This is a genomic window from Alsobacter soli (assembly GCF_003004785.1).
In the GTDB taxonomy this organism is placed as follows: Bacteria; Pseudomonadota; Alphaproteobacteria; order Rhizobiales; family Beijerinckiaceae; genus Alsobacter; species Alsobacter soli.
Map to the genome: position 1 here is coordinate 109543 of NZ_PVZS01000011.1, position 54750 is coordinate 164292.

54 protein-coding genes and 1 tRNA gene (2 of these 55 cut by a window edge) are annotated in these 54750 nt (G+C 69.3%); 37 read left to right on the forward strand and 18 right to left on the reverse strand.

The genetic code is table 11. From position 1 onward, the window contains the following. The 10 genes from hslU to olsA all read left to right on the forward strand — a co-directional run. Positions 1 to 553, forward strand: the 3' end of a protein-coding gene (gene hslU, locus SLNSH_RS12045; RefSeq protein ID WP_106337237.1) for an ATP-dependent protease ATPase subunit HslU. 752 nt of this gene lie to the left of the window's left edge; the window shows 553 of its 1305 coding nt (coding positions 753–1305); its start codon lies off the left edge, out of view; its stop codon occupies positions 551 to 553. A 45-nt stretch (positions 554 to 598) separates the two neighbouring features. Beyond that, complete coding sequence (gene murJ / locus SLNSH_RS12050) at positions 599 to 2167, forward strand: murein biosynthesis integral membrane protein MurJ (protein WP_106337238.1); 1569 nt, start codon at positions 599 to 601, stop codon at positions 2165 to 2167. A gap of 66 nt (positions 2168 to 2233) precedes the next feature. Then, positions 2234 to 3277: a tryptophan--tRNA ligase gene (gene trpS, locus SLNSH_RS12055; RefSeq protein ID WP_106337239.1), complete on the forward strand. Its 1044-nt coding sequence runs from the start codon at positions 2234 to 2236 to the stop codon at positions 3275 to 3277. Positions 3278 to 3347: 70 nt separating this feature from the next. After that, a complete protein-coding gene (locus SLNSH_RS12060; RefSeq protein WP_106337240.1) occupies positions 3348 to 3845 on the forward strand; it encodes a universal stress protein in 498 nt (165 codons plus the stop codon). A gap of 121 nt (positions 3846 to 3966) precedes the next feature. Then, entirely contained in the window at positions 3967 to 4530 is a 564-nt protein-coding gene (locus SLNSH_RS12065; RefSeq protein ID WP_106337241.1) for a NifU family protein, read from the forward strand. Between the two features lie 121 nt (positions 4531 to 4651). Then, complete coding sequence (locus SLNSH_RS12070) at positions 4652 to 5257, forward strand: malonic semialdehyde reductase (RefSeq protein WP_106337242.1); 606 nt, start codon at positions 4652 to 4654, stop codon at positions 5255 to 5257. Positions 5258 to 5332: 75 nt separating this feature from the next. Next, on the forward strand, positions 5333 to 6016 hold the full coding sequence (gene tsaB, locus SLNSH_RS12075; RefSeq protein WP_106337243.1) for a tRNA (adenosine(37)-N6)-threonylcarbamoyltransferase complex dimerization subunit type 1 TsaB: 684 nt from the start codon (positions 5333 to 5335) through the stop codon (positions 6014 to 6016). A gap of 3 nt (positions 6017 to 6019) precedes the next feature. Continuing rightward, on the forward strand, positions 6020 to 6496 hold the full coding sequence (locus tag SLNSH_RS12080; protein WP_106337244.1) for a GNAT family N-acetyltransferase: 477 nt from the start codon (positions 6020 to 6022) through the stop codon (positions 6494 to 6496). A 138-nt stretch (positions 6497 to 6634) separates the two neighbouring features. Then, positions 6635 to 7012, forward strand: a complete 378-nt coding sequence (locus SLNSH_RS12085; protein ID WP_106337309.1) for a Fur family transcriptional regulator — start codon at positions 6635 to 6637, stop codon at positions 7010 to 7012. Positions 7013 to 7021: 9 nt separating this feature from the next. Next, positions 7022 to 7819, forward strand: coding sequence for a lyso-ornithine lipid O-acyltransferase (gene olsA / locus SLNSH_RS12090; RefSeq protein WP_106337310.1), 798 nt, complete (start codon positions 7022 to 7024; stop codon positions 7817 to 7819). A gap of 3 nt (positions 7820 to 7822) precedes the next feature. Here olsA and SLNSH_RS12095 read toward each other — a convergent pair whose 3' ends face one another. Next, entirely contained in the window at positions 7823 to 8632 is an 810-nt protein-coding gene (locus SLNSH_RS12095) for an NAD-dependent epimerase/dehydratase family protein (RefSeq protein WP_106337245.1), read from the reverse strand. A 184-nt stretch (positions 8633 to 8816) separates the two neighbouring features. Here SLNSH_RS12095 and SLNSH_RS12100 point away from each other — a divergent pair, with 184 nt between their 5' ends. The 3 genes from SLNSH_RS12100 to SLNSH_RS12110 all read left to right on the forward strand — a co-directional run bounded on the left by SLNSH_RS12100 (position 8817) and on the right by SLNSH_RS12110 (position 11808). Next, a complete protein-coding gene (locus SLNSH_RS12100) occupies positions 8817 to 10049 on the forward strand; it encodes an MFS transporter (RefSeq protein ID WP_106337246.1) in 1233 nt (410 codons plus the stop codon). Positions 10050 to 10222: 173 nt separating this feature from the next. After that, on the forward strand, positions 10223 to 11383 hold the full coding sequence (locus tag SLNSH_RS12105) for a DNA cytosine methyltransferase (RefSeq protein ID WP_106337247.1): 1161 nt from the start codon (positions 10223 to 10225) through the stop codon (positions 11381 to 11383). After that, a complete protein-coding gene (locus SLNSH_RS12110) occupies positions 11380 to 11808 on the forward strand; it encodes a very short patch repair endonuclease (RefSeq protein ID WP_280954471.1) in 429 nt (142 codons plus the stop codon). Before SLNSH_RS12105 ends, SLNSH_RS12110 begins: the two co-directional genes overlap by 4 nt. Positions 11809 to 11949: 141 nt before the next feature. Here SLNSH_RS12110 and lepA read toward each other — a convergent pair whose 3' ends face one another. Continuing rightward, positions 11950 to 13755: a translation elongation factor 4 gene (gene lepA, locus SLNSH_RS12115; protein ID WP_106337248.1), complete on the reverse strand. Its 1806-nt coding sequence runs from the start codon at positions 13753 to 13755 to the stop codon at positions 11950 to 11952. A gap of 114 nt (positions 13756 to 13869) precedes the next feature. Here lepA and SLNSH_RS12120 point away from each other — a divergent pair, with 114 nt between their 5' ends. The 3 genes from SLNSH_RS12120 to SLNSH_RS12130 all read left to right on the forward strand — a co-directional run bounded on the left by SLNSH_RS12120 (position 13870) and on the right by SLNSH_RS12130 (position 15825). After that, a complete protein-coding gene (locus tag SLNSH_RS12120) occupies positions 13870 to 14388 on the forward strand; it encodes a GNAT family N-acetyltransferase (RefSeq protein ID WP_106337249.1) in 519 nt (172 codons plus the stop codon). A 9-nt stretch (positions 14389 to 14397) separates the two neighbouring features. After that, on the forward strand, positions 14398 to 14895 hold the full coding sequence (locus tag SLNSH_RS12125) for a GNAT family N-acetyltransferase (RefSeq protein ID WP_106337250.1): 498 nt from the start codon (positions 14398 to 14400) through the stop codon (positions 14893 to 14895). Positions 14896 to 14985: 90 nt separating this feature from the next. Continuing rightward, positions 14986 to 15825, forward strand: a complete 840-nt coding sequence (locus tag SLNSH_RS12130; RefSeq protein WP_106337251.1) for a DMT family transporter — start codon at positions 14986 to 14988, stop codon at positions 15823 to 15825. A 1-nt stretch (position 15826) separates the two neighbouring features. On the opposite strand, the gene hrcA is transcribed toward SLNSH_RS12130, so the two are convergent. Continuing rightward, positions 15827 to 16867, reverse strand: a complete 1041-nt coding sequence (gene hrcA, locus SLNSH_RS12135; protein ID WP_245422294.1) for a heat-inducible transcriptional repressor HrcA — start codon at positions 16865 to 16867, stop codon at positions 15827 to 15829. Positions 16868 to 17089: 222 nt separating this feature from the next. Here hrcA and rph point away from each other — a divergent pair, with 222 nt between their 5' ends. The 4 genes from rph to SLNSH_RS12155 all read left to right on the forward strand — a co-directional run bounded on the left by rph (position 17090) and on the right by SLNSH_RS12155 (position 19909). Continuing rightward, complete coding sequence (rph, locus tag SLNSH_RS12140; RefSeq protein WP_106337253.1) at positions 17090 to 17803, forward strand: ribonuclease PH; 714 nt, start codon at positions 17090 to 17092, stop codon at positions 17801 to 17803. 10 nt (positions 17804 to 17813) lie between these two features. Continuing rightward, positions 17814 to 18443: an RdgB/HAM1 family non-canonical purine NTP pyrophosphatase gene (rdgB, locus tag SLNSH_RS12145; protein WP_106337254.1), complete on the forward strand. Its 630-nt coding sequence runs from the start codon at positions 17814 to 17816 to the stop codon at positions 18441 to 18443. 189 nt (positions 18444 to 18632) lie between these two features. Then, positions 18633 to 19283: a hypothetical protein gene (locus SLNSH_RS12150; protein WP_106337255.1), complete on the forward strand. Its 651-nt coding sequence runs from the start codon at positions 18633 to 18635 to the stop codon at positions 19281 to 19283. Positions 19284 to 19288: 5 nt separating this feature from the next. Next, positions 19289 to 19909: a TetR/AcrR family transcriptional regulator gene (locus tag SLNSH_RS12155; RefSeq protein WP_106337256.1), complete on the forward strand. Its 621-nt coding sequence runs from the start codon at positions 19289 to 19291 to the stop codon at positions 19907 to 19909. A gap of 95 nt (positions 19910 to 20004) precedes the next feature. On the opposite strand, the gene rpsA is transcribed toward SLNSH_RS12155, so the two are convergent. The 3 genes from rpsA to aroA all read right to left on the reverse strand — a co-directional run bounded on the left by rpsA (position 20005) and on the right by aroA (position 23961). After that, on the reverse strand, positions 20005 to 21714 hold the full coding sequence (gene rpsA / locus SLNSH_RS12160) for a 30S ribosomal protein S1 (RefSeq protein ID WP_106337257.1): 1710 nt from the start codon (positions 21712 to 21714) through the stop codon (positions 20005 to 20007). A 252-nt stretch (positions 21715 to 21966) separates the two neighbouring features. Continuing rightward, positions 21967 to 22599 carry a (d)CMP kinase gene (gene cmk, locus SLNSH_RS12165; protein WP_106337258.1) on the reverse strand — a complete coding sequence of 211 codons (633 nt, stop codon included), beginning with the start codon at positions 22597 to 22599 and terminating at the stop codon, positions 21967 to 21969. Positions 22600 to 22602: 3 nt separating this feature from the next. Further along, positions 22603 to 23961 (reverse strand): 3-phosphoshikimate 1-carboxyvinyltransferase, encoded by a 1359-nt coding sequence (aroA, locus tag SLNSH_RS12170; RefSeq protein WP_106337259.1) that lies wholly within the window; start codon positions 23959 to 23961, stop codon positions 22603 to 22605. A gap of 195 nt (positions 23962 to 24156) precedes the next feature. Between aroA and SLNSH_RS12175 the strand changes: the two genes are divergently transcribed. The 3 genes from SLNSH_RS12175 (at position 24157) to SLNSH_RS12185 (ending at position 26681) form a co-directional block, all read left to right on the forward strand. Further along, entirely contained in the window at positions 24157 to 24546 is a 390-nt protein-coding gene (locus SLNSH_RS12175) for a TIGR02300 family protein (RefSeq protein ID WP_106337260.1), read from the forward strand. A 90-nt stretch (positions 24547 to 24636) separates the two neighbouring features. After that, positions 24637 to 24712: transfer RNA gene (locus SLNSH_RS12180), tRNA-Ala, on the forward strand. A gap of 250 nt (positions 24713 to 24962) precedes the next feature. After that, positions 24963 to 26681 carry a methyl-accepting chemotaxis protein gene (locus SLNSH_RS12185; protein ID WP_158266746.1) on the forward strand — a complete coding sequence of 573 codons (1719 nt, stop codon included), beginning with the start codon at positions 24963 to 24965 and terminating at the stop codon, positions 26679 to 26681. A gap of 38 nt (positions 26682 to 26719) precedes the next feature. On the opposite strand, the gene SLNSH_RS12190 is transcribed toward SLNSH_RS12185, so the two are convergent. The 5 genes from SLNSH_RS12190 to SLNSH_RS12210 form a co-directional block, all read right to left on the reverse strand. After that, a complete protein-coding gene (locus SLNSH_RS12190; RefSeq protein WP_106337262.1) occupies positions 26720 to 27052 on the reverse strand; it encodes a hypothetical protein in 333 nt (110 codons plus the stop codon). Positions 27053 to 27301: 249 nt separating this feature from the next. Continuing rightward, entirely contained in the window at positions 27302 to 28150 is an 849-nt protein-coding gene (locus tag SLNSH_RS12195; protein WP_106337263.1) for an ABC transporter permease, read from the reverse strand. Positions 28151 to 28159: 9 nt separating this feature from the next. Beyond that, positions 28160 to 29068, reverse strand: a complete 909-nt coding sequence (locus tag SLNSH_RS12200; RefSeq protein ID WP_106337264.1) for an ABC transporter permease — start codon at positions 29066 to 29068, stop codon at positions 28160 to 28162. Further along, positions 29065 to 30147, reverse strand: coding sequence for an ABC transporter ATP-binding protein (locus tag SLNSH_RS12205; protein ID WP_106337265.1), 1083 nt, complete (start codon positions 30145 to 30147; stop codon positions 29065 to 29067). The genes SLNSH_RS12200 and SLNSH_RS12205 overlap by 4 nt, the downstream gene beginning before the upstream one ends. A gap of 155 nt (positions 30148 to 30302) precedes the next feature. Continuing rightward, on the reverse strand, positions 30303 to 31454 hold the full coding sequence (locus SLNSH_RS12210; protein WP_106337266.1) for an extracellular solute-binding protein: 1152 nt from the start codon (positions 31452 to 31454) through the stop codon (positions 30303 to 30305). 423 nt (positions 31455 to 31877) lie between these two features. On the opposite strand from SLNSH_RS12210, the gene SLNSH_RS12215 reads away from it, so the two are divergent. Beyond that, positions 31878 to 33251, forward strand: coding sequence for an NAD(P)-dependent oxidoreductase (locus SLNSH_RS12215; RefSeq protein ID WP_106337267.1), 1374 nt, complete (start codon positions 31878 to 31880; stop codon positions 33249 to 33251). Between the two features lie 11 nt (positions 33252 to 33262). Continuing rightward, on the forward strand, positions 33263 to 34576 hold the full coding sequence (gene preA, locus SLNSH_RS12220; RefSeq protein WP_106337268.1) for an NAD-dependent dihydropyrimidine dehydrogenase subunit PreA: 1314 nt from the start codon (positions 33263 to 33265) through the stop codon (positions 34574 to 34576). Positions 34577 to 34632: 56 nt separating this feature from the next. Here preA and SLNSH_RS12225 read toward each other — a convergent pair whose 3' ends face one another. Both SLNSH_RS12225 and SLNSH_RS12230 read right to left on the reverse strand, forming a co-directional pair. Further along, a complete protein-coding gene (locus SLNSH_RS12225; RefSeq protein ID WP_106337269.1) occupies positions 34633 to 35379 on the reverse strand; it encodes a glucose 1-dehydrogenase in 747 nt (248 codons plus the stop codon). A 72-nt stretch (positions 35380 to 35451) separates the two neighbouring features. Then, the gene (locus SLNSH_RS12230) at positions 35452 to 36786 is read right to left on the reverse strand and encodes a cobyrinic acid a,c-diamide synthase CobB (RefSeq protein ID WP_106337270.1); all 1335 of its coding nucleotides are present in this window, start codon (positions 36784 to 36786) and stop codon (positions 35452 to 35454) included. Between the two features lie 91 nt (positions 36787 to 36877). Here SLNSH_RS12230 and SLNSH_RS12235 point away from each other — a divergent pair, with 91 nt between their 5' ends. Next, complete coding sequence (locus SLNSH_RS12235) at positions 36878 to 37990, forward strand: cobalt-precorrin-5B (C(1))-methyltransferase (protein WP_106337271.1); 1113 nt, start codon at positions 36878 to 36880, stop codon at positions 37988 to 37990. Positions 37991 to 38167: 177 nt separating this feature from the next. Here the strand turns inward: SLNSH_RS12235 and SLNSH_RS12240 are convergent, their stop codons facing one another. Beyond that, positions 38168 to 39058, reverse strand: a complete 891-nt coding sequence (locus SLNSH_RS12240) for an SMP-30/gluconolactonase/LRE family protein (RefSeq protein WP_106337272.1) — start codon at positions 39056 to 39058, stop codon at positions 38168 to 38170. Positions 39059 to 39204: 146 nt separating this feature from the next. On the opposite strand from SLNSH_RS12240, the gene SLNSH_RS12245 reads away from it, so the two are divergent. Together SLNSH_RS12245 and SLNSH_RS12250 are read left to right on the forward strand one after the other, a co-directional pair. Beyond that, complete coding sequence (locus tag SLNSH_RS12245; RefSeq protein WP_245422296.1) at positions 39205 to 39921, forward strand: GntR family transcriptional regulator; 717 nt, start codon at positions 39205 to 39207, stop codon at positions 39919 to 39921. Continuing rightward, positions 39918 to 40841, forward strand: coding sequence for a dihydrodipicolinate synthase family protein (locus SLNSH_RS12250; protein ID WP_106337274.1), 924 nt, complete (start codon positions 39918 to 39920; stop codon positions 40839 to 40841). Before SLNSH_RS12245 ends, SLNSH_RS12250 begins: the two co-directional genes overlap by 4 nt. A gap of 382 nt (positions 40842 to 41223) precedes the next feature. On the opposite strand, the gene pheT is transcribed toward SLNSH_RS12250, so the two are convergent. Both pheT and pheS read right to left on the reverse strand, forming a co-directional pair. Beyond that, the gene (gene pheT / locus SLNSH_RS12255) at positions 41224 to 43644 is read right to left on the reverse strand and encodes a phenylalanine--tRNA ligase subunit beta (protein ID WP_106337275.1); all 2421 of its coding nucleotides are present in this window, start codon (positions 43642 to 43644) and stop codon (positions 41224 to 41226) included. A gap of 10 nt (positions 43645 to 43654) precedes the next feature. Further along, the gene (gene pheS, locus SLNSH_RS12260; RefSeq protein WP_106337276.1) at positions 43655 to 44737 is read right to left on the reverse strand and encodes a phenylalanine--tRNA ligase subunit alpha; all 1083 of its coding nucleotides are present in this window, start codon (positions 44735 to 44737) and stop codon (positions 43655 to 43657) included. 284 nt (positions 44738 to 45021) lie between these two features. Between pheS and SLNSH_RS12265 the strand changes: the two genes are divergently transcribed. Both SLNSH_RS12265 and SLNSH_RS12270 read left to right on the forward strand, forming a co-directional pair. After that, positions 45022 to 45450 carry an Hsp20 family protein gene (locus SLNSH_RS12265; RefSeq protein WP_106337277.1) on the forward strand — a complete coding sequence of 143 codons (429 nt, stop codon included), beginning with the start codon at positions 45022 to 45024 and terminating at the stop codon, positions 45448 to 45450. A gap of 54 nt (positions 45451 to 45504) precedes the next feature. After that, the gene (locus SLNSH_RS12270; RefSeq protein WP_106337278.1) at positions 45505 to 45768 is read left to right on the forward strand and encodes a BQ00720 family protein; all 264 of its coding nucleotides are present in this window, start codon (positions 45505 to 45507) and stop codon (positions 45766 to 45768) included. 47 nt (positions 45769 to 45815) lie between these two features. Here the strand turns inward: SLNSH_RS12270 and SLNSH_RS12275 are convergent, their stop codons facing one another. Continuing rightward, a complete protein-coding gene (locus SLNSH_RS12275) occupies positions 45816 to 46601 on the reverse strand; it encodes an alpha/beta hydrolase (RefSeq protein ID WP_425352993.1) in 786 nt (261 codons plus the stop codon). A gap of 101 nt (positions 46602 to 46702) precedes the next feature. Here SLNSH_RS12275 and SLNSH_RS12280 point away from each other — a divergent pair, with 101 nt between their 5' ends. Then, positions 46703 to 47920, forward strand: coding sequence for a glycosyltransferase family 4 protein (locus tag SLNSH_RS12280; RefSeq protein ID WP_106337279.1), 1218 nt, complete (start codon positions 46703 to 46705; stop codon positions 47918 to 47920). A gap of 147 nt (positions 47921 to 48067) precedes the next feature. After that, on the forward strand, positions 48068 to 48598 hold the full coding sequence (infC, locus tag SLNSH_RS12285) for a translation initiation factor IF-3 (RefSeq protein WP_106337280.1): 531 nt from the start codon (positions 48068 to 48070) through the stop codon (positions 48596 to 48598). 342 nt (positions 48599 to 48940) lie between these two features. Here the strand turns inward: infC and SLNSH_RS12290 are convergent, their stop codons facing one another. Then, positions 48941 to 49492, reverse strand: a complete 552-nt coding sequence (locus SLNSH_RS12290; RefSeq protein ID WP_106337281.1) for a DUF1003 domain-containing protein — start codon at positions 49490 to 49492, stop codon at positions 48941 to 48943. A 699-nt stretch (positions 49493 to 50191) separates the two neighbouring features. Between SLNSH_RS12290 and miaB the strand changes: the two genes are divergently transcribed. The 5 genes in view from miaB to lnt are tightly spaced (at most 13 nt apart) and all read left to right on the forward strand, a layout consistent with a single transcriptional unit that may run on beyond the window. Next, a complete protein-coding gene (gene miaB, locus SLNSH_RS12300) occupies positions 50192 to 51568 on the forward strand; it encodes a tRNA (N6-isopentenyl adenosine(37)-C2)-methylthiotransferase MiaB (RefSeq protein WP_106337283.1) in 1377 nt (458 codons plus the stop codon). Positions 51569 to 51581: 13 nt separating this feature from the next. Further along, positions 51582 to 52616 (forward strand): PhoH family protein, encoded by a 1035-nt coding sequence (locus tag SLNSH_RS12305; protein WP_106337284.1) that lies wholly within the window; start codon positions 51582 to 51584, stop codon positions 52614 to 52616. Further along, a complete protein-coding gene (gene ybeY / locus SLNSH_RS12310; protein WP_245422298.1) occupies positions 52613 to 53128 on the forward strand; it encodes an rRNA maturation RNase YbeY in 516 nt (171 codons plus the stop codon). The genes SLNSH_RS12305 and ybeY overlap by 4 nt, the downstream gene beginning before the upstream one ends. 5 nt (positions 53129 to 53133) lie before the next feature. Further along, positions 53134 to 54219: a hemolysin family protein gene (locus SLNSH_RS12315; protein WP_106337285.1), complete on the forward strand. Its 1086-nt coding sequence runs from the start codon at positions 53134 to 53136 to the stop codon at positions 54217 to 54219. 10 nt (positions 54220 to 54229) lie between these two features. Further along, on the forward strand, positions 54230 to 54750 hold the start of the coding sequence (lnt, locus tag SLNSH_RS12320) for an apolipoprotein N-acyltransferase (protein WP_106337286.1). Its footprint extends 1075 nt past the window's final position; the window shows 521 of its 1596 coding nt (coding positions 1–521); it begins with the start codon at positions 54230 to 54232; its stop codon lies off the right edge, out of view.

Sequence of the window (54750 nt, forward strand, 5' to 3'; positions counted from 1 at the left end):
GATCTGCGCCCGCGAGACCCGCGGCGGCGCGGATGTCTCCCGCGAAGGCGTGCAGCGCGACCTGCTGCCCCTGATCGAAGGCACCACGGTGGCCACGAAGCACGGCCCGGTGAAGACCGACCACATCCTGTTCGTCGCCTCGGGCGCATTCCACGTCTCCAAGCCGTCCGACCTCCTGCCTGAGCTGCAGGGCCGCCTTCCGATCCGGGTGGAGCTCAGCTCCCTCAACGAGGACGACTTCCGCCGCATCCTCACCGACACGGAGGCGAGCCTTGTGAAGCAGTACGTGGCCTTGATGGCGACGGAGGGAGTCACGCTTCAGTTCGCCGACTCGGCCATTTCCGCCATCGCCCGGGTGGCCGTCGAGGTGAACGGCTCCGTGGAGAACATCGGCGCTCGCCGCCTCCAGACCGTGATGGAGCGCATCCTGGACGACATCTCGTTCAACGCGCCCGACCGCTCCGGCGAGACTGTCGTGATCGACGCCGACTACGTCGAGAAGGCCGTCGGGGACCTCGCCAAGAACGCGGACCTCAGCCGGTTCATTCTCTAGGCCCGCCGCTTGCGCGCCCGGGGCGAACCTGATTCGGTCCGCCCCATGGCGCAGTCCTCAGATCCACCTCCCAGCCTGGCCCGCGACACGGCGCTTGTCGGCGCCGCGGCGGCGCTGTCCCGGGTTCTCGGCTTCGCCCGGGACGTGATGATCGCGGCCCTGATCGGGGCGGGCCCGGCCGCCGACGCCTTGCTGGCGGCTCTGCGCATCCCGAACCTTGTCCGGCGGGTGGTCGGGGAGGGGGCCGTGAACGGAGCCTTCGTGCCCGTCTACCGCAGGATGGCCGCGGAGTCGGGCGACGCGGCCGCCCGCAGGTTCGCCGGGGAAGCCCTGGCGGCGGTCGGCTTGGCAGGCCTCGCTTTGACCGCCCTGGGGGAAATCGCCGCGCCCTGGCTCACCCTCGCGCTTGCCGGCGGTTTCGCGCACGACGGAGAACGGCTCGCGCTCGCCGCCAGCCTCACGCGCCTGTCGCTGCCGCTCGCGGTTTTCGCCACGATGGCGGCCCTGTGCGCGGCCATGCTGGCCGGGCAGGGGCGCCTGCGATGGGCCGCCCTCGCCCCTGTGGTGGTCAACGCCGTGCTGGTGGCCGTGCTGGCCTTCCTGGCCGGTGTCGGCGAGGACGAGGCGAGGCTCGCGTGGATCGTGGCCGTGGCGGTCTCCGGCGCCGGCCTGCTCCAACTCCTGTTGGTCGGCGCCGCGCTGTTGCGCCGGAGCGAACGCCCCTCTCTGACCTGGCCGCGCCTCTCACCCGGATTGCGCGCCTTTGGCGGTCTCGCGCTGCCCGGTCTCGCCACGGCCGCCTCGGCGCAGCTTTCCATCCTCGCGGCGCTCAACCTGGCCTCGGCTGAGCCGTCCGCCTTGGCGCAGCTGCATTACGCCGACCGGCTCTTCCAGTTGCCGCTCGGCTTCGTGGCGGCGGGAGCGGGCGTCGTCCTGCTCAACGAGGTGGTCCGGCTGCTGCGCGCCGGCCATACCGGGCAGGTAGCGCCATTGCTGGACAAGGCCCTCCTGGCCGCGCTCCTGCTTGCCCTACCGGCGGCCGCCGGACTCGCGGTCCTGGCGGATCCGATCGCCAGCATCCTCTTCGAACGCGGAGCTTTTTCGCCGAACGACACGGCCGCGGTCGCGGCGGTCATCCGCGGCCTCGCGCCGGGACTACCGGCCGCCGCGCTGGCGCGCGTGCTCGCCCAACCCTTCATGGCGCAGGAAAGGAGCCGGCCGCCGCTGCTGGGCGCCGTAGCCGGGTTCGTGGTGACGGTTTCGGCCGGCTTGGTGCTCCGCGATGGCCACGGAGTCGCAGGGCTCGGGGCCGCTGTCTCCCTCGGGGCCTGGGCGGACGCTGGCGTGCTGGCTCTGGCGCTCGGGGCCGCAGGGCTCTGGCGCCCAGCGCCCAGGCTGCTTGTCCGGCTCGCCCTAGCCGCGCTCAGCGCGGCCCTCATGGCGCTCGCCGTCCGGGAGGCCCAGGGCGTCCTCGCCGCCGCCCTCGCGACCGAGGCCCGATTGCCGGTCAGGGTCGCAGCCCTGGGGGCCCTCTGCGGGGGCGGCGCTGCCGCCTATGCAGCCGCGCTGCTCGCCTGCGGGGCCGGCCGCTGGCGCGGGCCGGCCGCCACCTGAATGCTGCTTTATCTTGCGCGCCTTGGATGAAGCCGCCATAAGCGCGCCGACTTGGGAGATTTCGCAATGGCGGCCTTCAAACCCCTCGTGTTCTCGGGCGTCCAGCCGACGGGCAACCTGCACCTGGGCAACTACCTCGGCGCGATCACGAAGTTCGTGGCCCTGCAGGATAGCCACGAGTGCATCTACTGCGTGGTGGACATGCACGCCATCACGGTGCCGCAAGACCCGCAGGCGCTCACGGCCCAGATCCGCGAGGTCACGGCGGCCTTCCTGGCGGCCGGAATCGATCCCCGGAAGCACATCGTGTTCAACCAGAGCCAGGTGCACGAGCACGCTGAACTCGCCTGGGTGTTCAACTGCGTGGCCCGCATCGGCTGGCTGAACCGCATGACGCAGTTCAAGGAGAAGGCCGGCAAGGACCGCGAGAACGCGTCTGTCGGCCTCTACGCCTACCCGACCCTGATGGCCGCCGACATCCTGGTCTACCGCGCCACCCACGTGCCGGTCGGAGAGGACCAGAAGCAGCACCTCGAACTGGCCCGCGACATCGCCCAGAAGTTCAACAACGATTACGCCGAGTCGATCGCCAGCAATGGATTCGGGGAGGGCTTCTTCCCCTTGCCGGAGCCCCTGATCCAGGGCCCCGCCACCCGGGTCATGAGCCTGCGGGATGGCTCCAAGAAGATGTCGAAGTCCGACCCGTCGGACTACTCGCGCATCAACCTGTCCGACGACGCGGACGCGGTCGCCCAGAAGGTCCGCAAGGCGAAGACCGATCCCGAGCCGCTGCCCTCGGAGGAAGCCGGGCTGGAGAAGCGGCCCGAGGCCCAGAACCTTGTCGGCATCTTCGCCGCGCTTGCGGATCGCTCCCGGGCCGACGTGCTGCGTGAGTTCGGCGGGGCGCAGTTCTCGTCCTTCAAGGCGGCCCTGGTGGACCTCGCCGTGACCAAGCTCGGCCCCATCGGGTCCGAGATGAAGCGGCTGGCCGCGGACCCCGGCTACATTGATTCCGTGCTGGCCGACGGCGCCGAGCGCGCGAGCGCCATCGCCCGGCCGAACATGGACGCCGTGAAGGACATCCTGGGCTTCGTGCGACGCCGGGGCTGAGCTTCGGCGCTTGCTCGACGCCAGGCATGCTGCCAGCATGCGGCGTCGAGCGCACGAGCACGGCAGGCCCATGACGGTGAAGCCGAGACGGTCCTATGAGGCGGGTCACCGCCCGAAGTTCCTCGTCATCGTCGATGAGACCGAGGAGTGTGACCGGGCCGTGTATTTCGCGGCCCGCCGCGCCGGTCGGGTCGGCGCCGAACTCGCTCTCCTGGCGGTCATCAGCCCGCCGGAATTCCAGCACTGGCTGGGCGTGGGCACCGTCATGGAGGCGGAAGCCGGCGAGGAAGCGCAGCGACGCCTGGACGTCGCCTCGGCATGCGCGCGGGATCTCACTGGCGCCGATCCTCAATTGGTCATCCGCACTGGCGCGAAGGCCGAGCAGGTCCTGGCCGTGATCGAGGAGGACGAGGACATCGCGCTCCTGGTGCTCGCAGCCGGCTCGGGCCCGGACGGACCGGGGCCGCTCGTCGCCGGTCTCGCCGGCAAGGGCGCCGCCTCTTTTCCGGTGCCGATCGCGATCGTGCCCGGCGGCCTGAGCGACCGGGACATCGACGCGCTCGCCTGACCTCCGCATTGAATCGGAGCCCCTCGCGGGCCACATACTGTGATAAGGAGGCCTGGGGCGCGCATCCCAGCGCCTTCCCGCCATTCGCCGCCGGCCTTGAACCGCGCGCGAGGAGAGACCGATGTTCATCCAGACCGAAGCCACGCCCAATCCCGCCACCCTGAAATTCCTGCCCGGCCGCGGCGTGATGCCGGACGGCACCCTCGACATTCGTGATTCCCGCGCTGCCGAGCGCTCGCCTCTGGCGCGCCGGCTGTTCGCCATTCCGGGCGTCACGGGCGTGTTCTACGGCTCGGACTTCGTTACGGTGACCAAGAGCGAAGGCGACTGGGCCCACCTGAAGCCCGCTATTCTCGGCGCCATCATGGAGCACTTCCTGTCCGGCGAGCCCCTGTTCGAGGGCGAGGCCGAGCCGGCCGGTGAAGGCGCCGATGGCGAGTTCTTCGACCCCAAGGACGCCGCCACGGTCGAGACCATCAAGGAGCTGCTCGAGACCCGCGTCCGCCCGGCCGTGGCCGGCGACGGCGGCGACATCACCTTCAAGGGCTTCCGTGAGGGCGTCGTGTATCTCACCATGAAGGGCTCCTGCTCAGGGTGCCCTTCGTCCACCGCCACCCTGAAGCACGGCATCCAGAACCTGTTGCGCCACTTCCTTCCGGACGTGCGCGAGGTGGAAGCCGTCTGAACTCGGCTTGCAATTCGGCAAGCGCATTTTTGCGCACAGAGGGGCTGCCCCCGCGGGGGTGGCCCTTATGTCTTTCGGCATAACCCCGCCCCCGAGGGGCGTACTCCAGGGATTGCCGAACATGCTCGACACCAACAAGGCGCCGCTGTCCGATGCGGCGCTGCGCCAGCTGTTTCTCGATGCGCGGACCTACAACGCGTTTCTGTCCACCCCCGTGCCCGACGACCTCCTCCGGCGCCTTGCGGATCTGGTGAAGTTGGGCCCGACGGCCGCGAACGCCTCTCCGGCCCGCATCGTCTTCGTGAAGTCGCCCGAGGCGAAGCAGAAGCTTGCACCCGCGCTGTCCGAGGGCAACCGCGACAAGACTCTCGCCGCGCCCGTGACCGCCATCATCGGCTACGACCTCGAATTCTACGACAAGCTGCCCAAGCTGTTTCCGCACAATCTGACGGCCCGCAGCTGGTTCGAGGGCAAGCCGGCCGCGATCGAAGAGACTGGTTTCCGCAACTCCTCGCTGCAGGGGGCCTACCTTATCCTCGCGGCCCGCGCCCTGGGCCTCGATTGCGGTCCCATGTCGGGCTTCGACAAGGCCGCCGTGGACGCCGCCTTCTTTCCGGACGGGAAGGTGAAATCGAACTTCATCTGCAACCTGGGCTATGGGGATCCGGCCGGCCTGTTTCCGCGCAATCCGCGGCTCGATTTCGACGAGTTCTGCGCGATCGCCTGAGCCCGGGCTTTCCCCCGGGCCGGATTTCTGCCACGAGACGGTCCTTCGGGTTCAGACTGCTTCGTGGAGACGCCGGTGCGCATCCTCGCCATCGATACCGCGCTGGAAGCCTGCTCGGTCTGCGTGACGGAGGCCGGGGCGGAGGCGCCCCTGGCCATCGAGTCCCAGGCCATGCAGCGCGGGCACGCGGAAGCGTTGATGCCCATGCTGGAGCGGGTTATGGCCCAGGTCGAGGGCGGCTTCGCCTCTCTGGATCGCGTGGCGGTGACCGTCGGTCCCGGCAGCTTCACGGGTCTGCGCGTCGGCATCTCGGCCGCTCGCGCGATTGCGCTGGGCGCCGGCGTCCCGGCCGTCGGGGTCACCACCCTGTCGGCCTACGCCGCCCCGCTGGTCGCGACCGGCGTGAAGGCGCTCGTCGCCGTGGCGATCGACGCCCGGCACGCTCACGTCTACGTCCAGGTGGTCGCGCCCGGTGGCCGCACGCTCATGTCGCCGCGCGTGACGCCCGTGAAGGATGCGGCCCGCCAGATCGGGGCCGGGCCCTTGCTGGTCGTGGGCTCGGGGGCGGCCATGCTGTGCGAAGAGGCCAAGGCGATCGGCCTGGAAGCCGCCGTGGTCGACGGTGGCCCCGCCCCCGACATCACCTGGGTGGCGCGGCTGGGGATCGCGGCCAATCCCGATCAGGCCTTGCCCAAGCCCTTCTACCTGCGCGCGCCTGACGCCAAGCCGCAGGACCACATGCGCCTGCCGCGCCGCTGAGCCATGGCCTGGCCCTTCTCTCCGGCCTCCCCCCCGGCAGTGCGGCCCCTGCGGACCGCGGATGCGCCTGCCGTCGCGGCGCTCCACCGCGAGGGCTTTCACACGGGCTGGTCCGTGGCCGAGTGCGAAGCCATGCTGGTGGATCCCGCCATTCTCGGCCAAGCGATCGGCGCCGGAACGGCCGTGGACGGCTTCGTCCTTTCGAGGATGGCGGCCGACGAGGCGGAAATCCTCACCATCGCGGTCGCGCGCAAGCGCCGGGGCGGCGGCTGGGGGCGCAAGCTCCTCCAGGCGCATCTGGGCGCGCTGTCTGGCCGCGGCGTGCGCCAATTGTTTTTGGAAGTGGATGAAGGCAACGCCCCGGCCCGCGCCCTTTATGCGCGCGTCGGCTTCGAGCAGGTCGGGCGACGTCAGGGCTACTACCGCAAGCCTGACGGCTCGGTGGCCGCCGCCCTGGTTCTCAGGCGCGCCCTGGACTGAAAGCCTCCACCGGTGGACGCGGCTGGGCGCTTTTCCTATAAGGACGGCCAAGTTGCAAACGAGCCGGACCGCTCCGTGAGCCCGAATCGCCCTCGCGTGAACCTGATCGAGCAGCGCTGCGTCGCCGCGGGCCTGCGCATGACCGGCCAGCGCCGGACCATCGCCCGGGTGATCGCCGAGGCCGAGGACCACCCGGATGTGGAGGAACTCCACCGCCGGGCCCACGACATCGACCGGGGCATCTCGATCTCCACGGTGTACCGCACGGTCAAGCTGCTCGAGGACTCCGGCATCATCGCCCGCCTGGACCTGAAGGACGGCCGCGCGCGCTACGAGCGCAAGCCGGACGAGCACCACGACCACCTGGTCAACCTGCGCACCGGGGAGGTCGTCGAGTTTCGGTCGGAGGAAATCGAGCGGCTCCAGGCGGAGATCGCCCGCCGCCTGGGTTACCGGCTCGTGGATCATCGCCTGGAGCTCTACGCCGTCCCGCTGGACGACGAGCGCAAGGCCTGAATGGCCGCCATGTCCCGCCTCCGCATCGCCGCGGTCCTGGCGGTCCTGGTTCCCATCACGCTGGTGCTGATGGTGGTGCAATGGTCGGCCCTGAAGGCGGGCTCGCCCATCGCTCACCGGCTGCCCCGGCGCTTCCACCAGTTTGTCTGCGCCCTGTTCCGCATCCGAATCGAAGTCGCGGGCGCGCCGGCGGAAGGTCGTCCGCTCCTGGTGCTGGCGAACCACACCAGCTGGCTCGACATCACGGTGATCTCGACCCTGCTGCCGTTGTCCTTTGTGGCGAAGCGCGAGGTGGGATCCTGGCCGGTGTTCGGGACCTTCGCCCGCCTGCAACGCTCCATTTTCATCGATCGCCAGCGTCGGAAAGGAGCCGCCGAGGCCAACCGGGAGATCGCCGAGCGCCTGGCCGGCGGCGACGCCATCGTGCTCTTCGCCGAGGGCACCACCAGTGACGGCAACCGCGTCCTGCCCTTCAAGACCGCCGTGGTCGGCGCGGCCCGCGACGCCATCGCGGAAGCCGGCCACACGGGCCACGTCCTCGTGCAGCCGCTGACGATCGCCTATCCGCGTCGGGGCGGCCTGCCTGTCGGGCGCCCGGACCGCCCGGCCCTGGCCTGGTATGGCGACATGGAGCTGATCCCCCATCTCGCGCCGGTGATTGCGGGTCAACCGATCGACGCAGTAGCGGTCTGGGGCGAGCCGATCGCCTTCGATGCAGGCTCGGACCGCAAAACAGTGACCCGAACGGCGGAGAACGCGATCCGCCGCGCCTACGCGGGCCTGATCACCGGCCGCGAGCCGGCGTGAGGTTCATTCCGCGGGCGGGATTGGGCCGCCTTCGTATTCGATGGCGCAGAATGGACCGCCCTGGAAATAAAGGTCGGCAGGCTCGTGCTGCTGGCCGGCTTCCGCCGCCATGGCGGCGTCGGTGTAGTCTTCCGCCCGGTCCTGCGGCTTGTAGCCGAGGCGATAGGCGGCCGAGTTGTCGTACCAGCAGGCGGCGTTGTTGGAGACGCCGTAGACCACGTTGCAGTGAATGTCCGGGTGCTCCAGGCCGATCGTGACCAATTGGGCGAGGTCGCGGCCGCTCACCCAGATCGCCAGCGCCCGGGCGCTGCCGGGCGTCGCGGCGGCGTTGCCGATGCGCAGCAGCAGGCTCTTCACCCCATACTTGTCCGCGTAAAGCTGGGCTACCGCCTCGCCCCAGCACTTGCTCAGGCCATAGCGACTGTCCGGCTTCACCGGCACGGTCTCGTTGATCCTTTGCGAGCGCGGGTAGAACCCCACCGCGTGGTTGCTCGAGCCGAAGATCACCCGCTTCGCCCCGCAGCGCCGCGCGGCCTCGTAGACGTTCCAGGTCCCGACGACGTTGGCCTGCAGGATGATCCCGAACGGCGCCTCGTTGGGCTCGGCCGCCAGATGGATGACCGCGTCCATCCCCCGCGTCGCGTTCTCGACGGCGGCAATATCGGCGATGTCGCCCACGACCGACTCCTCGTTGGGCCCGATCGGCTCCGCGGCGACCATGTCGAAGATCCGCACGAGCTCGAACCGCCCGGCCAGTTCCCGGCGCAGCGTACGCCCGACATGTCCGGCTCCGCCGGTGATCAGGATCTTCATGGGGCGTTCCTTCCTGCCTGGTTCAGCGGTGTAGTTCCGTTCTGAAATATCAGATCGAAGCGCCGCCGCAAGCTGGCTCATCCTCGTCATAGGACGGCTCGATGCCGGCCAGACCCGCGCGAACGCGCCTGTTCACTCGCGCTTCCGCGTGATACGGACGCCGCTTTCCCGACGACAGAGCTCCATGATCAGGAACGCCAGCGGCTGGGCCGCGCTGCATTCGCGCGACTTCCGGTATTTCTTCACCGCCCGGTTCCTTTCCGGTCTCGCCATGCAGATCCAGAACGTGGGCCTGGGCTGGCTGGTCTACGACCGTACCCACAGCGCGCTCGCGCTGGGCCTCGTCGGCCTGGCCGCATTCCTGCCCGCCCTCGCCCTCGCGCTGGTGACCGGCCACGTGGCGGACCGCTTCGACCGGCGCAGGATCATCTCGCTGTGCTGGGCGCTGGTCGCGCTTGCGTCCCTCGGTCTCCTTTTGGTCGCCCTGACGCCCGCCAGCCCGGTGTGGCCCATCTATGCGCTTGCGGTGCTGGTCGGCTCAGCCCGCTCCTTCGCCAACCCGGCGACGCAGGCCCTCTTGCCGAACCTGGTGGCGCGTGAGGACTTCGCCAGCGCCGTGGCGCTGAACGCGTCGGCCTGGCAGACGTCGTCCATCGCCGGCCCGGCCGTCGGCGGCGTCCTCTACGCCTTCGGCGCCCCGGTGGTTTTTGCCGCTGCGCTGGCGTCATTTCTCCTGTCAGCACTCCTCGTCGCCCTGATCAGACGCGGCGGCCATGCCGGCTCGCGCGTCAAAACCACCCTGGAAAGCCTGCTGGCCGGCATCGTCTTCATCCGCGCCCGCCCCGTGATCCTGGGCGCGATCTCGCTCGACCTCTTCGCCGTCTTGCTGGGCGGCGCGACGGCGCTCCTGCCCATTTACGCCCGCGACGTGCTGATGGTGGGCCCCGTCGGCCTGGGCGCCCTGCGCAGCGCGCCCGCCGTTGGGGCGGTCGCCATGTCGGTGTGGCTGGCGGCCCATCCGCTGCAGAAGCGCGCCGGCAGGACGATGTTCCAGGCCGTCGGCCTGTTCGGCCTCGCCACGGTGATCTTCGGCCTGTCCACGAACCTGGTGCTCTCGCTGGGCAGCCTCGTCGTGCTGGGCGCCTGCGACATGGTGAGCGTCTATGTCCGCCAGACGCTTGTGCAGGCCGAGACGCCGGACTCCATGCGCGGCCGCGTCGCCGCCGTGAACAGCGTCTTCATCGGCGCCTCAAACGAACTCGGCGAATTCGAATCCGGGGCGCTCGCAGCCCTGATCGGAGCCGTGCCGGCGGTCGTCGTGGGCGGCCTCGGCACCATGCTGGTCGCCGCGCTCTGGGCCAGGCTGTTCCCGCCGCTGCTGCATCGCGACCGCCTGGTCTCCGACAAGCCGGCCTGACGACCCGGGAACAAACACCCAGCCGAAGCATTGTCTGCCCGCGTGGGGCGGCCGCGTTTTTGCTGTTTCCGCTGCCTTGCCGTGAGCCGAAGCAGAACAGCGTCAGGCGAACGGACCCGCGCGATTCCCTCCCGCCAGTCGACACGACTCGCGTCGCTGTCTAGTGTCCGGCCATGGGCAGGGCAGGGCGCGCGCAGCCGACCTTTTACGAATTCTTCGCCGGCGGCGGCATGGCCCGCGCTGGGCTGGGCGCCGGCTGGCGCTGCCTGTTCGCCAACGACTTCGACGCCAGGAAGGCGGCGAGCTACCGCGCCAACTGGGGCGACGCGGAGATGCGCTGCGGCGACATCCACGCCCTGTCGCCGGCGGATCTGCCCGACCACGCCGACCTCGCCTGGGCGTCCTTCCCGTGTCAGGACCTCTCGCTGGCGGGCGGCGGCGCCGGCTTGGCCGGAGCCCGCTCCGGCGCGTTCTGGGGCTTTCACGCCCTGATCGACGGACTCCGGGGCGAGCACCGGCCGCCTCGGCTTCTCGTTCTCGAAAACGTCGGAGGCGCTCTCACATCCAAGGGCGGCCGTGACTTCGAGGCGCTTTGCGCCGCTCTGGCCCGCCTGGGCTACGTCTTCGGCGCCCTGATGCTCGACGCGGAGCGGTTCCTGCCCCAGTCCCGTCCGCGCGTGTTCTTTGTGGCGGCCCGGGAAGAGCTTCCGTCTGCTCCGCTTGCGACGCCCGGCCCAGGCCTCTGGACCACGGAGTCCCTGCGCAGCGCGCAGGCCATGCTCCCGGCGCCTCTGGCCGCGCGATGGCGGTGGTGGCGCCTGCCCGAGGCGCCGGCGCGCAGGGTCGTACTGCGCGACCTCATCCAGGATTCGCCGAACGATGTCGCCTGGCACACGCCCGAGGAGACCGCCTACCTCCTCTCGCTGATGGCTCCGCCCCACCGCGCCAAGCTGGAGGCGGCAAAGGCCAGCGGCCGCCGCGAGGTGGGCGCGCTCTATCGCCGGACCCGCCGGACGCCGGACGGCGGCAAGGCCCAGCGGGCGGAAGTCCGCTTTGACGGGGTCGCCGGTTGCCTGCGCACCGCCTCCGGCGGCTCCAGCCGGCAGACGATCGTGGTGGTGGAAGGCGAGCGCATCCGCACCCGGCTCCTGTCCGCCCGCGAGGCCGCCCGCCTCATGGGCCTGCCGGACAGCTACGTGCTCCCCACCCGCTACAACGACGCCTACCACCTCGCCGGCGATGGGCTCGCCGTTCCGGTGGTGGCGCACCTGCGCGAGCACCTGCTGGAGCCGCTGCTGGATCTCGCCGCCCCCCTCGACGTGGCGGCGGAGTGACCAAGCCGACCGAGACGCCTTCGCCCGAGCGCTCCGCCGTGATGCGCGCCGTCCGCGGGCGGGACACCACGCCGGAGTTGCTCGTCCGCCGTCTCCTGCGCTCGGTCGCGCCGGGCTACCGCCTGCATCGCAAGGACATCCCAGGCCGGCCGGACGTGGCCTATATCGGGCGCCGCAAGGCCATCTTCGTCCACGGCTGCTTCTGGCACGGCCACGACTGCGCCCGCGGAGCGCGCATGCCGAAAGCCAACCGGCCCTATTGGGAAGCCAAGATCGCCCGCAACCGCGCCCGCGACGCCGCCAACCTCGCGGCTCTGGCGGAGCGCGGCTGGAAGGCGCTGGTCGTGTGGGAATGCGAAACGAAGGACGAGGCGGCGCTGAGCGAGCGCCTGCTGAGGTTCTTGGCGGAGGCGGAGCGGGTCTAAGGCGAGCCGCTTACGGAACCCCGTCTTTGCGAGGAGCGCAGCGACGAAGCAATCCAGAAACGCGAATGACCGACTGGATTGCTTCGCCTTTGGCTCGCAATGACGGCTGAGGCGCTGCGATACAAAAACCCGAACGAGCCCTCAGCTGTCCATCTTCAGCGCGGCGATGAACGCTTCCTGCGGGATCTCCACGCGGCCGAACTGGCGCATGCGCTTCTTGCCTTCTTTCTGCTTGTCGAGGAGCTTGCGCTTGCGGGAGACGTCGCCGCCGTAGCACTTGGCGGTCACATCCTTGCGCAGGGCCGAGATGGTCTCGCGCGCGATGATCTTGCCCCCGATGGCGGCCTGGATCGGGATCTGGAACAGGTGCTGCGGGATCAGCTCCTTGAGCTTCTCGCACATGGCCCGGCCGCGCATCTCGGCGCGGGTGCGGTGGACCAGCATGGAGAGCGCGTCCACCGGCTCGGCGTTGACCAGGATCGACATCTTCACGAGGTCGCCGGCCCGGTAGTCCGTGATGGTGTAGTCGAACGAGGCGTAGCCCTTAGAGATCGACTTCAGACGGTCGTAGAAGTCGAACACCACCTCGTTGAGGGGCAGGTCGTACACCACCATGGCGCGCTTGCCGACGTAGTTCAGGTCGATCTGCGCGCCGCGCCGGTCCTGGCAGAGCTTCAGAATGCCGCCCAGGTACTCGTCCGGAGTGAGGATCGTGGCCCGGATCCAGGGCTCGTGGATCTCCTCGATCTTCATCACGTCCGGCATGTCGGCCGGGTTGTGAAGCTCGATCTCCTCGCCCGTTTTCATGTGAATCCGGTACACGACCGACGGCGCGGTCGCGATCAGGTCGAGGTTGAACTCGCGCTCCAGGCGCTCCTGGATGATCTCCAGGTGCAACAGGCCCAGGAAGCCGCAGCGGAAGCCGAAGCCGAGCGCCGCCGAGCTCTCCATCTCGTAGGAGAAGCTGGCGTCGTTGAGGCGCAGCTTGCCCATGGCGGCCCGCAGGTCCTCGAAGTCGGCCGCGTCCACCGGGAACAGGCCGCAGAACACCACCGGCTGCGCCGGCTTGAAGCCCGGCAGCGCCGCCGGGGTCTGCCGGCGCGTCTCCGTGATGGTGTCGCCCACTCGGGTGTCGGCCACCTGCTTGATCTGCGCCGTGATGTAGCCGACCTCGCCCGGACCCAGCTTCTCGACGTCGGTCATCTTCGGCCGGAACACGCCGATGCGGTCCACCTCGTAGCGGGCGCCCGTGCCCATCATGGTGATGTCGGCGCCCTTCTTGAGCGTCCCGTCGATGATGCGCACCAGCACCACCACGCCCAAGTAGGCGTCGTACCAGCTGTCCACCAGCAGCGCCTTGAGCGGCGCCGTCTCGTCGCCCTTGGGCGGCGGCAGCTTCTGAACGATGGCCTCCAGCACCAGGTCGATGCCGAGCCCGGTCTTGGCCGAGATCGGCACGGCGTCCGACGCGTCGAGGCCGATCACCTCCTCGATCTGCGCCTTGATGCGGTCGGGCTCGGCCGCAGGCAGGTCGATCTTGTTGAGGACCGGCACGATCTCGTGGTTGGCGTCCAGCGCGTGGTAGACGTTGGCGAGCGTCTGCGCCTCCACGCCCTGGGAGGCGTCCACCACCAGGAGTGAGCCCTCGCAGGCCGCCAGCGAGCGGCTGACCTCGTACGCGAAGTCCACGTGCCCGGGCGTGTCCATGAGGTTGAGAACGTAGGTCTGCCCGTCCTTGGCCTTGTATTCCAGCCTGACGGTCTGCGCCTTGATGGTGATCCCGCGCTCGCGCTCGATCTCCATGCTGTCGAGCACCTGGTCGACCATCTCGCGCTCGGAGAGGCCGCCCGTGGCCTGGATCAGCCGGTCGGCAAGGGTCGACTTGCCGTGGTCGATATGGGCCACGATGGAGAAGTTGCGGATGTTGGAGATCGGGTGCTCGCTCATGCGGGCTCAGATACCAGCCGGCTGTGGCTTTTCCAAGCGATGTGCGCCTCGGAGCCGATTGATTCGGCTGGCCCAAGCGGCGATTCTCGCCGGGAGATCGCCCCGGAGTTCCGCATGTCCCTGACGACCCGCGTCCTCGACCCCGCCGCCGCCCGAGACGCCATGCCGGCGCTCGTCGACATCCTCGTGAGCTGCGTCGCTGGCGGGGCCTCGGTCGGGTTCATGAATCCGTTCGCCCCGGAAGAGGCCCGGGCTTGGTGGCGAGGCGTGATCGACGACCTCGAGGCCGACCGGCTCGCCCTCGTGGCGGCGGAGCGCGATGGCCGAATCTTCGGCACGGCCCAGCTCCACCCCTGCGCCAAGCCCAACCAGCCGCACCGGGGCGACGTCGCGAAGGTTCTGGTGCATGCGTCCGCCCGCCGGCAGGGGATTGGGGAAGCCCTCATGGCCGAGATCGACGCCGAGGCGCGCCGTCGCGGGTTGTCGCTGCTCACTCTCGACACCGTCACGGGCTCGCCGGCGTCCCACATGTATCAGAAGGCGGGATGGATTCGGGTCGGTGACATCCCGGATTACGCCTTGTGGCCGGATGGCGGATTTTGCTCCACGACGATTTTCTACAAGCGCCTGTAAGGGGGAGCCATGCAGGTCACCATCCGCGAAGTCCAAGAGGCGGACCTGCCTGAGGTCCTCGACATCTATAACGACGCCGTTCTCAACACGACGGCCGTCTGGAGCAATCACACGGCAGATATCGAGAGCCGTCGCGCCCTGCTGAAGGACAGGAAGGCGAAGGGCTACCCCTTCCTGGTCGCGGCCCTGGACCACACCGTGCTGGGCTTCGCGAGCTTCGGTGACTTTCGTCCCTGGGATGGCTACGCCCACACGGTCGAGCACTCGGTCTATGTGCATCGCCATCACCACGGAAAGGGTGTCGGCAAGGCGCTCATGCCGCCCCTCATCGAGGCCGCCCGCGGTCTCGGCAAGCACGTGATGGTGGCCGGGATCGACGCTGCCAACACCTCGTCCATTCACTTCCACAAGGGCTTCGGGTTCGCCGAGATGGGGCGTCTCAAGGAGGTGGGCTGGAAGTTCGATCGCTGGCTCGACCTCGTCTTCATGCAGAAGATGCTGGACTGACCGGCGCATCCGGCTCTGGCCTTCTGATGTGAGCCCCGCCAGCATGCCCTATCGGCGACTTCCGCCGCCTGCCTTGCGGATGTCTTCGCCGTGACCCTCACCGTCTTCGCCGCGGCCCTGCTCAGCGCGTTCCTGCACGCGTTCTGGAACGCGCTCGCCCGCAGCCGCCCTGAGCCCGGCTACGCCCTTGCGACGGTCGTCATCACGGCCGGCGTGGTCATGGCGCCGGGCGTTGTCTGGCTCGGCCTGCCGCCTCCCCGCGCCCTCGCATGGCTGGCCGTGGGCGCCGCCTGCAATCTGGTCACCATGCGGGCCATGATGGCGACCTTCCGGCGGACGCCTTTCGCCCTGGCCTACCCGCTTGTGCGCGGCGTGGCGCCGTTGGGCGTCACCCTGATTGGCTGGCTCGCCTTTGGCGATCGGGTGTCGCCGCTGGCTTTCGTCGGGATCGTGGCGATCTCGCTGGGGGTCCTGCTGCTGGCCGAATCCGCCCGCCGGGGCGAGCGTTTCGATCGCCTGGGCTTCGCCCTCGCCATCCTGGCCGGCTGCACCAACGCCCTGTTCGTGGTGTCCGACGCCCAGGGTGTCCGGGCGGCCGGCGACCCTATCCAATATGGCTGCGCCGTGTCGGTCGCCAATGCGGTGACCATGGCGATCCTGCTGACGCTCGAGGGCCCTGGCCTCCGTCGCGCCTACAAGCGCGGCGTCGGCTTCAGCGTCCTCGCCTGCCTGATGTCGAACGCGTCCTACCTGCTGGTGCTCTACGGCTTCACCCACGGTCCGGTGGGGGCCGTGGCGGCGCTGCGCGAGCTCTCCATCTTCTTCGGCGTGCTGCTCGCCGCGGTGGGGCTGAAGGAGCCCGTCGGCTGGCTGCGCTGGACCGCCGCCATGGTGGCGCTCGGCGGCGTGGTGGTGATCAGGTTGGGGTAGCTTAGCGCCCCTCCAAGAGCCGGCTCACCACGCGCGCCGTGTAGTCCACCATCGGCACGATCCGCGCATAGTTGAGCCGTGTCGGCCCGATCACCCCCACGACGCCCACGATCTTGTGCGAAGCGTCCCGGAACGGCGCGGCGATCAGCGACGAGCCGGAAAGAGAGAACAGCTTGTTCTCCGAGCCGATGAAGATGCGCACGCCCTCGCCGTCCTCGGCCCGGGCCAGGAGGTCGATGACGTCCTTCTTGGTCTCGAGGTCCTCGAACAGCAGGCGGATGCGTTCCAGGTCCTCCATGGCGCGAAGGTCTTCCAGCAGGTTGGCCTGCCCGCGCACGATCAGCTGCCGGTCGTCGCCGCGCCCGCCCCAGCTGGCGAGGCCGCTTTCCACCAGCCGGGCGGTTAGGGAGTCGAGCTCCGCCTCGGCGCGGGCGCGCTCGCTTTCCACCTCGGCCACGAGTTCGCCGAGCGTCCGGTCGCGGATGCGGGCGGAAAGGTAGTTGGAAGCCTCCACGAGGGCGGTGGCCGGCAGCCCGGGCGGCAGGTCGACGATGCGGTTCTCCACCGTGCCGTCCTCGGAGACCAGCACCACGAGCGCCCGCCCGGCGTCGAGCCGCACGAACTCCAGATGTTTCAGCCGCGCCGCGCTTTTGGTGGTCGCCACCACGCCGGCGCCGCGCGACAGACCAGAGAGCAGGGAAGAGGCTTCCGCCAGCATGGCGTCCGTGTTCTTCTGCTGCCCGGACGCGCGGACCTCGGCCTCGATGCGCGAGCGGTCCTCCGAGGTCACGTCGCCCACCTGCAGCAACGCGTCCACGAAGAAACGCAGGCCCGCCTCCGTGGGCAGGCGCCCGGCGCTGGTATGGGGCGAGAACAGCAGCCCCGCCACCTCCAGGTCCGACATCACATTGCGGATGGAGGCCGGCGACAGGGACATCGGCAGGATGCGCGACAGGTTGCGCGAGCCCACGGGCTCGCCCGTGGCGAGGTAGCTCTCCACGATGCGCCGGAAGATCTCGCGCGAGCGCTCGTTCAGCTCCATGAGCGCTCGACTGGTCGGTTGCGGCACGAATCCTCGCATGCTGTCAGGCTGCCGGTGGCGTCATTCGCACAGGCGGATTGCTGCTTCTATTTTTGGGCGTTCGGACCGCCGCGATCAAGGCTGTGCGACACTGGCGCCGCCGCCCCGGACGGCTCTTCCTTGCCCTCGCCTGCGCCCGGGCCTAGAACGCCCCCAATCTCGATCCAACACAGGATGCATCACATGCGACCCTCCCGCCGCGCGCCCGACGAGCTGCGCAAAGTGAGCCTGGAACGCGGCGTCGCCCGCTACGCCGAGGGCTCCTGCCTGGTGAAGTTCGGCGAGACGCATGTGCTCTGCACGGCTTCGCTCGAAGAGCGCGCCCCGCCGTGGCTGCGCAATTCCGGCAAGGGCTGGGTCACTGCCGAATATTCCATGCTGCCCCGAGCCACGCACGAGCGCACGCGGCGGGAGGTGACCTCCGGCAAGCCGTCCGGCCGCACCCAGGAGATCCAGCGCCTCATCGGCCGCTCCCTCCGCTCGGTGGTGGACCTCACATCCATTGGCGAGAAGCAGATCGTCATCGACTGCGACGTCCTGCAGGCCGATGGCGGCACCCGCACGGCCGCGATTACGGGCGGCTGGGTCGCCCTGCACGACTGCATCCAGTGGATGCGCTCCCGCTCCATGCTGACCGGGAACCCCCTCAAGGATCACGTCGCCGCCGTGTCCTGCGGCATTGCGGGCGGCCAGCCGGTGCTGGACCTGGACTACGCCGAGGATAACGGCGCCGAGACCGACGCCAACTTTGTGATCACCGGCTCCGGCGGCCTCGTCGAGATCCAGGGCACTGCCGAGGGCAAGCCCTTCTCGGAGGAGGAGTTCCTGTCCCTGCTCCGCCTCGCCAAGGGGGGCGTGGCCCAGCTGGTGGAGCTGCAGAAGCTCGCCGTGATGTGAGGAGGCCCCCATGGCCCGCAAGCTGACCGGCACGGTGGTGATCGCCACCCACAACAAGGGCAAGCTCCGAGAGATGCAGGAGCTTCTCGCGCCCCGCGGCCTCACGGCCGTGTCGGCCGGTGAACTGAACCTGCCCGAGCCCGAGGAGACCGGAGCCACCTTCGCCGAGAACGCCCGCATCAAGGCCGAGTCCGCCGCGAAGTCGGCGAACCTCCCGGCCATTGCGGACGACAGCGGCATCTGCGTGGAGGCGCTGGACGGAGCTCCCGGTATCTACTCGGCCCGCTGGGGCGGGCCCGAGAAGGACTTCGGCGCAGCCATGCAGAAGGTCGAGGCGGGTTTGCGCGAGCGCGACGCCTTCGAGCCGGATCAGCGCCATGCGTGGTTCATCTCGGCGCTCTGCATCGCTTGGCCGGACGGCCACGTCGAGGAGTTCGAGGGCAGGGTGGACGGGGCGCTGGTATGGCCCCCCCGCGGCACGGCCGGGTTCGGCTACGACCCCATGTTCCTGCCGGATGGGCACGAGCGCACCTTCGGCGAGATGACCAGCGAGGAGAAGCACGGGCTGCCCCCGCGTGGCCTGGGCCTCTCGCACCGAGCCCGGGCCTTCATCATGCTGGAGCAGGCCTGCCTGGCCTGACAGCGAACTATCCTTTGTTCGACACTCGTGGCCGGGATCTTTCCCGGCCATTTTGTTTTCTCCGCCCTGCCGCTCGGCGCCGGAAACATTCGGCGACCGAGAACGCCAGCTCCACCCCAAGCTGCGCCTTGATGCTGCCTCAAACACCCGACTAAATTTCAAGCACCCGTTTGAACCGAGGCCGCGCCGATGATCGATTCGAAGTCCCTGCTTCTCGCCAGCGCCGCGTTCCTCCGCAAGGTGGCCGGCCAGGTCGCGACCTCCATCACGGCGGCGCTGTGCGTCGCGGCGGTCACGAATGCGATGATGAAGAAGGCCGACCCGGTCCCGACCGTTCAGCCTGTGCTGGTGTTGGGCGCCCCGAGCGCTTCGGTGGCGGCGGCCAACGCCGCCCCGCAGCCTCAGCTCCAGCCTGCCTCCTTCACGATCACCGGCGTCCTCCAGGGCCCCTCGGATCTGGCCCATGCCTTCCCGATGGAAGGCGATCCGGGATTCCAGGCCTCCTTGTCGCGGCCGTTCGTCGCCATGGCGGGTGAGGCCTGGGCTGAGCCCAAGCTGGAATATACCGTGATGGCCGCCGATGAGCCTGCTCCCGCCCACCGCAAGGCCCGGCCGCAGTCCGCACCGAAGGCGCCGAAGCTGGCCGCCCCTGTCGAGGTCGCGACCCTTCCGGTGGCGGCCCCGGTTGGCGACCCGGTCGCCCAAGGCGGGCCGGTCGCGCAGGAGACCCACGGACTGTTCGGCTTCAAGACTCCGAAGATCCTGTCCACCGTCGACGAAGCCGTCTCGGGCGTCACATCGGCAGCCGCGAATCTCACGCGCTTCGCCAAATTCCAGTAGGATTGATGACTCGCGCGTCGGAATTCACGCGCCGGCGTCTGCTCGACGCCGGGCTCTCGCAGTTCGCCCGTCATGGCTTCGACGGCGCCTCCGTGCGCGCCATCGCAGACCAGGCCGAGGCCAACCAGGCGGCCATCAAATACCACTTCGGCGCAAAGGAAGGCCTGTACCGGGCCGTCTTGGAGGCGGCGCTCGAACGGCTGGAGCGGCTGAACGAGCTGGATGAGGAGGCCCTCGCCCGGCTCACGCCGGCCGAGGCGCTGGAGGCCTTTCTGAGGCAAAGCCTCTCCGCCATCGCGAAAGCCTCCGAGATCAGGGAGCCCCTTCAGGTCCTGAACTGGGAGATCATGAACCGCACGGCGACCTTCACCGAGGTGCTCGCCGAGCGTCGCCTCCCGACGTTCGAAGCCGCCGCACGCATTGTCGCGGGCTTCCAGCCCCACCTGCCTGTCGAGGAGGCGAGGCTGACGACGGTCTGGCTCGTGAACCAGCCTTTCATCTTCGTGCGCAACGCCGAGAGCCTGCGCAGGCCGCCGGTCAACGTGGCCCTGGACGAAGCCGGGGTGCATCGCCTGGGCGCGCTGCTGACCCGTCTCGTGCGCGGCGCGCTCGAAACCAGCCGGTAGGCCCCGTCGGCGCTCAAAACAAAACCCGCGCGGATCGCTCCGCGCGGGTTTTGTGTCTGGAGGGGTCGGGCCGAAGCCCGACCGCCAGGGGACGATTACTCGCCCTTGTTGGCGCGCTTGAGGGCGGCGCCGAGGATGTCGCCGAGCGAGGCGCCGGCGTCAGCCGAGCCGTACTGGGCGATGGCTTCCTTCTCCTCGGCCATCTCGAGCGCCTTGATCGAGACCTGCACCTTGCGCGACTTGCGGTCGAACATGGTGACGCGGGCGTCGAGCTTCTCGCCGGGGGCGAAGCGCTCGGGGCGCTGGTCCTGACGCTCGCGGGCGAGCTCGTTGCGCTTGATGAACGTGGACAGGTCCGTGCCGGCGATCTTGACCTCCAGGCCCGAGTCCTTGACCTCGAGAACCTCGCAGGTCACGACCGCGCCCTTCTTCAGGTCGCCCGAAGCCGCCGCGTCGGCGAAGGGATCGCCGCCCAGCTGCTTGATGCCGAGGGAGATGCGCTCCTTCTCGACGTCCACGTCGAGCACCACCGCCTTGACGATGTCGCCCTTCTTGAACTCCTCGATGACCTGCTCGCCAGGACGGTTCCAGTCCAGGTCCGACAGGTGCACCATGCCGTCGACGTCGCCATCGAGACCGATGAACAGGCCGAATTCGGTCTTGTTCTTGACCTCGCCCTCGACCACCGCGCCGGCCGGGTACTTCTCGGAGAAGGCTTCCCACGGGTTCTGCAGGGTCTGCTTGAGACCCAGCGAGATGCGCCGCTTGACGGGATCAACCTCGAGGATCTGCACCTCGACCTCCTGGGAGGTGGAGACGATCTTCCCGGGGTGCACGTTCTTCTTCGTCCAAGACATCTCGGAGACGTGGATGAGGCCCTCGATCCCCGGCTCCAGCTCCACGAAGGCGCCGTAGTCGGTGATGTTGGTGACGCGGCCGGTGAACTTGGCGTTGACCGGGTACTTGGCCTCGATGCCCTCCCACGGATCAGCAAGCAGCTGCTTGATGCCGAGCGAGATGCGGTGCGTCTCGTGGTTGATCTTGATGATCTTGACCTTGAGCTGCTGGCCGATGGTGACCACCTCGGACGGATGGTTCACGCGGCGCCACGCCATGTCGGTGACATGGAGCAGGCCGTCGATGCCGCCGAGGTCGACGAAGGCGCCGTACTCGGTGATGTTCTTGACCACGCCGTCGACCACCTGGCCTTCCTCGAGGTTCGCGACGAGCTCGGAGCGAGCCTCCGCGCGGGTCTCTTCGAGGACGGTGCGGCGCGACACGACGATGTTGCCGCGGCGGCGATCCATCTTGAGGATCTGGAACGGCTGCGGCACGCCCATGAGCGGGGTGACGTCGCGGATCGGACGGATATCGACCTGCGAGCGCGGCAGGAACGCCACGGCGCCGTCGAGGTCGACCGTGTAGCCGCCCTTGACCTGGTTAAAGATCACGCCCGTGACCTTCTCGTTCTTCTCGTAGGACGCCTCGAGCTTGACCCAGCTCTCCTCGCGGCGAGCCTTGTCGCGCGAGATCACGGCTTCGCCGAGCGCGTTCTCGATGCGGTCGAGGTAGACTTCGACCTCGTCGCCCACGTTCAGCGCGCCTTCGCGGCCAGGGCCGGTGAACTCGCGAAGGGCGACGCGGCCCTCGGTCTTCAGGCCGACGTCGATGACGGCCATGTCCTTCTCGATGGCGACGACCTTGCCCTTGACAACGGAACCCTCGAGGGCGTCGGCGGCGGAGAAGGACTCATCGAGCATCGCGGCGAAATCTTCGCGCGACGGGGATTTCAGGGCTGCGGACATTGGTTCTCCTGGGGGGCCTTGTGGCCCGGCGCCGGCGGTTTGCGTTGCGATGCGCTCCCTATCGCCGATGTCTTCGAAAAATCGAGGACCACCGCCAGAGGCGGGCCGGCGCGAACCGACGATCGGGAGCGTGGTTCTTTTCGGCCAGGGAGCCGGGGATCGAGCGCGGGGCGGCATGACAAGAAGGGCGCGTCGGACGCGCCCTCTTCATTGGAGCCGGTTGGGGACGCGCCGAGACAGTCTCTCGCGGCGTCAGGCCTGCTCCCGCCTCGCGGCCTCGACATGAGCGACGGCCGCCTGGAAGGCCTGCTCTATACCCAAATTGGTCGTGTCGAGCAAGCGCGCGTCATGCGCCGCAACGAGAGGCGCCGTCGTGCGGCCCGAATCGCGGGCGTCGCGCTTGCGGATGTCGGCCAGCACCTCCTCGTAGGGCGTCGTCTCGCCGCGGCCGGCGAGCTCGCGATGGCGCCGGCGGGCCCTCTCCTCGGCCGACGCCGTCACGAAGATCTTCACGGTGGCGTCCGGGCAGATCACGGTCCCGATGTCGCGGCCGTCCAGCACCGCGCCTTCCGGCCGGGATGCGAACTGCCGCTGCCACGCGACGAGCGCCGCCCGGACGGGCGGGATGGCGGCGACCACGGAGGCGGCCTCTCCCATCTCGCGTCCCCTCAGCCGGCTTTCATCGAGATGCCCGAGGTCGAGCGACTGGGCGGCCTTCACGGCCAGCGCCTCGTCGTCGAGCGGGCTGCCTTGGTCCAGCAGCGTGCGCGCCACCGCGCGATAGAGTAGCCCCGTGTCGAGGTGGGGCAGGCCGTAGTGGACGGCCAGCCGCTTGGCGAGGGTGCCTTTGCCGGACGCCGCAGGGCCGTCGATGGCGATGATCATGGCTCAGGCCGCCTTGAACACAGCCCCGAGGCCCGTCATCAGGCCTTCGAAGGCTGGGAAACTGGTGGCGATCATGGTCTTGTCGTCCACCGTCACCGGTCGCTGTGACGCAAGCCCCATCACCAGGAAGCTCATGGCGATGCGGTGGTCCAGGTGGGTCTTCACCGTCCCGCCCCCTCGGACCACGCCGGCTCCGCCCTGGACGATGAGGTCGTCGCCCTCGATCCGATGCTCGACGCCATTGGCCGCCAGACCATCCGCCACGGCCTGCAACCGGTCGCTTTCCTTCACCCGCAGCTCGTGCAGGCCCCGCATCCTGGTCTCGCCGGACGCGAAGGAGGCCGCCACGGCCAGCACGGGATACTCGTCGATCATGGAGGGAGCGCGCCCGGCGGGCACGTCCACCCCGCGCAGGGCGGAATGGCGCACCCGCAGGTCCGCCACCTCCTCGCCGCCCTCGACGCGGCGCCCGATCTCCTCGATGTCTGCGCCCATCTCGCGCAGGCTCGTCAGCAGCCCCGTGCGCAGCGGGTTCATCATGACGCCCTCGACCACAATGTCCGAGCCGGGCGTCACCAGCGCCGCCACGATCGGGAAGGCGGCCGAAGACGGATCGGCTGGCACTACCACGTGGGCCGGCTTCAGCTCAGGACGGCCTTCCAGGACGATGCGGCGGCCGTGCTCGCCTTCCGGCGTCACCGTGACCCTCGCCCCGAAATAAGCGAGCATCTTCTCCGTATGGTCGCGCGAAGCCTCGGTCTCGATGACGGTGGTGCGGCCCGGGGCGTTGAGGCCGGCGAGCAGGACGGCCGACTTGATCTGGGCCGAGGCCACCGGGGTCCGGTACTCGATCGGAACCGGGTCGATCGCGCCCTTCAGGGTGATGGGGCAGCGTCCGCCCTCGGCCTCGGACAGCACCTGCGCGCCCATCCTGGTGAGCGGATCGAGGATGCGCCGCATCGGCCGCTTGCGCAGCGAGGCGTCGCCGTCGAAGGTCGCCGTGATCCCGTGTCCGCCGACCACGCCCATCATGAGGCGGGAGCCGGTGCCCGCGTTGCCGAAATCAAGCACGCCCGCCGGCTCGCGCAGCCCGCCGACCCCGACGCCTTGAATGCGCCAGGCGCCCTCCCCAGTCCGCTCCATAGTGGCTCCGAGCGCCCGGCAGGCTTCGGCGGTGCGCAGCACGTCCTCGCCTTCGAGTAGGCCTTCCACGGTGGTCTCCCCCACCGCGAGCAGGCCGAAGATCATGGCGCGGTGCGAGATCGACTTGTCGCCCGGCACGCGCACCCTGCCGCGGAGAGGGGGCCCGCCCTGGGCCGAGAGCGGCTGCGCTTCGCCGTGATGCGAGGAGGACTTGGACACGGGCGTTCTCCGGGTGCAGACTTCGGGGGCGGGTGATCGGGCCGCGCGGCACCTAGCACAGGCCGCCCCCGGCGTCACCCGCCGGTCACCTTGTGAACTCTAAGGCGGCGCAAGGCGGCGCGACACGTTGACAGCCGCAATCGGCGCGACTAACCGAAGCCATTCCTTTCCTTCTCCCTGACAAGGCTGGTCTCCATGGCGAAACCGGAACTTGGCGCCAAGCGCCAATGCCAGAGCTGCGGCGCGAAATTCTACGACCTCAACAAGGACCCGATCATCTGCCCGAAGTGCGGCGCGACCTACACGGCGGCCGCCATGCCGGCGCCCGTGCGCGGCCGCGCGGCCGAGGTCGCGAACCGTGACGAGGACGAGGACACGGAGGAGGCTGGCGCCGGCCCCGAGCTGGTCTCCCTCGACGAAGTCGAAGCGGACGAGGCCTCGAAGGACCTGCCGACCGACGATGACGTCGAGATCGAGGACGATATCGCCGAGGACGACGACACTTTCCTCGAAGAGGAGGAGAGTGGCGACGATGACGTCTCCGATCTGATCGATAGTGAGATCGAAGACGACGAAGAGGCTTGATCCGGCCGGCGAGGGCGGCTATAGACCCCCTCGCCGACGCAAGACGGCGACGCGCCGGGGGGTCCCAAGCCCCCGGCTCTCGGTTAAAGTGGGGCCATAGCTCAGCTGGGAGAGCGCTTGAATGGCATTCAAGAGGTCGGCGGTTCGATCCCGCCTGGCTCCACCAACCGGAACTTTATTCTGATCGTCACAACAGGCTCGCTTCGGCGGGCCTTTTTGCTGTTTGGCTTGCCGCGCAGGCGCCCAGCGGTCGGCGACACCCGGCCGCTTCGCAGGAAATTGCATAAATCCTGTGCGTAATTTACCAAATGATCAATCTTTAGTTTAAATCTGTTGATCGCACCACCGCTGCGTGTCCGCTCTGCGGGAGGGCGCTGCGTCGCGCGGCAGCCATCTGATTGAACATGGGAGGTTTCATGCGACTGAGCGATTCGCGAATCACGCCCTGGGCGTTGCTGGGCGGAAGCGTGGCGTCCAGCGTGTGGCTGAGTTGGGCCGCGCTGGATCATTCGGGCCTCTTCGCGCCGGCCGTAGGCCTTGTGGGAGCCGCGCTGGCCGGCGCGGCGGCCACCCTCCGGGGGCGTGGCGCTGCGGTGGACGGCGCCAGCCGCGAGGGAGGAGGGCGACTCGTCGACACGGCGCCGCTCGAGACCCTCGAGCGGATCCACGCAGCCATGGACAGCTCGCCCACCAACGTCCTGCTGGCGGACCGGGACCACCGGATCGTCTACGCCAACGCATCCGTGCAGAAGCTCTTTCGCGAACACGTGGAGGACTTCCGCGCCACGCTGCCGCATTTCGATCCGGATCAGATCCTCGGTCGTTCCATGGGAGTGTTCCACCGCAATCCGGCGCACCAGGAGCAGATGGTCAGCGCCCTCTCCAAGCTGCACATCGCCCGGGTGAAGGTCGGGCGCAGGAGCTTCGACCTGGTGGTGTCCCCGGTGAAGGACGCGCGGGGCGAACGCCTCGGGGCCATGCTGGAATGGCGGGACGTCACCGCCGAAGTCGCCGCCCAGGACGAAGTGACGGCGCTTGCCGAGGCGGCCCAGCACGGCCGATTCGATCGCCGGCTCGAGCTCGCCGGAAAGTCCGGCTTCTTCCGCAGGATCGCGGAGAGCATGAACGGCTTCTGCGAGGCCGTTGACCAGTCCACGTCCGAGATCGCCGGCAGCCTGCGCGCCCTGGCCCAGGGCGATCTGACCCGGATGATCGATTCGGCGCACGAGGGCAGGCTCGGCGAGCTGCGCGACGCCTTCAACGAAACGGTGAGGCGGTTGTCAGAAACGGTCGCCTCCATCCAGGGAACGGCTGCGGACGTGCGCCAGGCGGCGCGCGAGATCGCCAGCGGGGCTGATGACCTGTCGTCCCGCACGGAGCAGCAGGCGTCCTCCCTGGAGGAGACCGCCGCCACCACCGAGCAGCTGGCCGCGTCCGTGAAGGCTTCGGCCCAATCGTCGCATATGGCCGTGTCCGCCGCCGAGGAGGCCCGCCGCGTGGCCGAGAACGGCGGTCAGGTGGTGTCGCAGGCGGTCTCCGCCATGGAGCGGATCGAGCAGGCCTCCAAGCGCATCTCCGACATCATCGGCGTGATCGAGGAGATCGCCTTCCAGACCAACCTTCTCGCGCTGAACGCCGCGGTCGAGGCCGCGCGGGCCGGCGAGGCCGGCAAGGGATTCGCCGTGGTGGCTTCGGAGGTGCGCACCCTCGCCCAGCGCTCCAGCGAGGCGGCGAAGGACATCACCACCCTGATCAACACCTCCGCCCAGGAGGTGGACCAGGGCGTCCATCTGGTCCGGTCGACGGGCGAAGCCTTGTCGGAGATCGTGAATGCGTCCCAGCGCGTCGCCGGCACCGTCACGGAGATTTCAAGCGCGACGGCCGAGCAGGCCAGCGGCATCGACGAGATGGCCCAGGCCATCTCGCATCTGGACGAAATGACCCAGCAGAACGCCGCTCTCGCCGAGCAGAGCGCCGCTTCCGCATCGACCCTGAACACTCAGTTGCAGCGGCTCAACGAGCTGGTGGCGCATTTCCGGACCAGCGACGCAAAGCGTGAGGAGCCCGGCCGATCCGGGTGGGGCGGGGGAGAGTGGGGGGCAGCCGAGCCAGTGAGGATGAGGGCTCGACGCTAGGCCGAAGGGGCGCCGCTCCGGTCGAGCGGCGCCCTTCGTCAGTTCCTCTGGGCGCAGACGGCGGACGGCCTCGGGCTGCGTCCTTTCGGCTGGACGCCGGCCGGGTCCACGGAAGCCTCGGCTTGCGCGCGGGCGTAGCGGAACACCGAGCGGGTCAGGAGGAGCCCCTGCGCCAGCCCTTCCGCCTGCTCCTCATACGCGAAGGCGCCCGTGTCCAAGGCCTTGATCTCGTTCAACGCCAGGGTCTCGAGCCGATCGAAGGCTTCCGTGTCCTGGTTGGCGTCCTGGTAGGCGTGGATCACCACCTGCATGGCGCGCATCAGGGCCGCAATGGTGATGGTGTCCACCGACAGGAGAACTTCATCGGTCATCGTCCGCATCCTTGTTTGCTGATCGAGGCGGCGGGGCTCTAGGGCCCTCATCGCGCCGCGACGGTGCCGGCTTGGCGCCGAACGTGAGCTCAGGGTGCGGGAGACACTCGTGCTTGAGAAGCAACTGCAGGTTGTAACGCAGCTTGCATATCGCGAATCCGCTGCGTTTCGCCTGAGTTGCACATCACGTGGTGAACACGCGATTAACATGAGTTCCAGTAGAGTTGATATTAATCATGCGACCTTGCGTCAGGCAATCTGGAGCGCTTCCATGTCGGCCCGCTCGGCGTTGCGCAGGGCCGCCCTTTCCCGGGCTGATTCGCGCCTCCTCATGACCTCGTAAGCCACTGCTCCCACTACGGTAACCAGGATGAGGATCAGCCCGAGGGCGTTGACGGCCGGCGTCAGGCCCGTCCGGACCTTCGAGGCGATGTAGATGGTGAGTGTTGTATCCGTGCCACGGGTGAAAAGAGTCGTGTTGTAGTTCTCGAACGACTGGAAGAACGCGAGCACGGCGCCGGACAGGATGGCAGGCTTGAGATGCGGCGCCAGGATTCGCCGGAACACCTGCCCATGGCTGGCGCCGAGGTCGAGCGCGGCCTCCTCCAGGCTGGTGTCGAAACGCTGCAGCCGCGCCAGCACCATCAGCATCACGTAGGCGGTGATGAAGCTGGACTGGCCGATCACGGCCAGATGGAGGCCGCCCTTCACGCCCAGCCGGTCCCAGAACACCAGCGTCGAGATGCCGATGATCACGCCGGGCGTGAGCAGCGGCGAGACCATCACGGCATAGAGCAGGCTTCGCGCCCGGGCGTGAACGCCATTGAGCACCACGGCCGCCGCCACCCCGAGCGGCACCGACACGAGGATCACGAAGAAGCCGATGATGAAGCTGTTCTCCAGCGCCACCCACATGCCGGCGTCGTTGTAGAGCGCCTCGAACCAGCGGGTTGTGGTTCCGAGCCAGGGCGTCACCGTCGGAAACCGGCTCGTGTTGAACGTCGCTGCCGCCATGATCACCAGCGGCAGGAACAGGTAGACCAGGAACACGCCCAGATAGATCTGGAGCAGCCGGTCCGAGGCGCGTGAAGCCTGCATCGGCGGCCCCTACTTGGCGATGTCGGTCAGCCCGACCCGGAACAGGCGCATCATCAGCAGGATGAACGCGACGCACAGGCCGAGCAGGATAAAGGCGTAGGCCGAGCCGAGCGGCCAGTTCTGCGCCTCGAAGAACCAGCTGTAGATGGTCTCCGTGAACCAGCGCGTGCCCGGGCTGCCCAGCAGCGCCGGCACGACATAGGAGGACGCCGCCAGCACGAACACCATGATGCAGCCCACGGCGATGCCGGGCTTGGCGTGGGGTATCACCACCCGCCAGTGGATGCGCCATGTCGGCGCGCCGAGGTCCCGAGCCGCCTCGATCTGGTTGCGGTCCAGCGTCTCCAGCGCGTTGTAGAGCGGGAACATCATGAAAAGGAGAAAGGCGTACGTCATGCCGATCAGCACGCCTGCGCTCCCGGACAGCCAGCGCACCGGCGCGTCGATGATCCCGAGCGCCTTGAGGACGATGTTCAGCGGCCCGCTATAGGCGAGCAGGATGTACCACGAGAAGGTGCGCAGGATCTCGTTGATCCAGAACGGGATCACCAGGATCAGCAGCAGGAAGGCCGTGCGCTCCGGCGTCGCCACCTTGGCCAGGTAGAAGGCCACCGGGTAGCACACGAGGAGGCAGATGAAGGTGACGAGCGACGCGCCCCACATGGTTCGCAGGAAGACCCGGAAGTCGTCCGGGAAGTCCCAGTGGAGCAGGTCCACGCCCCGGAACAGGGCGGCGTAGTTCTCCAGCGTGTAGTGGTCCTTCGGCCCGCCCATCTCCACCACGGTCAGGTTGGGATGGAACGAGTACTCGACCATCACGAAGTAGGGCAGGACCACCATGGCCAGCACCCACACCGCCACGCCGGCCAGCATGGTCAGCGTCATGCCGGTCCCGTAGCGACGGAAGAGCTCGCTCACGCGGCGGCCTCCGCCGAGGCGGGCAGGACTACGGCGCTCTCGGGCGGGAAGCCGAGGGACAGCTCGATGCCGGGCGACAGGCTCGGAAGGGCGCCGTCGTTGGAGGCCTGCACGATAAGCTCTCCACCCCCCGGGCCGGCCAGGAACAGGTTCGCGAAGCTGCCCTCGAAATCGACGTGGTGGATGCGCGCGCTGAGCTGGTTGGGGCAGGCCTGTCCCATCCGCATCCGCTCGGGCCGGACGAACAGCACGGCCGGATCGCCGGGGCGGACGCCCTCGCCGGCCTTGCCGGCCAGCGGACCCGCGGGCGTATCCACCCGCGCCACCCCGCCCTCGACGGACGCGACCGTGCCGGCGAACCGGTTGTTCTCGCCCACGAAGGTCGCCACGAAAGGCGTGCGCGGGGCGTCGTAGATGTCGCTGGGGGCGCCCACCTGCTCGATTCGCCCGCGCGACATCACCGCCACCCGGTCCGACATGGTCAGGGCCTCGCCCTGGTCATGGGTGATGTAGATGAAGGTCACGCCCGTGCGCCGCTGGATGGCGCGCAGCTCTGCCCGCATGTGCTGGCGCAACTTGAGGTCGAGCGCCGACAGCGGCTCGTCCAGCAGCATGACCTTGGGCTCCACGGCCAGCGCCCGCGCGATCGCCACGCGCTGCTTCATGCCGCCTGACAGCTCGCTGATGCGCTTGTCGGCGGCGTCCGGCATGGCGATGAGATCGAGCAGCTCCATCGCGCGTTTGCGCCGCTTCTCCTTGGAGACGCCCCGGACTTCGAGGCCGAAGGCGATGTTCTCCCACACGGTCATGAGCGGGAAGAGCGCCAGGTTCTGGAAGATCAGCGCGGTCGGGCGCTGGTTCGGGCCGATGCCGGCCATGTCCCGCCCGCCGATGCGCACCTGCCCCTCCGTGGGCTCGGTGAAGCCCGAAAGGATCCGCAGGATTGTGGTCTTGCCGCAGCCGGATGGGCCCAGGAAGGAGAAGAACTCGCCGGCTTTCACCGTGAGATTGATGTCGCGCACGGCCGTGAAGTCGCCGAAGCGCATGGTGACGTGGTCGAGTACGACGTCCTGGCTCATGGGCCTCCGGGGGCGGTCGGGCCGAAAAGGTGCGGCGGAGCGGTCGACCCGTCACCCGCCGTCATGCCCGGGCTTGTCCCGGGCGACGCTGAGGCCGCGCCGCCGATGGCCGGGGAAGCCCCGTCCACCGACGGCCTGAAGCGGCCTGGACCAGCTTACGCCGACATGAACTTCTTGGCGTACTCCGTCCGCTTGGTGATGAACCAGGACGGCTGCGCCGGCCACCACCAGAGCTTCTTCAGGGCGTCGCCCGGATAGGCGGTCTGGAAGAACTTCTTGGCGTTGGCGTCCGCCAGGTCGACAGCGCCCTTGGAGGTGGAGTTCGCCCCGTAGGCCGCCGCCCAGGCCGCGCCGCCTTCCGGCGAGTTGATCCAGGAGATCCACGCGTAAACCTGCTCCAGGTTCTTGGCGCCCTTCAGCAGCACGAAGTTCTGCAGCCAGCACACGGTGCCCTCCACCGGCGCGATGTAGCCGATGGGGAAGCCTTCCTTCATGAGCGCGGCGGCCGAGGTGTCCCAGCACATGCCGACCGTGCAGCCGTTGGTGCGGAAGGCGCCCTGCGCCTCGTTCTCGTTGGACCAGAACTGCGCCACGTTCTTCCGCTTGGCGAGCGCGAACTTCAGGATCTCGTCGTAGTTCGCGGTCATCTTGGCTTCGTCTTTGAAGCTGTCCTCGAACTTGTGCGGCAGCTTGCCCTGCGCGTCGAGCCCGCGCCCGATGGCGACGAGCCCGGAATGGCCGCGCAGCGTGAGCTTGCCCGCGTACTTGTCGTCCCACAGGTCCATCAGGCTCGCCTTGCCATAGACCATGGGGGCTTCCTTGGCATGGAAGGTGAGCGATTCGCTGCCCCACACCGAGCTCGCGCCATAGCGCTTGCCGTTCACCTTCAGCGCATCCGCGGCGCCGCCCTGCAGGAAGGCCGGGTCGACGCCGTCGATGTTCATGCGCTTCTCGTCCCAGGGCTGGACGAAGTCGTTGTCGGTCCAGCTCAGCAGGCGGTCGGAGGTCGGCTCGCAGATATCGAAGCTGCCATTCGTGGCGGCGCCCGTCTTGGCCTGGGCGACCATCTCGTCCTGGCTGCCATAGCCGGTGAAGTTGATCTTGATGCCGGTCTTTTTCTCGAACTGGGCGAAGACCCTCGGGAACTCGTCGTATCCGGCCCAGCCCAGGAAGTTCATGGCGCCGGACGAGGCTAGGGAGCCGCGGATGATGGCCGGGGAGGCGACCGTGAGGGCGGCTGCGGCCGCGCCCGTCTTGATCAGCCCGCGCCGGGAGACAAGCCCGGCTTCATTGTCACGCTTCGTCATGATTTCACCCTCCGAAACACGGCTTCGGCTGCGCCGCGGCCACCGCGTCCGCTTGAACGCGATTGTTCTTTATTGCCGACACTTTACGGACCCGTGACGCAAAGGGAAGCCGCCAAAAAGCGGCTCCCCCGTGCGTGTGGCCACGCGTCGGCGGACAGGATGCGTGCGATCATGGAACCCCTCCCACGGTCGTACGGACGGGCTCTCGCCCAAGCTGCAAGCCTAGGTTGGCCCGCCGCCCGAGCGGCGGAGCATTGCGACTGTTGTTTGTCACATTGCGACAGTTCGGCAAGCGCCTGCGTGGCTTGGGGAATGATCCGCTCCCTCGCGTCGCTTGACACCTCGCGGGTCCGGCCTCAACCTGACCAAATGGTCAGGATCGGCGCAGGGCCGCCTGCGCCGCGGCGAAGTGGGAGGGGAACCATGAGCGCCAACAGAACCGCAGCCGGATGGGCGTCCGGGCGGCTGAGCACGGCCGAGCTGGCAGCCAATTTCTCCGACCTGCATCCGCCGCTCGACAGGCACGAGGCCCATGTCGAGGCGGACCGCTGCTATTTCTGCTTCGATGCGCCCTGCCAGTCGGCCTGCCCGACCTCCATCGACGTCCCGCTCTTCATTCGCCAGATCCAGGCGGACGACCCGATCGGCTCCGCGGACACCATTCTGCGGGCCAACGTCTTCGGCGGCATGTGCGCACGCGTGTGCCCCACCGCGACCCTCTGCGAGGAGGCCTGCGTCCGCAACGCCGCCGAGGGCAAGCCCGTGAAGATCGGCCTGCTCCAGCGCTACGCAACGGACGTAGCCTTCGACCGGGGGCGCCAGCCCTTCACCCGGGCGCCCGCCACAGGCCGGCGAATCGCCGTGGTCGGCGCCGGCCCTGCCGGCCTCGCCTGCGCCCACAAGCTCGCCGAGCTCGGCCACGACGTGACGGTGTTCGAGGTCCGCCCCAAGCTCGGCGGCCTCAACGAATACGGCATCGCCTCCTACAAGGCGCCCGACGACTTCGCCCAGCGCGAGGTCGCCTTCGTGCTCTCCATCGGGGGGATCGCCGTGGAGGGCGACAAGCGGCTCGGCCAGGACTTCACGCTCGCCGACCTGCGGCGCAAGTTCGACGCCGTGTTCCTCGGCCTGGGCCTGGGCGGCGTCAACAGGCTCGGCCTCCCCGGGGACGACGCGCTGGAAGGCGTGATGGACGCGGTGGAGTGGATCGCCACCTTGCGCCAGACGGCGGACAAGTCGCAGCTCCCGGTAGGCCGCCGCGTCGTGGTGATCGGCGGCGGCATGACCGCCGTGGACGCCGCCGTGCAGGCCCGTCGCCTGGGCGCGGAGGAGGTCACGATCGCTTACCGACGCGGCCTGGAGGCCATGAAAGCCTCGCTCTACGAGCGACAGCTCGCGCAAACCAACGGCGTCCTGATCCGAACTTGGGCGATGCCGGTCGAACTCCTCGGCGACAACGGCCGCGTGACGGGGATCACGTTCGAGCGCACCGCCGAAGTGGACGGCAAGCTCCTCGGCGCCGGCGAGTGCTTCACGCTTGCGGCCGACATGGTGATGTGCGCCGTAGGGCAGGTCCTTGTCCCGTCCGATCTCGGCGGCGAAGAGCTTCCGGCGCTCAAGGGCGGGCGCATCGTCGTGGATGACGAGCGCCGCACCAGCCTCCCGGGCGTCTGGGCGGGCGGCGACTGCGTCGCGGGGGGCAAGGACCTCACGGTCGCCGCCGTGGAGGACGGCAAGCAGGCTGCGCTCTCGATCAACCGCGCCCTCATGGGCGTACTCGCTGCCGCCGCCGAGTAGGGGAGGGCGCCATGGCCGATCTCAGCACCACATTTCTCGGCATCAAGTCCCCGAACCCGTTCTGGCTGGCCTCCGCGCCGCCCACGGACCGCGAAGTCAACGTCACCCGCGCCTTCAGGGCGGGCTGGGGCGGCGTGGTGTGGAAGACGCTTGGCGCCGAGGGTCCGCCGATCGTCAACGTCAACGGCCCACGCTATGGCGCGATTCACGGCGCCGACCGGCGTCTCCTCGGCTTCAACAACATCGAGCTTATCACCGATCGGCCGCTGCAGCTGAACCTGCAGGAGATCAAGGCCGTGAAGAAGGCCTGGCCCGACCGCGCGGTGGTCGTCTCCCTGATGGTCCCCTGCGACGAGGAGAGCTGGAAGGCGATCCTCAAGGTCGTCGAGGAGACCGAGTGCGACGGCGTCGAGCTGAACTTCGGCTGCCCGCATGGAATGTCCGAGCGCGGCATGGGCTCCGCGGTGGGGCAGGTGCCCGAATACATTGAGATGGTGGCGCGCTGGTGCAAGCAGCACACCCGCATGCCCGTGATCGTGAAGCTCACGCCCAACATCACCGACATCCGCTACCCGGCTCGGGCGGCCAAACAGGGGGGCGCCGACGCGGTGTCGCTGATCAACACGGTGTCGTCCATCGTTTCGATCGACCTCGACCGCATGGCCCCGAACCCCACCATCGACGGCAAGGGGTCCCATGGCGGCTATTGCGGCCCGGCGGTTAAACCCATCGCCCTCAACATGGTGGCCGAGATCGCCCGCGATCCCGAGACCCGCGGACTGCCGATCTCCGGCATCGGCGGCGTCACCACCTGGCGCGACGCCGCCGAGTTCATCGCGCTCGGCTGCGGCACGGTCCAGGTCTGCACCGCCGCGATGACCTACGGCTTCAAGGTCGTGGAGGAGCTCAAGGCGGGCCTGTCCAACTGGATGGACGGCAAGGGATATCGCTCGATCGAGGACTTTCGCGGCCTCGCGGCGCCCAACGTCACGGACTGGCGCTACCTGAACCTGAACTACGTCACCAAGGCCGTCATCGACCAGGACCTCTGCATCCAATGCGGCCGCTGCCACATCGCCTGCGAGGACACCTCTCACCAGGCCATCGCCGCCACCGTGGACGGCCGCCGCATGTTCGTGGTCAAGGATGAGGAGTGCGTCGGCTGCAACCTCTGCATCGAGGTCTGCCCTGTCGAGGGCTGCATCACCATGCAGCCCCTCGCGGCCGGCGCAATCGACCCGCGCACGGGCCTTCGCGTCGAGCCCGGCTACGCCAACTGGACCACGCACCCCAACAACCCCATGGCGCAAGTCGCCGCCGAGTAAAAGTAGTCGTCCTTGCGAGGAGCGCAGCGACGAAGCAATCCAGGAGGAAGCAGCCCCTAAAGGCACCGCCCCCCGTCCACCTCAAGGGCGACGCCCGTCACGAGGCTCGCCTCGTCCGAGCACAGGTAGACGGCCGCCATGGCGATGTCCCGCGGCGTGGACAGCCGTCCCATGGGGATCACCGAGATGAACCGCTTGCGGTGCTCGTCCGTGTCCCCGCCCATGAAGGTGGGCAGCAGAGGCGTGTCGCCGGCCACCGGGTTGATGGCGTTCACCCGGATCCCGAGCGGCGCGAGTTCGACCGCCATGGCGCGCGTCGCGCCGATCGCCCAGGCCTTGGAGGCGTTGTACCAGGTCAGGTTGGGCCGGGGGCTCACGCCGCCCGTGGAGGCGATGTTCAGGAACACGCCCTTTTCGGCCGCCTTGAACACTGGCACCGCATAGCGCGCGGCGAGATAGATCCCCCGCATGTTGACCGCCGCGATGCGGTCAAACGCCTCTTCGTCGATGGTCTCCATGGGCGCGGGCAGGTGCGCCACGCCGGCGTTGTTCACCACGATGTCGAGCCGGCCATATTCGCGCTGGGCGGCGTCCACCATGGCTTCCACCTCGGCCGATTTCGAGACGTCCCCCGTGAACGGCCGCGCCTTGGCGCCGAGCGGCTCGGCGACGCGCTGGGCCGCCGCGCCGTCGCGGTCCACCACCATGACGGTTGCGCCTTCCTCCACGAAGGCCTGCACGATCCCGGCTCCGAAGCCGGAGCCGCCGCCCGTGACGATGGCCACCTTGTCCTGCAGTCTCATGGCTCCTCCCCTGTGGGGCGCGTCGCCGCGCCCTCGCTTTTGGGGAAAGCCTATCCCTGCGCCCGGCGCGCGTCACGCGCTCCGAGACTCAGCGATCCCCGCGATGACGTGGAAGAAGGATCCGGTGACGAGGCCGCGCCGGCTGCCCGAGGGAGCGGGCTCCGACCCATAAGCATCGCCCGCCAGCGCGAAGGGCGCATCGTCGCCGAGGTCGGTCACGCTGGCGTAGTGGAACTCGTGCCCCCGCAACCGAGCCCCGGCCGCCCCAAGCGGACCGTCCGCCAGCAGCGTGACCGCCCGGTAGCCGAGGTTCATCTTGCGCTTGGCGAAGCTGGTCCTCACGGACAGGAGCCCCGCCATGGGGTGCTCCACGCCAGCCGCGTCCGTGAGGGTCCGTCCGAGCGTCATGTAGCCCCCGCATTCCCCGTGCACCGGCTTCGCCTCTGCGAAGGCCCGCAGCCCGGACAGGAAGCGGCTCGCCGCCGCCAGGCGCCCGGCGTGCAGCTCCGGGTACCCGCCGGGCAGCCAGCATACGTCGCAATCCGCCGCAGGCGCCTCGTCAGCAAGCGGCGAGAACGGCGCGATCTCGGCGCCGGCCGCCCGCCAGTCCTGCAGCAGATGCGGGTACATAAAGGAGAAGGCTTCGTCCCGCGCCAGCGCGATCCGCTGTCCCGGCGGCCTAAGCGCAGCGCCAACCTGCCCGGCCGCCGCCAGCGGCGCGGCCGCGGCCTGGATGCCGTCGAGGTCGAGATGCGCCTCCACGAGATCGGCCATCCCATCCAGCAGCCGGTCGAGGCCGCTCGTCTCGCTGGCCTGCACCAGGCCGAGGTGCCGCTCCGGCAGGCTGACCTGCTCCGAGCGCGGCAGAGCCCCGAACACCGGGATCCCGAGCGCGGCGATCGCCTCCGCCACCAGCCGGATGTGGCGGGCGCTCCCCGCCTTGTTGATCACCACCCCCGCCAGCCGGATGCGCGGGTCGTAGGTGGCGCAGCCCTTCACGACCGCGGCGGCCGATTGCGAATGGCCGCTCACGTCCAGCACCAGCAGCACCGGCCACCCCAGCGCGGCGGCGACGTCCGCCGACGATCCCGAGCGCCCCGGCCCGGCCGGCACGCCGTCGAACAGCCCCATCAGCCCCTCGCAGAGCGTCAGCTCCGCTTCGGCCGTGGCGCGCTGGGCCAGGCCGCCGAGCAGCTCTGGCGCCATCGCCCATGCGTCCAGGTTCAGGCTCGGCCGGCCTGTTGCGGCCGCGTGAAAGGCGGGATCGATGTAGTCCGGCCCGCATTTCGCGCCCGTCACCCGGACTCCGCGGCGCGCGAAGGCGCGCAGCAGGCCGAGCGTGACGGTGGTCTTGCCGCTGGAGGAGCGGGGGGCCGCGATGACGAGGCCGGGAGCAGGGCTGAACATGCCCGCACTCCTGCTCGAAAACGGGAAAGCCAGCAAGGGCTTTGCTTGCAAGACCTTTGCTTGGCCGCCGCGAGGGTCTACCACCAAGGCCATGACGGACGCGCCCCAGGACCTCCCGCCCGCGCCCAGCCTTCGCCGCGGCTGGACCACGGGCTCCTGCGCGACCGCGGCCACCCGCGCCGCCTTCGAGGCTCTCGTCACGGGCGTGTTCCCGGACCCGGTCGACATCGCGTTGCCCAACGGCATGCGGCCGGCCTTCGCCCTGGCGATGACCGAGCGCGGCGACGACTGGGCCCGCGCGGGCGTGGTCAAGGACGCCGGTGACGATCCCGACGTCACCCATGGCGCCCTGGTGATCTCCACCGTTTGGCGTGGCCCGCCCGGCTCGGGCGTCACGTTCCGGGCTGGCCCCGGCGTCGGGACCGTGACCCGCGCCGGCCTGCCGATCCCGCCCGGCGAGCCCGCCATCAATCCGGTCCCGCGCGAGATGATGCGCGTCGCCGTCGCGGAGGCCGCCGCATTGCTGGATGTCCCGGGCGACGTCGTCGTAGAGATCTCCATCCCGGGCGGCGAACGCATCGCCGAGCGAACCCTCAACGGCCGCCTCGGCATCGTGGGCGGCCTGTCGATCCTGGGCACCACCGGGATCGTGACCCCCTACTCCTGCGCCGCCTGGATCCACAGCATCCACCGCGGCGTGGACGTCGCGCGCGCCGCGGGCCTCGCCCATGTGGCCGGCGCGACGGGCGACACCTCCGAGAAGGCGATCCAGCGCCTCCATGGGCTGGACGAGATCGCCCTCATCGACATGGGCGACTTCGTGGGCGGCATGTTGAAATATGTCCGCCGCCACCCGGTCGAGCGCGTCACGGTGGCGGGCGGCTTCGCCAAGATGACCAAGCTCGGCCAGGGCCTGCTGGACCTTCACTCCCGCCGCGGCGAGGTGGATCTGGACTGGCTGGCCGACCGTGTCCGCGAGGCGGGCGGCGCGCCGGACTTCGCCGAGGCCATGCGCCGCGCCAACGCCGCCAACGAGGTCCTGCTGCGCAGCCGCGACGCGGGCCTCGACCTCGGCGCGGTGGTGGCGGACGCCGCCTGGCGCACAGCCGCGAAGGCGATCGCCGGCACGGGCGTGTCGCTCGAAGTCGTCGTCTTCGACCGCGCCGGCGGACTCGTGGCCCGCACGCCCTTCCACCCAGCCTGACGCGCCGAGGCCCTTCGCGCCAACCTTCGCCCCGTCCTTGCGAGGAGCAAAAGCGACGAAGCAATCCAGGGGCGAAGCGCCGCCGACCCTGGGACCGACACAGCGCCGGCCCCGCTGGATTGCTTCGTCGCCCTTCGGGCTCCTCGCAAGGACGGCGGAGGGCCGGGTTGCCGCGGCTCAGACCTTCAGCGGCTCGCCGAACCGCGCCACCGGCGCGCCGGGCACGTCCACCTCGAAGCGGATCAGCGTGCCGGCTTGTCGCGTCCCGGTCCGGTCGGTCGTGAGCGACGTCACGTAGAGGGTCTTCAGGTCCGGCCCGCCGAAGCACGGCATGGTCGGGGCGGGGACGGGCAGCGTGACCTTGCGGTCGATTGTCCCGTCCGGCGCGATGCGGTTGAGGCAGCCGGCCGACACCCCGGCGGACCAGTAGAAGCCCTCGGCGTCGCAGGCGGCGCCGTCCGGCCGGCCCTCCCCTTCATCCATCACGCGCACCTGCCGCTGGTTGGAGAGCGCCCCGCTGGCGGGATCGAAGTCGAAGGCCTGGATGAAGCGCTGCCGGCTGTCCGAGTGGAACAGGGTGCGCCCGTCCGCGCTCCAGGCGAGCCCGTTGGACGTGATCAGCCCGCCCGCCTTGCGCTCGCAGGTTCCGTCCGGGCACACGCGATACAGCGATGCGATCGGCTGCTTCTGCTCCGGCGGCCGGTCGTCCATGCTGCCTACCCAGTAGCAGCCGTCCGGCCCCACCTTGCCGTCGTTGAGCCTGTTGCCCGGGATGTCCGGCTCCGGGCTGACCAGGAACTGGAGCTGCTCGCTCGCGAAGTCGAACAGGTGGACGCCTGTCTTCAGGCCCACCACCGCGCGTCCGTCAGGGCACAGGCCGAAGCTGCCGATGGCGCTCGGCATCGCCCAGCGCTTCAGGTCCCGTGTGGCCGGGTCGAACCGGAACAGCGCCGGGGCCTCGATGTCGACGAAGTAGAGCGCCTGCTGGTCCGCGGCCCAGACCGGGCTTTCCCCGGTGCCGAGCGGGACGTCGATCAGCGTCTCCACCTCGGGCTTGTCGATGCGCATGCGCTCCTCCTTCTGTTTTCGGCCGCGCTGTCCCGCCTTGATAGCCGGTGTGAACGGCCGGCTGGAACACAATGCGCTTGGCCTCGCAGCCTAATTGATATATCAGATCGCAATCGCCCTTACGACGACCTGCGACGAGAAAGACCGTGAGCTCGAAGCTCGAACCTGTCGATCCTGCCCTCCTAAAGGGCCTGCGCGAGCACGTCCATGACCGGCTGCGCCGAGCCATCATCTCGGGCGAGCTGGCTGCGGGCTCGTGGCTGAACGAGCGCTCCATGGCGGAGCAGCTCGGCGTCAGCACCACGCCGCTCAAGGAGGCCCTGCGCCGCCTGGAGGCCGAGGGCCTGGTGGCCACCGAGCCGCGCCGGGGCGTGCGCGTCACCTTCGACGCCGCCCAGGCGGAGGAGATGGGTCTGGCCCGCGCCGCCCTGGAGGCGATGATCGCCCGCATGGCGGCCGAGCGCATTGACGACGCGGGCGTCGAACTCCTGCGCGACTGCATCGACCGCATGGCGCAGGCGACCGCCACGGGGGACGTCGCCGCCACGATCGACCTCAACGAGGAATTCCACGACGCCATCCACGACGTCTCGGGGTGCCGCTACCTGCACCGCCTGATGCTCGGGCAGCGCGTTTACGTGCACACGGCCCGGCACGTGATTCTCGGCGAGCAGGAGGAGCGCGAACGCGCCCTCGCGGAGCATCGCGCCATCTTCGAGGCGTTGTCGCGCCGCGACCCCGACGCCGCGGAGGCCGCCATGCGCTCGCACGTGCTGCGTTCGGCCCGCCGCCACGTCCAGACGGCCTTCGAGGGCCGCACCCCGGCCCAGGACATTCCCGCTTCAAAGGAGCAGACGCCATGAGCAACCCCCGCCTCGAAACCGCCCTGCGCGGCATCTCCGGCGTCCACGTCACCCCGTATGATGCGTCGGGCAACGTCGACCCGGCTGAGCTCGCCCGCGTCATCGAGCGCATCGCCGCGGCCGGCGTGCACAACATCGTCTCGGCCGGCAACACGGGCGAGTACTACGCCCTAACCCCCGACGAGGTCCGGGTCGTGCATGACGGCGCCGTCAAGGCCAACGCCGGGCGTTCGCTGGTGACCGCGGCCGTCGGCCGCTCGTTGAAGGAGGCCGTGGCGCTCGGCCGTCGCGCCAAGGAGATCGGCGCGGACGCCATCATGGCCCACCAGCCGATGGATCCCTTTGCTGCCCCGCAGTCCCAGGCGGCCTATTTCCGCGCCATCGCCGACCAGGTCGATCTCCCGCTCGTCGCCTACGTCCGTTCGGACGCCATGAAGGCCGACGAGCTGCTCGGCATCGCCAACCACCCGAATGTCGCGGCGGTGAAGTTCGCCACCCCGAACCTGATGCTGCTGGCCGATTGCGTCCGCTCCAGCGGACCCGGGACGGCCATCTGGGTCTGCGGCCTCGCCGAGGGCTGGGCGGCCCCGTTCTACGCCGCCGGCGCGCGCGGCTTCACCTCCGGCCTCGTCAACGTGGACCCGGCTCGCTCGCTCGCGATCCACGCCGCGCTCGAGTCCGGCGACTTCGCCAAGGTCCGTGGGCTGGTGGACACCATCGCCCGGTTCGAGACCATGCGGACGAAGTTCGGCAACGGCGCCAACGTCACGGTGGTGAAGGAAGCCATGGAGCTCATCGGCTTCCGCGTCGGCCCCGTGCGCCTGCCCGGCCTTCCGGCGCTCGACGCCGCCGACCGCGAGACCCTGCGCGCGGTCCTGGCCAGCTGGAACGTCCTCCCGTCCCGCGCCGCGGCGGAATAAGGGCTTGGAGTCCTCTCCCGCACCGGCGGGAGAGGGCTCCCTTCTGCTTTGAGGAGGGCGGCACGACTCTCGATCGCGCGTAAAGCGCTGAGGCTCAATCGTATTCAACTGGTCGGCTCACTCCACCGTCATCCCCGGCGGCCTGCGCGGCAGGCCGGGAAGGGGATCCAGGAGACTGGGCTCGATCTTGGTTCGGGCTGTGCCGGCGGGCCGCCCTGGATCCCCTTCCCCTCCGCGGCGACGCCGCTTCGGCCGGGGATGACGGCGCGTTTGGTCCTTGCGAGGAGCGCAGCGACGGAGCAATCCAGAGGGGCAGGGCGACAACCGATGCGCCCGGCCCTTCTGGATGACTTCGCTGCGCTCGCCATGACGGCGGCAGCGTTCAGCCGCGCAGCGTGGCGCCGCTCTTCTTCTGCACCTCGGCCACGACTTTCGCCGCCACGGCGTCGATCTCCGCGTCCGTGAGCGTCTTGTCGGTCGGCTGCAGCGTCACCGCGATGGCGACCGACTTCTTGCCCTCGGGTACGCCAGCGCCTTCGTAGATGTCGAAAACGTCGACGCCCGTGACGAGCTTGCGCTCGGCCGCCTGCGCGGCCTTGACGAGGTCTCCGGCCGCGACGGCGCGATCCACCACGAAGGCGAAGTCGCGCGACACCGGCTGGAACTCGGACAGGCTCAGCTTCGGCTTCACCTTGGTGGGCTTGGCCTTCGGCGGCGGCAGAGCGTCCAGCAGCAACTCGAAACCGACCGCCGGGCCCTTCACGTCCAGCGCCTCGAGCGCTCGCGGGTGCAGCTCGCCGAACCAGCCGACCACCATCTTGGGGCCGAACTGCAGCGTCGCCGAGCGGCCGGGGTGGAACCAGTCCGGACCGCCGGCGGCCACCTGCAGGCCGCCCGTGGGCACGCCCAGGGTCTCGAGCACCGCCATGGCGTCGGCCTTGGCGTCGAACAGGTCGACGGCCTTGGCGCCCGCCCAGTGGCGGCCCGCGCCCTCGGCCCGGGCGAGGCCGCGGCGCACGCCGGCGGCGGCCATCTTCTGGTCTTCCGGCTTGTCGCCACGGAACACCTGCCCAACCTCGAACAGCGCCGTATCGGCGTAGCCGCGGTCGGCGTTGCGCTGGCCTGCCTTGAGCAGGCCCGGCAGCAGGCTCGGCCGCATGTCCGACAGCTCCGCCGCAATGGGATTCGCCAGCGCCAGCTCCGGCTGGCCGCCGCCGAAGCGCTCGGCCTCGGCCTTGCCGATGAATGACCAGGTCACGGCCTCCACCATGCCGCGGGCGGCGAGCGCCCGCTTGGTGGTCTGCACGCGCTTCTGGATCAGCGTGAGCACCGGCTTGACGACGGTCGGCTCCTCGCGCGGGAACGGCACGGAAGGAACCCGGTCGAGCCCGGCGATGCGGACGATCTCCTCGACGAGGTCGGCCTTGCCCTCCACGTCCGGGCGCCAGGTCGGCACGGCCACCTTCACGTAGGTGTCCGAGCCCGAGACCCAGAATCCGAGCTCGCGCAGGATCACCTTCATCTCCGGGACGGGGATCTCCAGCCCCGTGAGGCGCTGCACCTCGGCGTACGGGAACGCGATGATCTTGTCCGGGGACGGGACCTCGCCCGCGAGCTCGATCGCCGAGGCCTCGCCCCCGCACATCTGCTGCACCATGCGGGTGGCCATCTCCAGGCCGGGCAGCGTGAACGCCGGGTCCACGCCCCGCTCGAAGCGGTAGCGCGCGTCCGTGTTGACGCCGAGCTTGCGCCCCGTGACGGCGATGTTGAGCGGGTCCCACAACGCCGACTCGATCAGCACGTCCGTGGTGGTCTCGTCGCAGCCCGAATGCTCGCCGCCCATCACGCCGGCGATGGACTCCACGCCGTTCTCGTCGGCGATCACCACCATGCCGCTGTCGAGCGTGTAGGTCCGCCCGTCCAGCGCCAGCACCTGCTCGCCCTCGCGGGCGCGCCGCACGACGAGGTCGCCCTTCACCTTGGCGAGGTCGAACACATGGAGCGGCCGGTTCTGGTCGAAGGTCATGAAGTTGGTGATGTCGACCAGCGCGTTGATCGGGCGCAGCCCGATCGCCTTGAGCCGCCGCTGCAGCCACTCGGGGCTGGGGCCGTTCTTGACGCCGCGCACCAGGCGAAGCGCGAAGGCCGGGCAGAGCTTCGCGTCATCCGGCGTGAAATCCAGCTTCACCCGGGTCGGGCACGAGAACGCGCCCGGGACGGGCTGGATCGGCTTGTCGATGAACGTGCCGAGCCCCGCGGCCGCGAGGTCGCGCGCGACGCCATGGACACCGAGCGCGTCCGGGCGGTTCGGCGTGACCGCGAAGTCGATCACCGGGTCGTCGAGGTGCGCCCACTGCGCGTAGGGGACGCCAACGGGCGCGTCAGCGGGCAGGTCGATGATGCCGTCGTGGTCCTCGCCGAGGCCGAGCTCCATGGCCGAGCACAGCATGCCCCGGCTCTCGACGCCCCTGATGGTGCCCACGCCGAGCGTGATGCCCTTGCCGGGAATGTAGGTCCCTGGCGGCGAGAACACCGACTTCATGCCCGTGCGCGCGTTGGGCGCGCCGCACACCACCTGGACGGGCTCGCCCGATCCCGTGTCCACCATGCACACACGGAGGCGGTCGGCGTTGGGGTGCTGCTCGGCCGAGATCACGTACGCGATGGTGTAGGGCGCCAGGACCTTGGCCTGGTCCTCCACGCCTTCGACCTCGAGCCCCACGCGGGTCAGCGTCTCGGCGACCTGCTCCACCGTGGCGGACGTGTCGAGGTGCTCCTTGAGCCAGGAGAGGGTCAGTTTCATCGGTCTCTCCTTACGCGCTCAGCCCGGCGGTCAGCGACGGCATGTCCAGGGGCCGGAAGCCGTAGTGGCTCAGCCAGCGCACGTCGGCGTCGAAGAAGGCGCGCAGGTCGGGCATGCCGTATTTCAGCATGGCGATGCGGTCGATCCCCATGCCCCAGGCGAAGCCCTGGTATTCATCGGGGTCCAGCCCGCAATTGCGGATGACGTTGGGGTGCACCATCCCGCAGCCCAGGATCTCCAGCCAGTCCTCGCCCTCGCCGAAGCGGATCTCGCCGCCCTTGCGGGAGCACTGGATGTCGACCTCGGCGGATGGCTCCGTGAACGGGAAGAACGACGGCCGGAAGCGCATCTTCACGTTCTCGACCTCGAAAAACGCCTTGCAGAACTCCTCCAGGATCCACTTCAGGTGGCCGAGGTGCGAGCCCTTGTCGATCACCAGGCCCTCCACCTGGTGGAACATGGGCGTATGCGTCTGGTCGCTGTCGCAGCGATAGGTGCGACCCGGGATGATCACACGGATCGGCGGCTTCTGCGTGGTCATCGTCCGGATCTGCACCGGCGAGGTGTGGGTCCGCAGCACCTTGCGCTCGCCGTTGGCGTCCGGGTTGAAGAAGAAGGTGTCGTGCATCTCCCGGGCCGGGTGGCCGACCGGGAAGTTGAGCGCGGTGAAGTTGTAGAAGTCCGTCTCGATGTCAGGCCCCTCGGCCACGGCGAACCCCATGTCGCCGAAGATCGTGGTGAGCTCGTCGATTACCTGGCTGATCGGGTGCACCCGGCCGCGGCCCAGCGTGCTCTCGGGAACGGGCAGGGTGACGTCGACCGTCTCGGCCTTGAGCCGCGCGTCCAGCGCCGCGTCCTTCAGCGCCGCCCGGCGTTCGGCGATCAGGCCCGTGACCCGGTCGCGCAAACCGTTGATCAGCGGGCCCTTCTCCTTGCGCTCCTCCGGGCTCATGGCGCCGAGCGTCTTCAGGAGTTCGGACACGGAGCCCTTCTTGCCGAGCGCGCCGACGCGCACGGCCTCGAGCGCCGCCTCGTCGGCGGCCGCGGCCACGGCGGCCTGGATGGCGGTTTCGAGGGCGGAAAGATCGGACATGGGCAAACACCTCAAGCGCCGGGGGAGGGCCCCGGCGCGGACGGCGGGTGTTTGCCATGGGAAGGCGAGGGTTGTCGAGAGAGGCCCGTCATCGCGAGAAGCGAAGCGACGCGCCGATCTAGGGAGCGGCGCCTGTCCTGGATCGCTTTGCTGGGCTCGCGATGACGGCGAAGGGCCCACCCTTGAACCGCCCCGCCTTCCCCCACATATTCCCCATGCGGCTTCGGCCGCCCGGGTGCTGCATGAGCGGGCCCGGAACCGGAGCGCCTTCGCTACAGGGCTTCATGTCACGCGTACCGTCCTTGTCCTCACCGTTCCTGCTCGGGTTCGACGAGGTGGAACGGGCTCTCAGCAGGGTGGCCAAGGCCGCCTCGGAGGGATACCCGCCCTACAACATCGAGCGCATTCCGCGGGAGGGCGACGCGCCCGAACGCCTGCGGATCACGCTCGCGGTGGCCGGGTTCACCCGCGACGACCTTGAAATCACCCTGGAGGAGAACCAGCTGGTCATCCGTGGCCGGCAGGCCGACGACAGGGACAGGATGTTCCTGCATCGCGGCATCGCCGCGCGGCAGTTCCAGCGGGCCTTCCTGCTCGCGGACGGTTTGGAGGTCCGCGGCGCCGATCTCGCCAACGGCCTGCTCTCCATCGACCTGGTTCGCCCCGAATGCGAGCGCATCGTGCGGCGGATCGACATCCTGAGCCGGGACTGACCCGACGCCCCGAAGACGCTCTTCCCCCACTCGCTCCGCTCACAGGAGGGTGCGATGAACGACGCCACCAAGACCACCATCCCGACCGTGTCCCCGCAGGTCCTCGCCGCCATGGGCGGGGGAGAGATCGCCTATGTGCGGGCGATCAAGTCGGACGACCTCAACCGCCTCTTCCCCCAGGCGCCCGAGATCCAGCCCGGCCTCGACCTCTTCGCCCTCCTGGGCGCCGACGGAACGCCCATCCTGGTGACCGACAGCCGCAGCACGGCTATCGCCAACGCCTGGGAGCACAACCTCACCCCCGTGAGCGTGCACTGAACCGAGCCGACGGACCCCTCTCCCGTGCAGCGGGAGAGGGGTGCTCCTCACACAATCCCCTCGATCGCCGCCGTCAGCCTCTGGAGGTCTTCCGGCCGCGACAGGCGGTGGTCGCCGTCCTTGACGAGCGTGGTCACAACGTCGTCACCCGGCATGTGCTCCACGAGCCGCATGGCGTGCTTCCAGGGCACGTCCGGGTCCTGCATGCCCTGCAGGATGTGGACGGGGCAGCCCGTCACGATGGGCGGACCGTCCAGCATCAGGTGCCTGCGGCCGTCCTCGATCAGCGCGCGGGTGATCGGATAGGGCTCGGGCGAATAAGGGGATGGCCTGCGCCACACGCCCTTCTCCGTGATCTCCTGCTTCACCGCGTCCGGGAAGCGTTGCCACATCAGCGCCTCGGTGAAGTCGACCGCCGGCGCGATCAGCACCAGGCCGGACAGCTTGCGGCCCTCCGCCCGCAGGGCGCGGGCGGCGAGCAGCGCCAGCCAGCCGCCCATGGAGGAGCCGACCAGCACAGGCGCGGCCCCTCCCAGCGCGCGGATCACCGCGAGGCTCTCCTCGAGCCAGCGCGAGATCGTGGCGTCCTCGAAGCGGCCGTCGGACTCGCCGTGGCCCGAATAGTCGTAGCGCAGGAACCCGCGGCCATTTCCGGCCGCCCAGGCGTCCAGCGTAGCGGCCTTGGTGGACAGCATGTCGGAGCGGAAGCCGCCCATCCACACCACGATGGGCTCGCGTCCGGTCCGCAGGCGGTAGGCCACCCGGCGAACGTCCCCCTCCGCGCCGACGGCGAGGAACTGGGGCGGCGCAATTTGCGGATTGTCCTGGGTCACCGTAAACCTCTTCGCATGATCCGCGCCGCGGCGAATCGCCCGACCTCATCGCTGCCCTCCGGCAGCCTGCCGACCGGCTTTCTACACCGGAGGGCGCCCTGATGCGACAGGGCCCGACCACGGCCTTCGAGGGCCGGAGCCTGTCCCCGCTGGCGGGTCGCACGATCCTGCAGGTCGTGCCGGAGCTGGAAGCCGGCGGCGTCGAGCGCACTGCGGTCGACATCGCCGAGGGCCTCGCCAACTCCGGCGCGCGCGCCCTTGTGGCCACGGAAGGGGGCCGCCTGGTCGCCGAGTTGCAGGCCAAGGGAGGGATCTGGATCCCGTTTCCGGCCCGCACCAAGAATCCGGTCGCCATGCTGGCCAACGTCAAGCGCCTGCGGGCGATCTGCCTCGACGAGGGAGTCGACATCGTCCACGCCCGCTCCCGGGCGCCCGCCTGGAGCGCCCTGCTGGCGAGCCGGGCGCTGGGACTTCCCTTCGTCACCACCTACGCGGGCAGCTACTCCGGCCGCTCGTCCGTGAAGGTGCTCTACAACTCGGTGATGGCCCGCGGCGACGTGGTCATCGCCAACTCGAACTACACGGCGGACCTGATCGGCCGCATGCATCCCTTCGCCAGGGATCGCATCCGGGTCATTCACCGGGGCACGGACCTGCGCGCCTTCGCCCCCTATTCGGTGGAGCCCGAGCGCATCCAGGCGCTGCGCAAGGCCTGGGGCGTGGAGCCTCACCAGCGCATCGTGCTCTTGGCCGCCCGCCTCACCGGCTGGAAGGGCCAGAAGGTGCTGATCGAGGCCGCGAAGCTGCTGAAAGACCGGGGCGTGCCGGACATTGCGGTCGTGCTCGCCGGCGACCCCCAGGGCCGCGACGGCTACGTGAAGGAGCTCGACGCGCTTTCCGAGAAGCACGGCCTCAGGGGCGTGGTCCGCCGCGCCGGCCACTGCGCCGACATGCCGGCCGCCTTTCTGGCCGCTTCGGTGGTGACCGTGCCGTCCACGGAGCCGGAGGCCTTCGGCCGTTCCGCCGTGGAGGCGCAGGCGATGGGGGCCCCGGTGGTTGTGTCGGACCTCGGCGCCGTGCCGGAAACCGTGCTGGCGCCCCCGCAGGCGCCGGCCTCCGCCCGCACCGGATGGCGCGTGCCGGCCGGCGACGCACCGGCGCTCGCCGACGCCGTGCAGGCCGCCTTGTCGTTGGGCGCCAGCGCTCGGGATGCGCTGGCTGCGAGAGCCCGGGCCCATGTGGAGGCCCATTTCTCGCTAAGCCGCATGGTCGGGGAGACTCTCGATGTCTATGCGGCTCTTTTGAGCAAGGATCGGTAACGATTTCGCAAGCCGCGAGTTGACTTCGCGACGGTTTCTGCGAATTTCCCGCGTTGCCGTCAACATCGCCCGCCGCCGTCCACCCTGGCCGATGGTTCTGCCCGGAAAGGGGCGGGCCTAGAGGAGACTAAAGCCATTCGCAGACCAATGAGAGCCGCTCCGGTCCCGCAGAAGGACGGGCCCCGCGCCAATCGTGACATCCGCGGCGTACGCGAAGTGCAGTTGATCGACGACACGGGCGCCAATCGCGGGATCGTGCCGTTCCTGGACGCGCTGAAAATCGCCGAGGACGTCGGGCTGGATCTGGTCGAGATCGCCCCGAACTCGACGCCGCCCGTCTGCAAGATCCTCGACCACGGCAAGTTCAAGTTCAACGAGCAGAAGAAGGCCGCCGAGGCCCGCAAGAAGCAGAAGACGGTCGAGGTCAAGGAGATCAAGCTCCGGCCCGGCATCGACGACCACGACTACGGGGTCAAGATGAAGGCCATCCGCCGCTTCTTCGAGGAAGGCGACAAGGTGAAGATCACCCTGCGCTTCCGCGGCCGCGAAATGGCGCACCAGGATCTCGGCCTGCGCCTGCTCGAGCGCGTCAAGGGCGAGATGGCCGACGTGTCCAAGGTGGAATCCGAGCCCATGCTCGAAGGCCGCCAGATGGTCATGGTGATGGCCCCGCGCTGAGCGCCGCCAGACTCGCCCATGCAAAAAGCCGCCGCGATCCCCGCGGCGGCTTTTTTCGTTCTTGCAAACTCACCACCGTCATCCCCGGCGGCCTGCGCAGCAGGCCGGGAAGGGGATCCAGGGCCACCGCCGGGACGTTCCGGTCGGGTACGCGCCAAATTCCTGGCGTGCTCGCGGGCGGCCCCTGGATCCCCTTCCCCTCCGCCGCTGCGCGGCTCCGGCCGGGGATGACGGTGCGCCATTCCACCGTCCTTGCGAGCGCAGCGAAGCAATCCAGTGGTGCGCGCCCGCCCCTCTTGAATTGCTCGTCGCTGCGCTCCTCGCAAGGACCAGGAACCAGCCTCACACCGCCCGCAGGCGATCCCGGCTCTCCTCGCGCGGCTCCTTCAGGGCGCTGGCCTGAAGGGACACGAGCTGCTCGATCTGCGCCTGCAGGCGGTCGACCTTGTCGTGCAGCTCGGAGATGGCCGTCTCGGCCTTGACGTTGACCTCGTAGTCGAGGGCTGCGGCCAGCCGGTCCTTCGCGGCCTGACGGTTCTGCGACATCATGATGACCGGCGCCTGCAGGGCGGCCACCATGGAGAGCAGCAGGTTCAGGAAGACGAACGGATAGGGGTCGAACGCGCTCTCCGCCAGGATGAAGGCGTTCAGCGCCGCCCAGGCGCCGAGAAACACCACGCATCCGATGATGAAGCTCCAGGAGCCGCCGATCGCCGCCACCTTGTCGGCGATGCGCTCGCTCCAGGTGAGGCGGTCGTCGAAGACCTGGTTGACGTTCCGGGCGACGTGCATGCGCCGCGCGACGCGCGCGATCACACGCCGGTCACGCTCGCAGAGCGGCGATACCCCGGCGTGAAGCAGGTGCTGGGCGAGATAGCGGATCTCGTTGTTCATGGCTCGCTCTCTTTCCGACCGGCCGCCGGCGGCCGGTCGGGAGCGAGCCGATCCTCAGGATCAGCGTTCCCGAACGGCCGTCGACGGCGCGGTCAATCGACTGGGACTGTCGCTGGGCATGGGGTTTCGTTGTCCTGATGGTGCCGAGCGGGCGTCACCCGCGCGGCTGTTGGGGAATTTGCGCCGGAAGCGGGTGAAGTCAACCCCCGAATGCGCGCTTTTTCGGCCCAAGTGTCGCAGGATCGTGGAAGGGCCCTCACCCCGTCATCCCCGGCCGGAGCCGCGGAGCGGCGGAGGGGAAGGGGATCCAGGGGCGGCTCCCCTCCTCCGTCCTTGCGAGGAGCGAAGCGATGAAGCGATCCAGGACAGCGATACGCATTGCTCTGGATTGCTTCGCTGCGCTCGCAAGGACGGAGAAGCGAGCGGCGCCAGCCTACAAACCCTGATGCGCCGCGGCCACGCCGGGCGGCTTCTTGCGAATCCAGTTCTCTTGAAGGCTGCGAGCGTCNAAGCGAGCGGCGCCAGCCTACAAACCCTGATGCGCCGCGGCCACGCCGGGCGGCTTCTTGCGAATCCAGTTCTCTTGAAGGCTGCGAGCGTCTAAACACCGTCACGAGAACTGCGGCATGCTGACGGCGTGCCGTGCGAGTGCGTGAGTGATTCGCGCTGCGCGACAGCGCCGCGGCATCGGCGGAACCCATGGCCCAGGACGGAAACAGGAAGGTCTACGTCAAATCCTACGGCTGCCAGATGAACGTCTATGACGCCCAGCGGATGGCGGACGTCCTGGCCCCGGAAGGCTATGTGGAGACGGGCGAGGTCGGCGAGGCCGATCTGGTGGTCCTCAACACCTGCCACATCCGCGAGAAGGCGGCCGAGAAGGTCTATTCGGAGCTCGGCCGCGTGCGCGAGATGCGCCGCGAGCGCGAGGCCGGCGGCGCCGGGATGCAGGTGGTCGTGGCCGGCTGCGTCGCCCAGGCGGAAGGCCCCGAGATCCTGCGCCGCGCCAAGGGCGTGGACCTCGTCGTGGGTCCCCAGAGCTACCACCGGCTGCCCGAGCTGTTGGCGGAGGCCCGCAGGCGCCCCGTCGTGGACACGGAGTTCCCGGCCGAGAGCAAGTTCGACGCCCTGCCCCAGGCGACGCCGGAGCGCACGCGCCAGCGCGGGGTGTCGGCCTTCGTCACCGTCCAGGAAGGCTGTGACAAGTTCTGCACCTTCTGCGTGGTGCCCTACACCCGGGGCGCCGAGGTCTCGCGCCCCGCCGCCGCCATCCTGACGGAGATCGCGCGACTGGCCGCCGCCGGCGTGCGCGAGGTTTCCCTGCTCGGCCAGAACGTCAACGGCTACCATGGCGAAGGGCTCGATGGGGCGGACTGGTCCCTGGCCCGGCTGATCCGCCGCGTGGCTGAAGTCCCCGGAATCGATCGGATTCGTTATACCACAAGTCACCCGCGCGACATGGACGGGGAACTCATCGCCCTTCACGGCGATTTGCCCGCCATGATGCCCTACCTGCACCTGCCGGTGCAGTCGGGCTCGGACGCGATCCTGTCGGCCATGAACCGCAAGCACGGGCGGGACGAATATCTCCGGATCATCGACCAGGTGCGCGCCGCGCGCCCGGACATCGCCGTGTCGTCCGACTTCATCGTCGGCTTCCCGGGCGAGACCGACGCCGACTTCCGCGATACGATGGACCTTGTGGAGCGCGTCGGCTTCGCCGGCGCCTTCTCGTTCAAGTACAGCCCTCGCCCCGGAACCCCGGCGGCCGACAACGCCGCCCAGGTCCCGGAAGGCGTCAAGGCGGCGCGGCTCGCGGAGCTGCAGGCGCTGCTGGATCGCCAGCTGAAGGCCTACAACGCCGCCACGGTGGGCAGGACGGTGGACGTGCTGGTCGAGAAGGCCGGCCGCCACCCTGGCCAGATGGTCGGCAAGTCCCCCTATCTCCAGCCGGTGGCCTTCGAAGGTGGCGGCGCGCAGATCGGCGACATCGTCCCGGTGCGGGTGACCGCGCTGGGAACCTACAGCCTGCTGGGCGAGCGGGCCGACATCGAACCGGAGCGGGCCACCGCTTGAAGGAGAGGCTTCCTTGAGACCAGCCGAGGGCGTCAACCGTTTCACCCGCCAGGCGCGAGGCGTCGCCGAAGCCGCCGAGATCAAGCTGACCTTCGAGGACAACCGCCTCGCCAGCCTCGTCTTCGGCCAGTACGACCAGAACCTCGCCCACCTGGAGCGCCGGCTCGGGGTGGTGGCGAACGCCAACGGCAACAACGTGGTCCTGAAAGGCGCGCCGGACAACACCGAGCAGGCCCGGCTGGTGCTGGAGCGCCTGTATGAGCGCGTGCGGGACAACGAATCGCTGAGCCCGGGCGACGTCGACGGCGTGATCCACGAGACCGCCATGCAGGGCGTGCTCTTCCCGGTGGACACCGGCGGCTCCGCCTTCGAGGAGGTCGGCACCCGTCGCCGCCGCGTGCGCGCCCGCAACGCCGCCCAGCACGCCTACCTGCGCGCGCTCAAGCGCCACGAGCTCGTCTTCGCCGAGGGACCCGCCGGCACCGGCAAGACCTGGCTCGCCGTGGGGCACGCGGTGCAGCTCCTGGAGCAGGGCGTGGTCGAGAAGCTCATCCTCTCCCGTCCGGCCGTGGAGGCGGGCGAGCGCCTCGGCTTTCTGCCCGGCGACATGAAGGAGAAGGTCGATCCCTACCTGCGCCCCATCTACGACGCCCTCTATGACTTCATGGAGGCCCGCCACGTGGAGCGCGGCATGCAGACCGGCATGATCGAGATCGCCCCGCTCGCCTTCATGCGCGGCCGTACGCTCACCAACGCGGTGGTGCTGCTCGACGAGGCCCAGAACACCACCACCATGCAGATGAAGATGTTCCTCACCCGCCTGGGCGAGGGCTCGCGCATGATCGTCACCGGCGACCCCAGCCAGATCGACCTGCCGGCCGGGCAGAAGTCCGGCCTGGTCGAGGCCGTGCGCATCCTTGATGGCGTCGAGGGCATCGGCCGCGTCACCTTCAAGGAGGGCGACGTAGTGCGCCACGACCTCGTGCGCCGCATCGTCTCCGCCTACGAGGAGGATGTGCGGGTCGACCTTGGGAAGCGCGCCCCGTGACCGCTCCCGTCCTGGACACGGTGGAGGAAAGCCCGCTCTGGCAAGCCCTCCCGGAAGCCGAGGCCCTGGCCGAAAAGGCCGTGGCGGCCGCCGCGGCCAGCGGTGGCGTCAAGCTGCTGCCGGGCGCCGAGGTGAGCCTCCTGCTCACGGACGACGCCCACATGCGCGAGATCAACCGGGAGTGGCGGGAGAAGGACAAGCCCACCAACGTCCTCTCGTTCCCGGCCGTGCAGCCCGGCAAGGTGGCCAAGGCGCCCTTCCTGGGCGACATCGCGGTCGCCTACGAGACGCTGGCCCGCGAGGCCGCGGACGACGGCAAGGCGGTGGCCGACCATTTCACCCACCTGGTCGTGCACGGATTTCTCCACCTGCTCGGCCACGACCACATCGAGCCGGACGAGGCGGAGCGCATGGAGGCCCTCGAGGTCGCCATCCTGGCGACGCTGGGCGTCGCCGATCCCTACGCCGACCGCCCTCTTGACGAGGAGACGCCGTCCGTCAGGATGGCCTGACTGCCATGACCTCCGACGATTTATCCAGCGGCGCGCCGAACGGCTCCGCGAAGCCAGGCGGCGCCGGCGAGAGCCGGGACGCTTCGGGCGAGAGTTTCATCGACCGATTGTTGTCGCGCATCGGGATCCGGCACGCCCAATCGGTGCGCGACGACCTCGAGGAGGCGCTGTCCGAGAGCGGCGCCGAGTTCGCCCCGCTCGAGCGCGCCATGCTGCGCAACGTGCTGGGCCTGCGCACCCACCGCGTCGACGACGTCATGGTGCCCCGCGCCGATATCGTGGCAGTTCCCATCGAGACCACGCTCGGCGACCTCCTGCGCATCTTTCGCACGGCCGGCCATTCCCGGCTGCCGGTCTACGCCGAGACCCTCGACGACCCGCGCGGCATGGTCCACATCCGCGATTTCCTCGACTACATGGCCATGCGTGCCGAAGCGGCGCGGCCGTCCGCCCGCCGCCGCGCCTCCCTGCCGGCCGATGCGCCCGACCTCGGCAAGGTGGACCTCTCCATCCCGCTCTCGGCCGCCAAGATCCTGCGGCCCGTCCTGTTCGTGCCGCCCTCCATGCCGGCCATGGACCTGCTGGTGAAGATGCAGGCCTCGCGCACCCACATGGCGCTGGTGATCGACGAGTACGGCGGCACCGACGGCCTCGTCTCTATTGAGGACCTGGTCGAGATCATCGTCGGCGACATCGAGGACGAGCACGACCTCGAGGACGCGCCCATGATCGTGCGCGCCCCCGACGGCAGCTTTCTGGCCGACGCCCGCACCAGCCTGGAGGAAGCCTCGGCCTCGCTGGGCGCCGACCTCGTCCATGGCGAGGTGGCCGAGGAGGTGGACACGCTCGGCGGCCTCATCGCGGCCCTGGTGGGCCGCGTGCCCGTGCGTGGCGAGGTGATCGCCCACCCGTCCGGGGTGGAGTTCGAGGTGCTGGACGCCGACCCCCGCCGCATCAAGCGCCTGCGCATCCACACGGTGGCCCTGGAGCCCCGCCTCACCACGCCCGAGGCGCCCCTGGCGCTGCCTGCGCCCGAAAGCGCCGGAGCGGCCGCGGAGGCGGCCGGCTCGCCCGAATCCAAGCAAGGCTGACGCGGTCCGCATGCACACCTTCGCCCATCGCATCATCCTCGCATGGGGATGGCGGCGCCTCCTGCTGGCCTTCGCGGCGGGCGCGGTCGGCGCGCTGGCCATGCCGCCCTTCGGCGCGCTGCCGGCGCTGGCCCTGTCGTTCACGGCGGCCGTCTGGATCCTGGACGGCTCGGCGGCCGACGTGGGCCGCCTGTCCCGCGCCACGCTCGGACACGCCGCGCTGGCGGGGTGGTTCTTCGGCTTCGGCTATTTCACCGCCGGCCTGTGGTGGCTTGGCTCGGCCTTCCTGGTGGAGGCGGACCAGTTCGCCTGGCTGATGCCGCTCGGCGTGCTCGGCCTGCCTGCGGTTCTCGGCCTCTACATGGCCCTCGCCTTCGCCCTGGCGCGCATGATCTGGACGCCGGGGCCCATGCGCATCGTCTCCCTGGCGCTCTCCGTCACCGCGACCGAGTGGCTGCGCGCCGTGCTGTTCACCGGGTTCCCCTGGAACGAGTTCGGGATGGCGCTCGGCGGCTGGCTCGTTCCCGCCCA

Excerpts from the sequence above, each read along its gene's own strand:
- murJ (WP_106337238.1), top strand. The coding sequence starts at position 599 with ATGGCGCAGTCCTCAGATCCACCTCCCAGCCTGGCCCGCGACACGGCG.
- trpS (WP_106337239.1), top strand. The coding sequence starts at position 2,234 with ATGGCGGCCTTCAAACCCCTCGTGTTCTCGGGCGTCCAGCCGACGGGC.
- SLNSH_RS12060 (WP_106337240.1), top strand. The coding sequence starts at position 3,348 with ATGACGGTGAAGCCGAGACGGTCCTATGAGGCGGGTCACCGCCCGAAG.
- SLNSH_RS12065 (WP_106337241.1), top strand. The coding sequence starts at position 3,967 with ATGTTCATCCAGACCGAAGCCACGCCCAATCCCGCCACCCTGAAATTC.
- SLNSH_RS12070 (WP_106337242.1), top strand. The coding sequence starts at position 4,652 with ATGCTCGACACCAACAAGGCGCCGCTGTCCGATGCGGCGCTGCGCCAG.
- SLNSH_RS12080 (WP_106337244.1), top strand. The coding sequence starts at position 6,020 with ATGGCCTGGCCCTTCTCTCCGGCCTCCCCCCCGGCAGTGCGGCCCCTG.
- SLNSH_RS12085 (WP_106337309.1), top strand. The coding sequence starts at position 6,635 with ATGACCGGCCAGCGCCGGACCATCGCCCGGGTGATCGCCGAGGCCGAG.
- olsA (WP_106337310.1), top strand. The coding sequence starts at position 7,022 with ATGTCCCGCCTCCGCATCGCCGCGGTCCTGGCGGTCCTGGTTCCCATC.
- SLNSH_RS12095 (WP_106337245.1), bottom strand. The coding sequence starts at position 8,632 with ATGAAGATCCTGATCACCGGCGGAGCCGGACATGTCGGGCGTACGCTG.
- SLNSH_RS12100 (WP_106337246.1), top strand. The coding sequence starts at position 8,817 with ATGATCAGGAACGCCAGCGGCTGGGCCGCGCTGCATTCGCGCGACTTC.
- SLNSH_RS12105 (WP_106337247.1), top strand. The coding sequence starts at position 10,223 with ATGGGCAGGGCAGGGCGCGCGCAGCCGACCTTTTACGAATTCTTCGCC.
- lepA (WP_106337248.1), bottom strand. The coding sequence starts at position 13,755 with ATGAGCGAGCACCCGATCTCCAACATCCGCAACTTCTCCATCGTGGCC.
- SLNSH_RS12120 (WP_106337249.1), top strand. The coding sequence starts at position 13,870 with ATGTCCCTGACGACCCGCGTCCTCGACCCCGCCGCCGCCCGAGACGCC.
- SLNSH_RS12125 (WP_106337250.1), top strand. The coding sequence starts at position 14,398 with ATGCAGGTCACCATCCGCGAAGTCCAAGAGGCGGACCTGCCTGAGGTC.
- hrcA (WP_245422294.1), bottom strand. The coding sequence starts at position 16,867 with ATGGAGCTGAACGAGCGCTCGCGCGAGATCTTCCGGCGCATCGTGGAG.
- rph (WP_106337253.1), top strand. The coding sequence starts at position 17,090 with ATGCGACCCTCCCGCCGCGCGCCCGACGAGCTGCGCAAAGTGAGCCTG.
- rdgB (WP_106337254.1), top strand. The coding sequence starts at position 17,814 with ATGGCCCGCAAGCTGACCGGCACGGTGGTGATCGCCACCCACAACAAG.
- SLNSH_RS12150 (WP_106337255.1), top strand. The coding sequence starts at position 18,633 with ATGATCGATTCGAAGTCCCTGCTTCTCGCCAGCGCCGCGTTCCTCCGC.
- SLNSH_RS12155 (WP_106337256.1), top strand. The coding sequence starts at position 19,289 with ATGACTCGCGCGTCGGAATTCACGCGCCGGCGTCTGCTCGACGCCGGG.
- rpsA (WP_106337257.1), bottom strand. The coding sequence starts at position 21,714 with ATGTCCGCAGCCCTGAAATCCCCGTCGCGCGAAGATTTCGCCGCGATG.
- cmk (WP_106337258.1), bottom strand. The coding sequence starts at position 22,599 with ATGATCATCGCCATCGACGGCCCTGCGGCGTCCGGCAAAGGCACCCTC.
- SLNSH_RS12175 (WP_106337260.1), top strand. The coding sequence starts at position 24,157 with ATGGCGAAACCGGAACTTGGCGCCAAGCGCCAATGCCAGAGCTGCGGC.
- SLNSH_RS12185 (WP_158266746.1), top strand. The coding sequence starts at position 24,963 with ATGCGACTGAGCGATTCGCGAATCACGCCCTGGGCGTTGCTGGGCGGA.
- SLNSH_RS12190 (WP_106337262.1), bottom strand. The coding sequence starts at position 27,052 with ATGACCGATGAAGTTCTCCTGTCGGTGGACACCATCACCATTGCGGCC.
- SLNSH_RS12195 (WP_106337263.1), bottom strand. The coding sequence starts at position 28,150 with ATGCAGGCTTCACGCGCCTCGGACCGGCTGCTCCAGATCTATCTGGGC.
- SLNSH_RS12205 (WP_106337265.1), bottom strand. The coding sequence starts at position 30,147 with ATGAGCCAGGACGTCGTACTCGACCACGTCACCATGCGCTTCGGCGAC.
- SLNSH_RS12210 (WP_106337266.1), bottom strand. The coding sequence starts at position 31,454 with ATGACGAAGCGTGACAATGAAGCCGGGCTTGTCTCCCGGCGCGGGCTG.
- SLNSH_RS12215 (WP_106337267.1), top strand. The coding sequence starts at position 31,878 with ATGAGCGCCAACAGAACCGCAGCCGGATGGGCGTCCGGGCGGCTGAGC.
- preA (WP_106337268.1), top strand. The coding sequence starts at position 33,263 with ATGGCCGATCTCAGCACCACATTTCTCGGCATCAAGTCCCCGAACCCG.
- SLNSH_RS12225 (WP_106337269.1), bottom strand. The coding sequence starts at position 35,379 with ATGAGACTGCAGGACAAGGTGGCCATCGTCACGGGCGGCGGCTCCGGC.
- SLNSH_RS12230 (WP_106337270.1), bottom strand. The coding sequence starts at position 36,786 with ATGTTCAGCCCTGCTCCCGGCCTCGTCATCGCGGCCCCCCGCTCCTCC.
- SLNSH_RS12235 (WP_106337271.1), top strand. The coding sequence starts at position 36,878 with ATGACGGACGCGCCCCAGGACCTCCCGCCCGCGCCCAGCCTTCGCCGC.
- SLNSH_RS12240 (WP_106337272.1), bottom strand. The coding sequence starts at position 39,058 with ATGCGCATCGACAAGCCCGAGGTGGAGACGCTGATCGACGTCCCGCTC.
- SLNSH_RS12250 (WP_106337274.1), top strand. The coding sequence starts at position 39,918 with ATGAGCAACCCCCGCCTCGAAACCGCCCTGCGCGGCATCTCCGGCGTC.
- pheT (WP_106337275.1), bottom strand. The coding sequence starts at position 43,644 with ATGAAACTGACCCTCTCCTGGCTCAAGGAGCACCTCGACACGTCCGCC.
- pheS (WP_106337276.1), bottom strand. The coding sequence starts at position 44,737 with ATGTCCGATCTTTCCGCCCTCGAAACCGCCATCCAGGCCGCCGTGGCC.
- SLNSH_RS12265 (WP_106337277.1), top strand. The coding sequence starts at position 45,022 with ATGTCACGCGTACCGTCCTTGTCCTCACCGTTCCTGCTCGGGTTCGAC.
- SLNSH_RS12270 (WP_106337278.1), top strand. The coding sequence starts at position 45,505 with ATGAACGACGCCACCAAGACCACCATCCCGACCGTGTCCCCGCAGGTC.
- SLNSH_RS12280 (WP_106337279.1), top strand. The coding sequence starts at position 46,703 with ATGCGACAGGGCCCGACCACGGCCTTCGAGGGCCGGAGCCTGTCCCCG.
- infC (WP_106337280.1), top strand. The coding sequence starts at position 48,068 with ATGAGAGCCGCTCCGGTCCCGCAGAAGGACGGGCCCCGCGCCAATCGT.
- SLNSH_RS12290 (WP_106337281.1), bottom strand. The coding sequence starts at position 49,492 with ATGAACAACGAGATCCGCTATCTCGCCCAGCACCTGCTTCACGCCGGG.
- miaB (WP_106337283.1), top strand. The coding sequence starts at position 50,192 with ATGGCCCAGGACGGAAACAGGAAGGTCTACGTCAAATCCTACGGCTGC.
- SLNSH_RS12315 (WP_106337285.1), top strand. The coding sequence starts at position 53,134 with ATGACCTCCGACGATTTATCCAGCGGCGCGCCGAACGGCTCCGCGAAG.